This window comes from Chryseobacterium sp. UF-290 (genome assembly GCF_058245615.1).
Genome location: NZ_JBSICB010000021.1, coordinates 1 through 57,671, shown reverse-complemented (window position 1 = coordinate 57,671; position 57,671 = coordinate 1). Strand labels below are relative to the sequence as shown.

Genomic DNA, 57,671 nt, shown 5'->3' with positions numbered 1-57,671 from the left:
GTTGAAGCAGACATCAGCCTTAGCGACTCCGCATGCATCAGCAGTACCTGCAGTATTCCACTGATTCTGTGGCAATGCGGGTAAAGTGTAGGATATTGCAGTATCTGATGGACTGCTCACCTCAAAGACAAGATCTTCAGTAGGGTTTACAGCAGTACGTTTAATATAGTAGTATTGTGTTCCATTTGAGGAGGTAACCTTTGGTAAATCTACTGTATTGAATGTAATAGGAATTAAAGCTTGCCCTCCGGCAGTACCATAAGCTTTTAAGGTTACGGTATTTCCATTCCATTGGTTGACAGGAATCATAATTTCTGCAAAACCACCATGTAAACGGTTGAAACAGGTATTGCTCTGTGCAAAGCCTGTACACCATGACGTAAAAAATAAAAAGATAAAAATCTTTAGTAGTTTTTTTTTCATTATTAATTTTTTATTTTAGTAATTATTTGATAATTAGTATAATATGGTCATTGTGGGGGTGTCGGTCTGTATCGCCTCATGAAGAAGCATAGAGGGAGGCAATTGAGCAGAATACAGCCCAGGTTGATAGCATTGATTTTTTCTCATACGCATGTTTTTTAGGTTATTAGATTGAATAACGATTATTCGGATTTTATGGCTTATAATCAATATAATAGGAAGGAAATACAACAAAGTAAGTGTACTTTTTTGCAAAATAACAAGTGCTCAAGAATTACGTATTACCGGCCGTAGCAGATTGGTGAAACCGACTGTTTATTTTATTGCAATCGTCCCTTTTCTATTACGCAGCTACAATAGTATAATCCGGACCTACTGGTATTGCAGTCTTCCAATATAATTATTTCAGGTCTGCCGGCTTGTGTTGCGGTTGTGCTGTGAATGAGTTTAGGGCAGTATAATAGAAGATATTACAGCCCGAATTGAGGATAAAAATCTTTTTTTTCATATTTGTGTTTTAGGCTTTTAGTTTTTATAAAAAATAATTGATAATCAATTATACACTTATGCAAACTTACAATCAGAACAAATCAGGATAAAATATCACAAAGACATATGTTTTTTAATGAGAAATTTCTACTGAGTTTTTTGTGCTTTTTGTAATGTTTTTTTGTTAAATACGTGGATAACATTGTATTAATTTATTAATAACCACTATGTTTGCAAAGTTACGATATTAAAAAAAACACACAATGAGTCAAAAAAATCTGACTGATAACAATCCTGCTGACGTAGCAGAAATATGCCCTGCACAGAAGCTTTTAAAAGCACTTTCAGGCAAGTTAAAGCCGGAAATATTAAGCCTTGCATTCAAATCAACTTTACGCTTCAGCAGTTTGCTGCGTGATATAGAAGGCTCTAATAAACAATCATTATCAATAGCTCTGAAAGAATTGGAAAAAATGGATTTATTAGAAAGGGTTGTTATAAAGCAGAAACCTTTACACATAGAATATAAGCTTACTGAAAAAGGAAAATTATTTATTCCTGTTTTCCAGCAATTGGAAGGGTTAATATAACAAAAGAATAAGGCGTAAGCCTGGGAAAAGATAGTTTTAACTTCTCATAGAAGATCTATTAAATCAAAAAACCGGTTCCAAGCAGAACCGGCTTTGATATTTATTGGCACGAAGAATTTAAAGGATTGTTAAGATAGTCTTTTCCCTGAGGAGGCTGTACAAAATAAGGAGTGCCGTAGGTGTTACCCGGGCGGAAGAAGTCGGTGGAGATAACCTGGGCACCACTGCTGAAAGCGGCTTTAGATCTTGTAAGATCATTGACTTTAGCTTCATAGGTTTCAATATCTGATCTTGTTCTTACCATAAATCCCTTTTTCACGAGATCCTGTATTTCTTTCTGTCTTACTATGGCGTTATCCCGCAGTATAAATGCTGCAAAGGAATCGTCAGGCTCACTGTTCAGGAACATTAGCCTTTCCTTTAATGAACCATTGATCAGATAAGGATTGTTCTTGGAAGATAGGGTTCCTGCACTTCCGGGTAGCAGCATAAAAATGAATTTTCCTTTGCTTTCGCTGAGTGTCGGCCAGTTATTGTGAGTTACCGCCTCCCTTAGGGTATTGTATTTACCCTGGACCTCTTTTGGAGTGATGATCTTGTTTTTTCCAAGATATTTTATAATTTCCTCATCCAGATCATCATAAGCTTTCTGATTAAAAGGAAGCACTTTTGTGCTGTTTTCAAGAACCGGGAACCCTGAATCTTTTGCTTCGATCATCATAAAGACAGGAGTGTGTCCGGGATGTTGGTCAGACCAGTTACGAAGGGCTGTAAGCGCGTCTTTTAAAGTCGGATAATGGGTTCTGAAATCTATATCAGCCATATGCAGTACTTTGAATCCCGGCTTATCCAGGCCTTCCGTATTAAAAGACGCCAGATCAGTTACCCCTTTTTCCTGTAATACCTGATAACTTGCAGGATGACTGAACCTGTTTCCTTCCGGATCATAGTAAACATCGATTTCCAGACCGCGGAGATTGGCATTGAGCTGCTCTGTAAAATCCGGATGATTATAATTCAAACCCTCCTTCAGATCCATTCCGTTAGGATGATATTCCTTGAATTTTTCTTTTTGCTCTTCAGACATCATGCTGCTGTATTTCTGCATCATTCCACTGATGATAGGGGACACCAGGTCCAGTACTTTTGGGTCTACCGGCTGTGCATAGGAGTTGTGGGTTCCTACGATCTGAAGTTGATTGATCCTTGGATTCCGGCATTGGTCCTGCGCCTGTAATAATGCTGTCATACACAATGCAGCTCCATATATATACTTTTTCATATGAATAAAATTTTTGATTAAAAATTGAAGTTGAATCCCAGCTGTCCACGCATGCCGGAATAAGAAATATTTTCTACACGGTCTTTTGTTCCCATATAATAGCGGTTAGGCTCATTAAGGATATTGTTAAGCTCTATAAACAGGCGGATTTTCTTTGTAATGCTGTAAGAAGTGGAAAGGTCAACCGTGAAGTTTTTATCGAAATACTGATAATGATCCGCTCCTGCCGCGGCCCTGATCTCACTTACATAATTTCCTTTATAATTCCCTGCAAGACGGAGCATCAGCTTACTGGTTTCATAGAAAAGGATTGTGTTGAAAATGTGTTTTGCCTGATTAGGAATCGTTGTAGACATGGTTCCCGTCTGTTGACCGTTTTCATATACCGGCATATTCATTTTAGAAGAGATATAGGTATAGTTCCCTTCGAAACCGATGTTCTTCAGAAAGCCCGGCAGATTTTCAAAACGTTTGGATATCCCGAATTCAAAACCGAAGAGCTGGGCTCCTTCCAGGTTTTTAGGGGCTGTAAAAGTATAAGATCTTCCCGCGACATCTACTACCGATTGATCTTTATAGATAAGATTGGTGATATCTTTATAGAAGACTCCGGCTGTGATCAGATCCAGCTTCCCAAAGTAATTTTCGAACATAATGTCGAAATTGTTGGAAAATGTGGGATCCAGCTTGGTATTTCCCTGAGTGATGGTATTGGTAATATCATTGACGATCGTTCCGGGGTTCAGGTCATTGAAATCAGGTCTTGCAAAGGAACGGGTATAAGCAATTCTCAGGATACGGTCATTGCTGATATTCCATTTCATATTGACCATAGGAAGCAGTACGTTGTAGGTTTTACTGTCTTTAATGTCTTCCGTTCTGCTGTCTTGATCAGATATTACTTTTTTGCCCCAAAAGGTGATGTCATTATATTCATTTCTGAAACCTCCCAATACCTGAAGCTGATCAGTAACTTTCCAGGTCCCCATAAGGTAAGCTGCCCATACGTTTTCGGTTCCCCGGTACGAACTCGTAATATTTGAATTGCTGTCCTTACCGCTTACCTGCATCAGACCTAAGCTGTTTTGTGTACCGGGATTATACATCTGGTCGATCTGTCCGTTGGTGATCTGATCAATGATGACTCCGTTATAAGGATTACCAAGAGGATTCATAAAACCTCCTTTATAAGGGAAACCCTCACGCTCAAGCTGATTCATATAGGTCACAGGAGCTCCGGGAATTCCCAAAGACGATTTAGGCATCCAGACAAGCAGAGAACTGTTGACTATTTTATTCTTATTGTTATACTTTGTACCGAACTTAAGTTCAAAGTTGTCTGCTGCTTTATATTTTATATCAACCTGTCCTCTGAGATCTGTTTCACTATTGCGGTTCTGGCTGAGGATAATCTGATTGAGTTTCAGCTGATTGGCTGCTATTGGCTGCTGATTATAAGGTAGAGTATAAGTTCCGGTGTCACCAATGCCGTCAGGAGCATCCATTGCCATATATTTTCTTCCGTCTGCAGACAGGTTTCCATAGGCCATAGATTGTATAAAGTTGACCATAGGGTAGCCTCTTTCGTAGGGGGCAAGGTTATCCGGAGAGTTGAACCTGAATTCTGAACGTGCTTTGGATGCTGACCAGTTCACTTCCATGCGCTGCCCTACCTGATGAATTCCACCCAGCTGCATGGAATACAGATCAGTAAGATAATCTGCATGGCGGGCCTGAAGCATTACATTTTTATTATCAAAATTAAAATAGGTTTCCCTTACTGACTGGCCGTCTTTATATTGGCTGTATAAGCCTTTAAAATATAATTTGTTCCTGCTGTCTATCTCATAATCCAGTCCCAGGTTAAATCCCAATGTTCTACGGTTGGCCAGATAATCACGAAGCTGAAGCTGGTTGATCGAGTAGGAAGCTGTTTTGTCTTGTAGTCCATAGTTGAAAATATTTCTCATCTGATCTATGGCTGTAGAACGTTCCCAGATCACTGCTGAGGTTATAAATTTCAGCCTATCGGTGATCTTATTTCCATAGACGATTGAAGTATTGTAAGTAGGGGATTTCGACATATTGACGTAGCCTGTAGCCATGCTTATCGCTAAGGTTTCCTTATTGGGAGAGGTCTTGGTGATAAAATCCACATTTCCGCCAATCGCGTCACCGTCCAGATCCGGAGTCAGGGCTTTGGACAGACGTACATTCTGAATAAGCTCTGAAGGAAAGATATCCATCTGCACACCCCGGTTAGCATTGTCACCGCTGGCACTTGGCATTCTGTTACCGTTCAGGGTGGAGGAGGTCCATTGTACAGGAGTTCCTCTTACCGCTACAAAACGTCCTTCCCCCATATCCCGTTCGATAGATACCCCCTGCATACGTTGTACGGCATCAGCCGCATACGATCCGGAAGTTTCCCGATAGCGTCGGCAGAGAGTACCTCTGTGATCGTGTTGGAGTTTTTCTTCATCGTGATCGCTCTGGCCTGCGATGCTTTGTAAACACTGGTAACGACTACTTCCTGAATATTGTTCTCTTTAAGCTGGGTTCCAAACCTAATCAGCCCAAGATCTACTTCCTTTTTATCCGTAACGGTGAACGGGATATAAACACTGTCATATCCTTTATATTCTACAACAAGCTTATAACTGCCATCATAAACATTATTAAGAACAAAGGAACCGTCGGTATCTGAAGTCACCTTCTGTCCGCTGTTTTCAATATAGACGAGGGCATTGGGAAGGTTCCCCTGATTGTCCACTACGGTACCGTGAACGGTGGTTTGTGCAAAGGCCAGAGGCCCAAGAAGAAAAAATGCTGCTTTCGTTAAAAAAAGTCTTTCTCGTAACATCCTTATAAAATTTGATGCAAAGATGTCAGCTCATTCAAAATTCTTGGTTCATTTAAATTTCATACAACTACTACTCCTGAGTTCGAAGTGAACTGTATTGTAAATCAGTGAGTTGCTAATGTCAAATAATTGTAACTAATGGACGAGCTGGGAAGGAAGACAGTCAAATTCCTTTTTAAAATATTTATAAAAAGTAGATTTGGATTTAAAACCACATTGAAAAGCAAGATCCGTTACACTGGCAGAAGGGTCTTCTGATAAGATCTGTTTGAAGTGCTGTATGCGGTTTCTGTTGGTATATTCATGAAAGTTGGAATGAAGATGTTTATTAAAGGTAATGCTTAAATCCGCTTTGCTTATTTTCAGATGGCTGGCAAGCTGGTCTAAAGTAAATTCCTCATCCAGATAAATATGGCTCTCCTGATAGAAAGAGATAATGGCATTTTGCACAGCATCAAAATCTATTTTTGAAAGATCTTTATATTGGTAGGTCTCTTTGGGTACAGAAATAGCTGAGGTACTTTGCTGCTCCTGCAGCTTATGCTGGTACGTTAAAATATAAACGTACAGGATCCATCCGAACTGGAACAGGAATAGGAGACTGTAAATTTTCTGGTAGATCAAAGTATCCCAGCCTAATTGGTAAACGGTCCAGAAAACCAGTACGCCTATCAGTACATAGCCAACCAGGTAACGGAAATTACCGGCTACCGGATGCGTAATGTTTTTCCGGTATTTTGTCAGGAAGAAAATGCATAGACCAAGACAGGTAACCCAATAATAACTATAATAAGTGAAATAAGACTGATAGGATCTGATCGCCATATCAGCCCAGGACAGTCCAAATATCTTTGCACAAAGGGCGATGGCATGATGGATAACGACCAACGTTAATGGAATGACCAGATATTTGAGCCTGTCTCTCCATTTTGCATGAATCAGACAGGTCGTAATGTATAGGAAGATCAGCCCTTTAAAAACCCGGAGACTTCCCGGAATTTCATATAAAACAGATTCGTACCCGAATTTTTGAATGATAAAATATTCATATCCCATATCCAGAGCCACCACTCCGATATACAATAGCAACATATTCAATACAGATTCCCTGTTTTTGATGAGGTATAGCAATAAAGTAAGGGTTATAAGTGCCTGTAGTACAACTACCATAATGATGTATAACATGATAACTGATATTTTGTCAAAATTATAGATAATATGGGCACGGGATCTTTAACAAATCATTAAATATCAATTCAAAAAAGAATATCAGCTTTACAGGAGAGGTTTGCCGGTGGTTCGATTTTGTATATTGAACGGATATTAGTATTTTAGCTAGTAAACATAGATTAGATGTCCAGAAGAAAATTTATTTTGTTTTCGATATGTAAAACCTGGCTTATCTCCACAGTGGTTTCAGTTATTCTTTTGATCCTGTTTTTAAATGCTGTCAGAGAAGTAAGAGAATATCCGGGAAGGTGTGATATGAGTGGCCTGGCATATGGCTTTACCGTTTTCTGGATATTATTCTTGAGTGTACTTTCTTTCAGCAGTCTGTTTTCTCTTTTACAGCAGCTTCAGGGAAAAATAAAAACAATGTTATGCTGGTTCCTGTTACCTGTAATAGCTTCCGTTTGTTCTTTTTTTCTTATTACAGATGGGAAGATAGATAGCGAGGAAATTATCCTTTTTCTGATCATGAATCTGCCCTGGCTGGTCATCTGGCTGTTCTTTTATTACAGACAGAATACGCGCTTTCATATAAATAATGACTGATATTACCTGATAATCCATGAAAACACAATTTAAGAACTGGACCCTATTTTTTATTTTGGGAATTGCAGCCATTATGACCGGGCTGGCCGTTTCCATTATTTTGATGACCGGAGCTTCTGCTCCCGATGCTTTATTCGGGATGTATCTTCTGTTGGGCTTAATTCCTGTTTTGCTGGTTGTAGTGACAGACCGGATCCTCGTCTGGAAATTTGGGAATAAGATTGTGAATAAAGTTCAGTTTTCAATATTGGCTTTTCTCGCTTTATTATGGATAGTGAGGTTTGTGGTGGACGTATTATCTTAATCTGAAAGTAGAGATGGATATGGAAAACGGATAAATAAGGGGCGGCAAAAAGAGCTTCATAGCAAAGCATATCTCTATATTGTGCCAAAGGAATATGCATATCCAATATTCGCTGGAATGACTATCGGAGATCTGTTGTACTGTAAATAAATATGATATGATAAAAAAGCTGTTTTTATGGTGTATTGTGCTGATATCTGCCGTTATTGACGCCCAGCCGTTTACCCTGAGATCTGCAGGAGAAGCAAAAGAATTCAGGCTTACCCTTTATTATGGGACTGAAGGAAAAGGAGCTTTTGTACAATACTCAGGTCAGAAAGGAATTATTCCCTTGCAAATAAAAAACTATAGGGTTGATAAGAGCGGAAGAGATGAAGGTCAGCCCGATATCTATTATTATACCTGGAACGAAATAATAGACGGGAAAGTAAATGGTGTGTACGAGTTCACCTTAATGAATCATCAAGCCTTAAATATCAGCTATACAAGGAAAAAAGATAACAGATATTTTAGGCTCGAAATGATAGATGATGATCAGTATGATGGCAGTGACCGCTATTTGCTGCATGGTGTAATGCTTTCTTTCAATCATTACTACAATAATCATTTTCTGATCGGTTATCCTGACGGAAAAAAGATGAATATAGAGCTTCCCGCTCCGGATAGACCTTCTTATGCAAGACAAAGTGTTATAAGTGATTACAATTTTGATGGCTATGATGACATTTCATTTTCCGTTCCGGATGATGGAATGGGGGTATACAGGATATTTTCTATTTACCTGTATAATCCGGAGAGGAAACGTTTTGAAAAGCTTAAAGAACCTGATTATTCCCGGTCAGCCTGTTCCTGTCTTTGCGATGTGTCTGTGGAAAAAGATAAGAAACTTCTGAAAACGGCATGCCGGGGTGGGGCAAGATGGCATCAGGATACCTATCGGTTTGATGCAAACGGGACGTTAAAATGGGTGGCAACGAAAAAGGATCCTGAAGAATAGCGCTTCTGTAAAAGCTTATCATCTCTTTGAAATTCATGGATGTATTATATTGCTCATTATTTAACATATAAAAAATACCGTTTTTTTACGGTATTTTCAATAATGTCTTTTAGGATTCAAATTTAGGTCTGATATTTGTACTGGGTAGCCAAACTAAATGACCAATTTTATTTATGAAGAACATATCTGTGAAAAAATCATTTCTATATGCATGTTTATGCGCTTTATTCCTTGTTTCCTGTAAAAAAGAAATAGAAAAAATAAGCGATACTTTTAAGGATACCGTTTCCGCTTCTGATATGCCGGAAGCTGAAAAAGATTCGGTAAAGAAAGATTCTGTGCCTGTGGTAAAAAAAGAATCTGTACCGCCGGTAATGCAGGAGAACGGCTTTTATAATGCTTTCGTTATTCCGAAAGATAAAAAAATGAGAGATTCTGTATATGCGGAGTTCAGCAAGAAATATAGTGTAGAAGAGCGTACGGCTATTTTAGCCTTAAACAGACTTGATTCTAAAAGTAAGTGGAATGCCGATACATTGGTAGTTCCGGCGAAAATAGATACTACACTGATGGCCTATTCACCATTCCCCATGCAGCTGGATGTATTGAGCGGGGTGAAGAAGTTTGTCATCTTTTCTTACCCTATTCAGGCTTATGCGGTATATTCCAACGGGAGCCTTGTAAAGTGGGGCCCAACAAGTATGGGGAAAAAGAGTGCTCAGACGACAAGAGGTCTTACTTTTGCGAACTGGAAAAAGAAACTGGCAATATCTACCGTCAGCAGCGAATGGAAGCTTCCTTACAACTTTAATATCCACAATATAGGCGGTATCGGATGGCATGAATATACCCTTCCGGGATATCCGGCTTCACACTCTTGCTTAAGACTGTTGAGAAAAGATGCCCAATGGCTGTATTCCTATGCAGATACCTGGATCCTGAATCCCGGAGGTGCGACAACAAAAGCCAGAGGAACAGCTGTAATGGTATTTGGGGATTATAACTGGGGAGGAAGAAGACCATGGAAAAAGCTTCTTGATGATCCGAATGCCAATAATATATCTGTTGAAGAACTTACCAAACTTCTGGAACCGGATGTTCCGAAAATGTTGAAGGAACAGGCTAACAGAGAAAAAGTTGCTGATTCTATCAAAACAGCAAAAGCAATGGCTGCTCCCGTTCAAAATGAGAGAATAGGGGACTCTCTGTCTAATTAATTTTCTTTTCAAACTGTAAGGTAGATTCCTCAGCAAACCGTCTCAGCTTAAGCATTTCATCTTTTCCTTTGTGCTGCCCGAATCTTGCGGCTACATAAGTGAGGAGAATAAAAAATAACATGACAAAAGAAGCGCTCAGTGCCCACGGGTATTCAGCGCTTTTGATCTGTTTCTCCACGTAGTACATGGTGAAAAAGGTCATCCAGAGTATGGAAAAGGAGAAATAAAGAAACATAAAGAATGTCCAGACAGCAGAGCTGGGACCAAATACTCCCCGTATGACAGTATGCTCGTCTTCCATTTCCACCCTTAAGGCAAGGCGGGGTTTCCAGTAATTGTCATATTCTGTTTCTACCCAGATCGTTGCCACTTCCTTGTTGATATTGCCGGCAAACTCTTCTTTATGCTCTGTGAGGTATTTTTTCAGATTCTCAGCATATTCCTCTTTGGTAAGATGCGTAAACATTTTGAATCTGGGTCTTGTTCTTATTCTGTCTAAGGTGGTTTCTTCGGTTTTCATATTCTATTCTTGATAAGGTATCGGATCTTCCAGGGTGAAACGTAAGGTAAGCTGTTCATTTTTTCTTTGAACGACCATGGTAATGTTTCGCCCTTCATAAGACTTCATCAGTTCTACAATTTTTTCCAGGGTCATATCTGCAGTTCTGTTTCCATTGATGCTGATCACCCTGTCTTCTCTTTGCAATCCGGCTTTATAGGCAGGGGAATCCTTTCTGACTCCTGAAATGGAGAATATGGGTTTTAAGCTGAATTTATATTGAAAAGAATCTCTGTAAACCTCATTCGTTACACCTGTGGATTTCTGGGTTTCAATTTTTACCCTGTCCTGCTCCCATTCCAATCCGTCCTGTTTAAAATCCAGGCCGCTCATATTGAAGTTAAAAGGATCGTTGAAATTTTTATTCTTTTTCAAATATAGCTTATTATTGGGATAATCAAAAACCACAGTAAACCGGCGCATAATTTCTCCTCCTACAGAGCCTTTTCTGTCTTCCACTAAATTGACATGCTGGATAGAAAATTCATCCGGCATAGCGGTAAGCGGTTTTTCAAATTTAAAATTTCCCAGGTAAAAATTATGAATCCTGCTTCTTTTACCATAAATGTCTCCATTGAATCCACGGCCGAGGAAATCATCAATATTAGGCCTGTTATAGACAAAATTCTTAATCAGGGTAGGGAAGAGCCATATGGCATCACTGTTTCCCAGATCGATGAGCAGCTTTGAGCTTTTCTTTTCGCGGGTCATTTCCACATCGGCAGAAAGATAAGGCTTACTTTGTTCTATCGTAATGGGGAATTCTTCAAACCTCCTGATCTTCTTTTGTAAAAGAGCGGAATTTTCGTATACCGTTATTTTTTTTGATACATAATCAATAAAAACAGGATGGTCTTTGAAGAAGTGGAACCCGATAACACCATTTACCGGAATTCCGACATGAGATGAAATATTAAACTCTTCATCCAGGATTACATAAAGGGCCATGGAGGTATTCACAAGAACATCACCAATCCTGCCCGTATTACGGTCGGATTTTAAGCCATCAATACTTAAGCTTCCACCCAGTCCGGAAAATTTCATCTTTTCAACATATCCAAGTTTGAGTTCCTTATTCTCAAGACTGAAAAGAATGGTTTCTGCAACTCCGGTATCGAGAAGGAAGGTAAGTTCGGCACCGTTGACATTGATGGGAATAAAGATGAGGTTGTTGATAAACTTAAAAGGGATGACTGCTTTTTGGGTGTTGATCAGCTCAAAAGAGTTCTGGGCATTTACAAAAATGCTAAAAAAAAATCCCAGTAAAAGAAACTTAAATTTCATTTACTGAATTTAGTGAATTTATCGATATTGTAATAAAAAAACATTCCAAATGCAGGAATGTTTATATAAACGACAATAAATGAATAGGAAATGTTGAATTTATTTTAAAACGGGATCTGTCTTATTTGGAGAAAAATTCCATCAGATCCATATAGTTTTTCTGATTCACCCCATGTCCGCTCATATATTCTCTGAATGTAAAGTAGCAACTCAGGTCATAAAGAAGATCAGCCGCTTTTCTTCCCCATTCAAGAGGGATAACAGCATCATCAGTACCATGTGAGACGAAAAACCTTAATTTTTCAAGTTTCTTTTTATCCTTTACGATACCGTCCAGGATTTTATCTTCGGGATAAGCGCTGAGACAGGCAACATAGCTAAAAAGCTCAGGATATTTTAAAGCCAATGCGTAACACAATATTCCACCCTGGCTGAATCCGCATAAGTGGGTCTTGCCTTCCGTCAGACCATAATGATTGATGATCTTCATGATGCTTTCCAATACGGCATTTAAAGACTCTTTAGCCTGAGGTACATCAATAAAGTTTTCAGGATCATTAAAATTGATATCATACCATGAATATCCCTCGAATTGGGTATCTCTCGGAGCTCTGAAGCTGATGATAAGCCAGTCGGCGGGAAGAGTTTCTCTGAAACTGAAAAGATCCTGTTCATTGCTGCCGTAGCCGTGAAGCATAAAAAGAACAGGGGTGCTGGGGGTAATATTTTCCGGCTCTCTTACTAGATAATCTAAATTCATACAGCAAATATAGCTAATAAATCATATTGAAAATCACTTTTATTATCCATACAAAGAACTTTGAGGGGAGAGTGCTGTATGTTCAATGATTGATTGTTTTGAAGCGTATTATTGTATTTTACAGAGTGTTTTTATTTTTTGCTGATTTGATATTGTTTGTAAATCTTTGTTGGAAAATTTTCATAAAAGTTATTTTTATATTAATAAAAAACTTATATTTGGAACATTAAAAAATCTATTTGGAGAAATGAAGCAATTTTACAATTCAAAAAGTTTACTGAGACTTTCTTTTTTATTCGTTTTATTATTTTCTGTGATTACCGTTGTAAGTTCCTGTAAAAAAGATGACGACGATGATTTTCAGGATCATGTGGTTCAGTTTGAAGTGAAAACTACCGCAGGAGGAGAAATTAAAAGTGTTGTAACACAAGTAGGTACTACTCAGAATACAATATTCAATACTCCACAAACTCCTTTAACTTCGCCCTGGACGAGTGGAGAATTCTTTGTAAACTCCAGCCAGGCACAGTTGAATCTGGATGCTAATGCAATCCTGCCAGAAGATAATTCGGAACTGACCATCAACCTTTGGATCGATGGAGAGGTTGCCAGAACCGTTACGAAAAAAGGAAAAGGAGAATTAGTTGCTTCTATCGATTACAGCTTCTTGGAACCGTAAAATATTCTAATACTGATATAAAAATTAAACCGCTTTTACAGCGGTTTTTTTTATTCTTCGATCATATGCTGCTGTACAGCTATGTTGATAAGCTCCGTTGAATTTTTTGCCTGAAATTTCTGCAGTAAGTTTTTACGGTGAGTATCTACAGTAAGAGGACTTAAAAACAGCTCTTCAGCGATCATATTGCTTGTTTTTCCCTGGGCCACCATCTGAAGGATCTGCTTTTCTCTTTTGGTAAGTCTGGGAATAGGCAGGTCGTTCTGGGAAGGCCGGCTGATGATCTGCTTCGTCTCATTACAGAAGACGATATCTCCGGAAAGCGCTCCCTTAATGCATATGACCAGTTCATCAATAGAGGTGTTTTTGAGAAGATAGCCACTCGCTCCGTTTTGAATAGACTGCATGATGATGCTTCTTTCAGACCGGTTGCTGAACATGATTACAGAGGTATCCGGTGATATCTTTTTAATTTCCCTGCAGAGCTCCGTACCATTGGCATCAGGTAATGTGATATCCAGAAGAATAATATCGACCTTGTGAGACCGGATACAACTGATGATTTCCGAACCGGATGTGAAGCTTCCCGTAACATTGAAAAACGGCTGGCTGTTCAGCATCATTCTCAATCCTTCAATGACAATCGGGTGATCATCTACGATAACAATATTTATTTTTTCATTCTCCATCTATATTGAGTTCTATATTAATCGTTGTACCTTGACTGTCGGAATTTACTTCCATTTTTCCTTTCAGATAGCTGACCCGGTTTTTCAGATTGCGGAGTCCCATGCTTTGGGTCGTATTTTCAATATCTTTATTAAAACCTTTCCCATCATCTTCAATGGTGATCAGGAAGCTTTCTCCGGATTGAGAGCATTGCAGCAGAATATTGTCAGCTTCGGCATGCTTTATGGCATTTGCTAATAATTCCTGTACAATTCTGTAAATATTGAGCTGTATATTTAAAGGCAGATCTTTTTCAATGTCAATGGCCTGGAAATCGATATCCAGATCCTTTCTGGAATAAAATTCACAAAGATCATTTAAAGCCGTTTCCAAACCGAAATTAAGAAGCGATTCAGGCATTAAATTTCTTGCAATGTGGCGAAGTTCCCCTACAGAGCTGTCCAGCTGACCTAATATCTTATAAAATTCCTGATCCTTTTCCGGGTTTAAATTATTGGCTGACCACGTAGAAAAATTAATTTTAACCCCGGCAAGCATTCCGCCCAAACCGTCGTGAAGGTCTCTGGCAATCCGCTCCCTTTCCCGTTCCTCACCATCAAGGATCGCTCTGGTAAGCGATAGCTCTTCCTTCTGCTTAATGTCGTTTATTTTCTGCTCAGATATTTTTTTATTTTTTCTGAAAATGATAAACAGGAAAATTAAAAGGCTTACAACCAATAACAGGATGAGGCTCAATCCCCATAAATAAGAGTTCTTCTTATTTACTTCCAGATCTTTCTGGTTTTTCTCAGCATTGAGAATCGCTATTTTTCTTTCCTTTTCAGCAGTATTGAATTTGGTTTCTATTTTGTTGATTTCCAGCTTTATATTTTCAGTATTCAGGCTGTCATTAAGTTTGGAATATCTTTTTTCCCATACCAGGGCCTCCTTTGTATTTCCCATCTCTTCACTGAGTATAGAAAGCTGCTTATAGATGGTCTTCCTGTTGTTGAGGTCAAGAGCAAGTGATTTTTCCGTTAAAATGTCTTCCAAAACATTTTTAGCCTCATTATACTTTTTTAATTTCTTTAGAATGTCATATTTGTTGAAATAAAACATTTGCGCCAGCAGATTCTGATTGAACTCTTTTGTATAAAAGATTCCTTTTTCAATAAAAGCTAGTGCTTCTGCATTTTTTTGTTTGGTAATACAATACAGTGTTTTACCATAATAATAGAAAGCATTGACAGAAGATTCAGGATATGGAGCGATCAGCTTTTCAGCTTTATCCAGGTTTTTCCTGGCTTCATCTCCCTTGGTTTGATAGCAGAAATTATTGGCAGAATTAAGGTATGTGAAAAATAGTTCAGCAGACTCCGGATAGTTTTTTTCAAGAATTTCCAGGGCCCTATTATTATAATTTTCCGCCTTTTTAAATTCAGCATTATACATGAGAACAACAGCAAGTTGAGTATATAGAAATCCTAAGCTCCTGCTATTCTTATATTTTTTAGCCAGTGGAACGCTTTTTTCAAGGATTGTCTTTACTAAAAAAGGATAGCCTTCCTTATCTTTCAGGGTTACCCCATAGCTGTACCATGCTGAAGCCTGAAGAAGATCAGACTCTTCATTTTTGAACTTTGATAATGCTTTAATGGCCTGCTGATAAGACAGAGCCGCTTTTTCTTTGTCTCTGTCCAGGTTATACTGTGCTTTATAATATTCATACTTTGCTGAAAGAAAAAGATCGTCTTTAATAAATGTTTTCCCGTTTTCCAGGTACTTTTTACTCAAAAGAGAATCAATATTTCTGTAATAATTTGACAGAAGAAAAGATGCATTTGCCTTTGATACAGGGGAGGATGTGTTCTTTATGATGTTTTGTAAACTATCCAAATAAGGCTTCTCATTCAGCGGAATAATTTGCTGTGATCGTATACCAAAGGACAGCAATATGCTTAGCAGGATCAGTAATCTCTTCATTAGGGACGGTTCTGTAGAATATATTTTTTTAAAACGTTCAATTTAATTAAAAAATTTAGCAAAAAAAATACCTGAATTCCGGTAGAAAAAAATACACGTTTCTCAGTATTGATAAAGTTTGCCGACTCTAATAGCTTTGCAGATATCAAATCACTGATCATAGAATATTAAATAAAGTAATTAAAATTTAAACAAAAAGATTATGAAAAAAATGAGAATGAATCAACTGTTGAGAGGAGCGTTTGTTGCAGTGCTGGCAATGGTGTTGATTGGTTTTGTAAGCTCTTGCAGCAATGATGACGATGACAACAACAATGTGAATGGTGCAGGGAAAAGCCATAAAGTAGTTTTTAAAGCAATAGCTTCTGCAGGAAGTAATATTGAAATCGCTGTATATGGAATTGATGGTAATCCGACAACGGCATCTAGCCTTAGCGGTACAACATGGTCAAGTCCTGAGGTCACATCAGAAGCTGGTGCCTATAATGCGAACGTAGCTGTAAATGCTATAGGAGCTGATGCTTCTTCTACTTTAAAGGTTCAGATCTGGGTAGATGGTGAACTGAAAAAAGAAGGTACTTCCAGCGGACAGTATTTATCAGCTTCTGCAAGTCATACATTTTAATATTTGATAAAATGATAATGAAAACCGCATTGGCGGTTTTTGTTGTTTTATAAAGTCTTTTCACCCAACACTAAAATTGTAAAAATGAAAAATGTTTTAACCATTGTTTTTATCAGTGCTTTCCTGCTGATAAATGCCCAGAGACAGGAAGTGATGCCACAGGTACCTTTTGATGAAAATCTTACAAAAGATATGCTGGCTTATGGTAATTCAACAATAGAAGGAATTGCCATAGCGAGAGAATATACGAATGCCAATCGTTGGAATAACCTTTTAGGAGTGAACGCTTTCGGAATCAAGCATATTGCACCTGAAGGAACTGTTGTTGTTTTGTTTCCTGTAACAAGCTATTTTGAGGAATACTACAGATTAAGAAGCAAATACAAAAAAAGTAAAAAATATATGGCTGTTCTTTCCCAGCAGGCTTTTAAGTACAGAATTGAAACCAAAACCGATAAAAACGGAAGGTTTGTCTTTGAAAAAATGAAACCGGGAAAATACTATATTGAGACGGTTTTCGGGTATGTGGGAAAAGGTGTAGGCTCACAGCAGGTAGGAAGAACGGATTATTATAACGGTTTCGGGAATTATACAGGTTCTTCACCCGTTTATCAGAGCTACTACTACAATTATAACGAAACAAAGGTGGAAAGCAAATTTGTAGAGATCAGGAGAGATGGAGAATTGAAAGAGATCAGGCTTTAGTCTTTTATGATTATAATGAAAGTTGGGCGGGTTCGAAGAACCCGCCCAACTGTTTTTATTTTTAAACTACTTTCACAATAAAATAGCTTTTTTTTCCTTTCTGAAGCAGTAAAAACTTACCGTCAATAAGATCACTTTCATTCGCTGTAAAAGTATCATTTACCTTTTGTTTGTTCACAGAAATTGCATTTCCTTTGATCTCTCTCTGGGCTTCGCTTTTAGACTTCAGGAATCCTGATTTTTCAGAAAGAAGATCTACAATGCTTACTCCCAATACCTCTGTCTTTGCAATTTCCTTTTGAGGAACACCGTCAAAAACTTCAAGGAACGTTTCTTCATCAAGGCTTATCAGGTCTTCAGCAGTAGAACGTCCAAAAAGAATTTCAGAAGCTTTCAGAGCCTTTTCATATTCTTCTCTGCCATGTACCCAAACCGTCACTTCTTCAGCAAGCTTCTTCTGAAGCTTTCTTTCATGTGCCGCTGTTTTGTGCTCTTCTATTAACGCTTCAATTTCCTCTTTTCCTAAGAATGTATAGAATTTGATGAATCTTTCAGCATCTTCGTCCGTAGCATTCAGCCAGAACTGGTAGAATTTATAAGGAGATGTTTTCTTTTTGTCCAGCCAGTAGTTTTCTCCGCTTTCAGACTTTCCGAATTTAGAACCATCAGCCTTTGTGATCAATGGAACGGTCAATGCAAAAGCTTCTCCCTGAGCTTTTCTGCGGATCAATTCTGTTCCGGTAGTGATATTTCCCCACTGGTCAGATCCTCCCATCTGTAGCTTTACATTATTGTTCTGATACAGGTGAAGAAAATCATATCCCTGAATTAGCTGATATGTAAATTCTGTAAAGCTCATTCCATCTGCGCCACCTTCTCCTGAGAATCTTTTCTTCACAGAATCTTTTGCCATCATATAGTTAACGGTGATATTCTTTCCGATATTTTTGGCAAAATCAAGGAAAGAAATATTCTTCATCCAGTCATAATTGTTCACCAGCTCAGCCTTGTTAGGCTCATTACCCTCAAAATTTAAAAATTTTGAAAGCTGATTCTTCAGACAGTCAACATAATGTAAAAGAGTTTCCTCATCCAGAAGGTTTCTTTCTGCAGATTTTCCGGATGGATCTCCGATCATTCCTGTAGCCCCTCCAACCAAAGCAATCGGCTTGTGACCGTGCTGCTGGAAGTGAGCTAAAATTTTAATCTGGATAAGACTTCCGATATGTAAAGAATCGGCTGTTGGATCAAAACCAATATATGCAGTAGTTACCTCTTTATTCAGTTGTTCATCGGTTCCTGGCATCATATCGGCAAACAGACCACGCCATTTCAGTTCTTCTATAAAGGAATTCATTGATTTTTACTTTAAAATTTTACGGTGCAAAGATAGTAATTTCAGAAGTATGAAAGGCAAAAGGAGGAAAAGCAAAATGGTAAAAGGGTGAAGAGAGCAGAGATAGGCAAAGGTGTTTTATAATTGTAATATTCAGGAATAGCCGGTAATTCTATTTCTTGTTAATGACAAATTTTATTTGACAGATGAATGCCAATTAAAAAATATCGATCTTATTGACTGTTTGATAATTTCACTTACTTTATTTATCTGTGTTCTCCTCAGCCATCCATCTTACCATCGTCCTTTTCTTTATTTTCTCAGCCTTCTCAGCCCTCTTAGCTTTCTTAGCCTTTTTACCTTTTCACAAATTTGCCTTTTTGCCCCAAATAATCTATATTTGTTAATAATGAACGACGAACAGCTATTTCTGCTCATCCAGAAGGCCAAAGATAAAGATCAGAAGGCCCAGACTAAACTCATCAATGTTTTTTGGGTGGATGTTTTCTCTTTTGTGATGAAAAAAGTAAGAGATGAGAACGATGCAGATGAAATCACCGTAAATGTTTTCTCTAAAGTATTGTCGAAGCTGGATATGTTCGATCCGCATTTTCAGTTTAAAACCTGGATACTGACCATTGCCCAGAATACGGTCATTGATTTCTGGCGGAAAAAGAGCCGTGAAAATGAAGACTCCATCGAAAATCTGGATGAAGTTAAAAATCAGTACGCGAAATCTCCCGAAGAACTTCTGATCTCTGAAGAAGAGCAAAAAAAGATCATTAAAACCATAGAATCTTTGGATGCCAATTATCAGGACATTATCAAACTGAGATTTTTTGAAGAAAAAAGTATCAAAGAAATTGCAGAAGAACTGGGAATCTCGGTTGCCAATACCAAAGTAAGGGTAATGCGGGCGAAAAAAGTTCTTGCCGAACTCTTGAAAAATAACGATTTCGAAGACAATTAATTATGGATACCGGATTTTTTGGACAACACAAAGAAATTTAACAATATATTCTTTTAAGACTCAGGAAATCAATATTTTCAGGCCGATTTTATATATCTATATATTTGTTTTGCTACTATGCAGGAATGATTTTATTTGTGCGTTAGTGGCAGTTAGAAAACAAATTTTATCACAGATAAAATCTTTGCTCCTTACTGCCGCATCTGGCCTGCAAAGTAACTTGCTTCCTTGCGTCTACCAACAAACAATAGGTACTTTATAAATCCGAATGTCCAATGATATTTAGAATTATAAGTTTCATCAATTTTTCCGGTTGATGGTTTCCATTAAAAAATCCTTAACTTTGAACTTCAATTTTAGAAATGGAAAATTCAGTTCAAGACACTACCGTTCAAAAACCAAAATGGATCCGCGTAAAACTTCCTACCGGAAAGAATTACAGAGAGCTGAGAACCTTGGTTGATAAATATAAATTAAATACCATTTGCCAAAGCGGAAGCTGCCCGAATATGGGAGAATGCTGGGGAGAAGGTACGGCAACTTTCATGATTCTTGGAAATATCTGTACAAGAAGCTGTGGATTCTGTGGCGTAAAAACAGGAAAACCTCTTGATGTAAACTGGGATGAACCTGAAAAAGTAGCCCGTTCGATCAAATTAATGAAGATCAAACATGCCGTTTTGACTTCAGTAGACCGTGATGATCTGAAAGATATGGGATCTATTCTTTGGGGTGAAACCGTAAACGCCGTGAGAAGAATTTCTCCGGGAACCACAATGGAAACGCTGATTCCGGATTTTCAGGGAATTACAAAACACCTTGACAGATTGGTAGAAGTAGCTCCGGAAGTGATCTCTCACAATATGGAAACCGTAAAACGTCTGACCAGAGAAGTGAGAATTCAGGCCAAATATGAAAGAAGCCTTGAGGTATTAAGATATTTAAAAGAAGCGGGTCAGAGAAGAACAAAAACAGGGGTAATGCTTGGTTTGGGAGAAACCAAAGATGAAGTTTTCCAGACTATTGAAGATATCAGAAATGCCAATGTAGATGTTATTACCCTTGGACAATACCTGCAGCCAACCAAAAAGCATCTTCCTGTAAAGAAATTCATTACCCCGGAAGAATTTGATGAATTTGGAGACTTTGCCAGAAGCTTAGGCTTCAGACATGTTGAAAGCTCACCTCTTGTAAGAAGTTCTTACCACGCAGAGAAACATATACATTAAAATACAGACCGTTCAGAGATGAGCGGTTTTTGTTTTTTAGGTGGCAGGTGGAGAGTTAGTTAGAAGTTAGAAGTTAGAAGTTGGGCGTGGTTACTTTGATTTGTAATGGATGTCCTCATTAGAGTGGCAAATCGAAGATTTGACGGGATGATTAGTAGAGTACCAGAATTAATAATAGTCATGTATAAACATCTGTGAAAATCTGAGTAAATCTGTGGTTAAATAAATTTTATTGAATCAATAGCACTCGCTTAAATATAAACCAACCTACACATGGCTTTATCCAAAATATAAACACATCTGCTATCCTTAAAGTCTGAGAGACAAATAAATCTATCCGTTTTTATTTATTACAGGCAGACTCTTTGGTAATCCCACCAATCCGTCCGTTGATTTCAATAGGTCTGAAATGCTTTTTCTTAAACTCAGATGGCGTTTCGCCCGTATGTTGCTTAAAAAGTTTATTGAAATAAGAAAGACTTTCAAAGCCTACCTGAAAGCAAACTTCAGTTACAGAATAATCTTTCAGAAGAAAGATCTTGGCCTGGTTGATTCTGTAGTTGTTTACAAAATCAGTAAATGTCATATTGGTTTGCTTCTTAAAATAGCGGCAGAAAGCAGGCGTGCTTAGTCCCACTATTTTTGCAATAGCGTTGACATTGGGCTTTTTATCATAATTTTCATGGATATAATCGTAAATGGTTCCCATTCTGATCTTGTCATTCAAAAACCACTTGATTCTGGTATCTTCCTTATTAAGCTCTCTCACTTCGGTGGAATCTGCGAGGATCTGCAGAATTTCGATCAGTCCTATCAGAGATTCAAAAGCATTTTTATCCTTGATGATCTGAAGCTTTCCAACGACCGTATTTTTAGTTTCTCCAAAGAAAGACAGTCCAAGATAAGACTTCTCCAACAGGTTTTTTATGCTTTCAAATTCAGGAACAGGCAGAATGATATCCTGAAAAAAGCTTTCCTGCATCTGTACTACCATCTGTCTGCATTCTGTCTGGATACCATAGTCAAAATTAAGGTGAGGAACGTTGGCCCCGATCAGCAGAAGCTCACTGTTTGTAAATCCGGAAATATCCTTTCCTACATGTCTGATCCCATTGGTTGCTTCTACATAGACCAGCTCTATTTCAGGATGGTAATGCCAGAAAAAACAGTTTTTTAAGGAAGGAGAAAAAAGCTTGAATGATTTTCCTTTTTCAAATGTTATGTTCTCTTTCTGAATTTTCATCTTGCCCTGTTTTGATTGTTTCTGAATCTAAAATTAAATAAAAAGGTTAATATGGAGCAAATTTTTATCATTCAAAGAGAAGTGAATTTGAATCTTTCTTACGACTTTTGCACTTTCATCATAGAGAAAGCAAAACCATTTTTAGAATTTTAAAATTAATTCAGTAAAAAGAATTTAGAGATAATGAAGATTGATAAAAGAATAATACCGCTGGCCATAGGCGGTTTGGGAATAGGAACTACAGAATTTACTGTTATGGGACTGCTTCCTGATATTGCCAAAACATTGCAGATCTCAATTCCGCAAGCCGGGCATTTAATTTCTGCCTATGCAATGGGAGTGGTGATCGGTGCACCAATACTTATCGGATATTCCGTGAAATTTCCGCCTAAAAAAGTTTTAATAGCCTTTATGCTATTGTTTACCTTATTCAACGGGCTTTCTGCTGTAGCTCCCAATTATACGACCATGCTGATTATAAGATTTATGTCAGGGCTTCCTCACGGAGCATTCTTTGGAGTAGGTACTGTGGTGGCTTCTAAAATGGCAGGAAAAGGAAAAGAAGCATTGTATATATCGATGATGTTTACGGGACTTACCGTCGCCAATCTGGCGATGGTGCCATTGGTGACCTATATCGGACATATATATCACTGGAGGCTATACTTTGCCGTTGTAGCCGTAATTGGTGTTTTTGCCCTGTTATTTTTGAAATTATGGCTTCCTAATATGCCATCCAATCAAAACACCCACTTCCTGGAAGAATTGAAATTCCTTAAAAACAAACAGTCCTGGCTGGTGCTTACCATCACGGCAATTGGATTTGGAGGACTTTTCACCTGGTTGAGCTATATTACACCGCTGATGACTGTAGTGGCAGGAATAAAGAGCAGTCAGATGGCCTATGTAATGGTGCTTGCAGGAGCAGGTATGGTCGTTGGAAACCTGGCCGGAGGGGTTATTTCTGACAAATTAGGTCCTGAAAAAACCTGTGTTTTGCTGATCTTCCTGATGATGATCTCTTTGGGGGGAGTATTCTTCCTTTCCGAACATCAGAATACTGCTCTTGTGCTGACCTTTATGTGCGGAGCCTTATCCATGTCTATTGCGGCACCCATCAATATTATGATGATGAAGGCCGCTCCAGGAAGTGAAATGATGGCCGCCGCTTTTATGCAGGCAGGCTTCAATATTGCGAATGCAATGGGAGCTTTTCTGGGAGGAATACCTTTAGAATACGGGTTGCCTTTCAATTATCCCTCGCTGGTAGGAGTAGGGATGACCTTCATTGGTGTTGTTGTAAGTGTAAGATATATGTATCTGTACGGCGCAGGAACAGATGAAGAAGAAAAAACTGCAGAATGCGTTTCATGTGACAAGTAAAAATAATCTGCATGATCTCGTTAATCTGCGAGCAAAATAAAACTTATTTATTATGCTGAAGGTATTTGATCTCTCGCTAATTTTGAGGGTTGAGCAGATAATTGTGGAAAAAATAGGAGAAATCACCCGCATCTGGGAGAGAAAATTATAAAATACAAACAGCCTGTTTCAAAGAGAGAAACAGGCTGCTTATATATAATAAATAGGTTTAGGCTTCTACTTCATCACCGTTTTTGCACCAATAGAGGGCGTTATATAAATTTTCTTTGGGGAAAGATTTAAATTCTCCCGGCGTCAGGACGCTGAATATACTCGTAAAGTTTTGTATGCCTTCCTTATCCGTAACAATTGCTGCACGGTTCCAGTTGGCAAGATTTTTTAAACCTAAAAGAACATCTTCAAGCCATGCTCCCATGGTAAAATTACCCAGATCAGTATCCAAATACAGTAAGTAGTTCAATTCACCGAACTGATCAACCTTCTCCTTTACCCGCGGAATTACCAGTTTTTCAAAATCCTCTTTTGTTACTTCTCCGGTTGCATTGAATGCCGCGACATTTTCCGGAGCTTCTGGAATAATTGTTATCATAATGAATATTTTATGGTGGTTTAATTTATAGAAACAACAATAATTACACCACAATTTGGTGAAAAACTGTTAAAATAGGTATAAAAATTGTTACGATTAATATAAAAATATAAATATGGATCTTAAATCAAACGAACCTTTTTGGCTTTTAAAGAACGGGCTGATGGCTTCATATCCATCATTAAAGGCAGATCAGCAATGTGATGTTCTCATTGTGGGTGGCGGCATTACGGGCAGTCTTATTGCTCATCAGATGATGGAAGACGGATATGATACAATCCTTATTGACAAAAGAGAGCTCTGTAACGGGAGTACTTCTGCTACAACATCAATGCTGCAATATGAAATAGATGTTCCTCTTTATGAGTTGATAGAAATGATAGGGGAGAAAGGAGCAGTATCTGGCTATAAAGCCTGCAGTGATGCTATTGATACCATTGAAAAGATTTCAAAACAGATAAGGTCCGGTGCAGGTTTCAAACGTAAAAAGTCATTGTACTATGCTTCAAAAAAGAAAGATGCTGAATGGTTGAAAAAAGAATACGAAGCCAGAAAAGAATCGGGATTTGAGGTGAAATGGTTGTCAGAAGCACAGATTTTGGAGCAGTTCGGGTTTGAAAATACTTATGGTGGGATCCTGTCAAAACAGGGAGCAAGTATTGATGCCTTTCAATTTGCTCACGAATTATGCATGTATAATGTAAAGAAAGGGCTGAAAATATTTGACAAAACCGAGATGGTAAAAGTGGAATATCATAAAGGATTTAATATAGCCGTTACGGAAAGTGGATTTCAGATCCGGGCTAAGAAGATCATCTACTGCATCGGGTTCGAAAGCAAAGAGCTGCTGAAAGAAAACTTTGTTAATCTGAAAAGTACCTATGCTGTAGTTTCCGAAATAGATCAGGATACATTCAAAAATATCAATAATACACTGGTGTGGAATACTAATGATCCTTATCTCTATATGCGGACGACCGATGACGGAAGGCTTTTGATAGGAGGTGGGGATGAAGATTTTTATAATGCGGAAAAACGGGATGCCCTATTGGATAAAAAGGAAAAGGAAATTGTAAAGGAGCTAAAGAAGATAAAGCCTGACTATCATTTCTATTCAGACTTTGTATGGGCGGGAACCTTTGGGGAAACTGATGACGGTCTTCCTTATATCGGGGAACATGAAAAGTTCAGGAACTCTTATTTTGTCCTTGGCTTCGGAGGAAATGGAATTACCTTTTCGGTCACGGGAATGGAGATGGCTTCTTTATTTATGAAGAATAAAAAGCACCCGCTATCCAGGTATTTTAAATTTGGAAGGTAAAAGATATTTTAACCGCAAAAGTCACAAAAGGCTTATTCTTTTACAGGGGGATTATGAATACTTGATCCATCTGCTTTAGATGTGAGGTCTTTATTTTTCATAAAATTATTATAGCCACTAATGCACGAATAAAAAATTCGTGCATTAGTGGTCAATACAATAGCCTGCAGCGTAAAAACTTTGGCACCTGATTTATTTTACAGGCTATATCCATTTTTCTTAGCCAGTTCCAGGATAGAGCTTTCAATCGCTTTTCCAAGATCATCAGAATCATCATTCCCTCTTTTTTTCATTTCTCCATCGATATAGGCCTGACGTTTTTTGGAAAGCTCCTCGATCTCGCTTTGAATTTTATTACGTTCCGCCGATTTTGAAGCGATTGCCTTTTTAATTTCTTCCTTACTTTTACCCTTCAGTTCATCAGGAAGCTCGCTTTCTTTTACAGCAGCAATAAACCCGGCATCTTTTTCAGCCTTATCTACCAGATCCCAATGTTCATTTTTGTAAGCATTCTTTTTGGATTTGGAAACCGTTCTTTCCACAAGGTTGGATACAGACTGTATTTCTGCATTCTTATCCTGGGCAATTTGTTTGAGCTTGTATTCAGAACCGCGGTTTCCGTAATAGATGTAGGTGTCATTCAGTTTGGCATTGCATTCCGAAATTCTGGTATCATAAGGCGTTTCAATGTAGATCACTTTTCTGTCACTGTCAATATTGAAATATTTTCCGCCGCCTATGGTGGCTCCGTTTTGCCAGAAACTCTGAATACCTTCTTCCCGGCTTCCGCAGAAAATAGTATTGGTGTAGATATTCTTATCCTTTGCTTTTGAGATGACTTCTTTATAGCCTATTCTTCCCTGATTAAAGGGTTCATTCCCTGCGATATAGATCAGTTTCATGCTTTTCTCGTTACCATCCCAGTTGAGGTTGGTAGAAGCGTCACGGATAACAGCTCCGCAATATTCACTTCCGCCATTGGTTCTTAAAGCAAATAGTTTTTCCGAAACCAGATCAAGATCCTGGGTAAGAGGAGTAACCTGACGAATGTAGTTCTCATCGCGGATTCCGTCGTTTCCATACTCATAAAGAGCAATTTCGATCTGTGGTGCCTGGCCGTTATACTTTAATGTGGTCAAAGTATTGACAATATTCCAGAGTCTTGATTTGGCCTGGTCGATCAGCCCGTCCATACTGTTGGAAGTATCAAGTAAAAGGGCTACCTGAATTTTATTATCCTTTGTTGTCGTACTGACCGGAATTACGGATGCATTTTGTACAGACAGGCTGCCGTTATGTACATTACTTTTTGAACAGCGGGTGTCTGTAACGGTACCGGAGCTTAAAAAAGCTGTTCCCGCTGCGAGTGCTAAAATTTTTAAAGTTGTCATATTATTATTTTTTATAGGTTATCTGTTATAATATCTTACCTGCATATCTTTCGGACTGTCTCTTAAATCTGTTATTTTAAAGGATTTCATATCTTGTCTTGATGCTGTACTTCAGCTTAATATTTTCAATATTATCAAAAGAATAATCTGCTGAAGCATCCGCTATTTCTAACTGTACATTGCTCATTCGGGTTTTGTAAGCGACAGGGAGTACAGTATCGCTGGTGTAATCTTCTATTTCAACAATTTCAATCGCATTTCCCGTCTTTTTACCCATGCTTTCCAACAGATAATCTGCCTTTTCCTTAGCGGCTTTTAAGGCGTTGATCTTTACGGCTTTTCTGAAATCTGCAATTTTGGTATTCTTTACTTCTGCGATGTTCAGGCTGCTTACCCACTTTTGATTCAGGTCCTCAAAGATTTTGCTGATATTTGATGTTGTGCTGGCCTTAAACTGATAATTCTTGGTGAACTTTGCTGTCTTGGAATAGATATTCTGGTACATCGATTTGAATTTGATGTCTTCATTCTTTACTCCGGCACTTTTTAAAGTTTCAAATAATTTCTTTTCATTATCTGCCAGATCATTTTTATTATCCGCCTTTATTCCGATACTGAAGATGATCTCATCCGGTTCTATTTCCATTTCTGCCACTCCCGTTACTTCAATGGCATTCTTCTTTACTTCCTGTGCATTGACAAAACTTCCTAATGTTAAAATTCCGATCAATAAAAAATGTTTCAATTTCATAATTTCCTGTTTTTAATTTTAAATTCTGGAGTAAAATTAGGCAGTTCTGAAACCCGGAAGCCGGGAGACTTGGTGAAATGGAGCTTTCACTTGGTGAGTTGTTGTATCTCCTTTAAAGAAATTAAGCTTTTGGGTCTTTTGCGGTTGGAGAGCTTCAGGCTGCTTCACAATTGCAACTTGGTGAAATAAGGTTTTGACTTGGTAAAGGATAGAAGACTATAAATAAAGTTTTACTTACTTTGCAGTAAAGATCTGAAATCCGTGAAATTAGTTTTTAGAATATTGTTTATGATCATGTTTGCATTGGGGAATTCTCTCATTGCACAGGATACTGCAAGGGTTTCCAAAGCGCTCAAATCGGCTTCGAAACTGAAAAAAGCAGTGGATAAGAACGATAATAAAGGTGTTGCGGATACTTATGTGGGGATGGCTAATGACTATTACAATCAGGGGAATTTTGCCAAAAGTGAAGAATATCTGATCAAGGCAAGAAATATTTATCAGAATCTCAATGATAAGAAAAATCTTGAGTCTACTATCCGTAAGCTGGCGCAGGCTCAGGAAAAACAGAATAAAATAACGCCTGCCATCAGCAATTACAGCATGGCAGCTCAAATGAGCTACAGTGAAAAGAGCAAGGCTGTCAATACCAATGATGTGACAAGGCTTTCTTCTCCTACGCCGGAGCTAAGGGCTGAAGCGATTCAGAATAATATCAATCTGAGCAAAAAGGAGAGTGAGCAGGGAGAGCTGGCAGACAGCTACAGCCAGCTGGCGGAGGTGAATATGCGGCAGAAAGATGTTTCCAGAGCAGAAGAAAATCTTAATGCCGCTTATAGCATTTCAAAAAAAGATGCTCCCCAACAGGCATTGGCCATCAACCAGAAACTGGCTGATTTTTATATTGAAAATAAAAACTTTGATAAAGCGATCGAAGCTAAAAAGAAAGTGCTGAAAGAAGATTTTGTAAAAGATAATTCACAGGAAAAAGTGAATCAGATTCAGGAGCTGGCTGATATTTATATAAAGAAGAACGATCCGGCAGAAGCGGTAAGCTTATTGAAGAATGCTTACGGAATCGCTTTAGAAAAAGGACATACCCTGGAAGCTCAGAAAAGCGTAAAAAAGTTGGACAGCCTGTACGCTATAGCCGGAAATACCGATGCTTCCGTACATCTGTACAGGGATTTTCTGGGAAAGCTTCCTGATCTGGTTTCCAAAGACAGAAGTCTCGTTGACAATAAGATACTGGAAGATACCGAACAGAGAATTTCACAGCTGGAAAAAGAAAAGGAACTGAAAGATGAGCTCATCCGTAAGAAAAATGCTTTCAATTATGGTCTGATAGGGGCTTTGATCCTTTTGACCGGTTTGATCTTTTTTATTTTCAGAACCCTGAAAAAAGTGCAGATTAAAAACAAAAAAATTGCTCTTCAGTCGCTGAGAAGAGAGATGAATCCGCATTTTATCTTTAACAGTCTGAATAGTGTCAATCATTTTATTGCGACCAATAACGAACTGGAAGCGAACCAGTACCTGACGAAATTCTCCAAACTGATGCGTGGGGTGATGGAAAATTCTACAGAAGACTTTATCCCTTTTCAACAGGAGCTTGATCTTCTTCACAATTACCTTGCTCTGGAAAAAACACGTTTTGCAGATAAGTTTGATTATGAAATTGAAGCAGATGAAAACCTGAATCTTCAAAGCCTGCAGGTTCCCGGAATGCTTGTGCAGCCATTTCTGGAAAATGCGATCTGGCATGGATTGAGATATAGAGCCGATAAAGGATTTTTAAAGCTAAGCTTTGAAAAAAATGATCAATACCTGAAGGTCATGATTGATGACAACGGTATAGGCATTGAAGAAAGTAAAAAGCAGAAAACCCGGCATCAAAAAACCAGAGAAGGGCGGGGTATGAAAAATACCATGGAAAGAATCCAGCTGCTGAATGATCTGTACAAAAAAGATATTACCTGCTCAGTAACTGACAAAGAAAACAACAGCGGGGTTCTGGTGACGATTAAGATTAATATGTCCTAGAACAGGGCAAATTTTCATTTGCAATCCGTCTTATACTTTTCTGGCGATTCCGGAGTGTGTTATTACCATCCTGATCGTAAGATATGCCTGGAAATGGAAAAAGGTTTAGACCGATTTCCCAATAGGTTTAAGATTGTATGAATGGGTAAATATTCCTAATTTGCAGTCAGTAACCTATAGCCTATAATCACCTAGCATCCGACCGAATGAAAATAAAAGCCGTAATCATAGACGATGAGACCATAGCAAGAGAAGTCCTGAGAAGCTATCTTACCAAATATTGCCCACAGGTGGAAATTCTGGGCGAGGCTGAAAATATCAGAGAAGCGGTGCCCCTGATTACTGAAAAGCAGCCACAATTGGTCTTCCTGGATGTGGAAATGCCTTTTGGAAATGCTTTTGATGTATTGGAGGCCACCAAGGAATTTTCGTATGAAACTATTTTCATTACTGCCTTTTCACAATATTCGCTGCAGGCCTTGAATAGATCTGCGAGCTATTATATTTTAAAGCCGATAGACATTCAGGAACTGATATTGGCCGTGAATAAGGTGGCTGAAAGCCTGGAAAAAAAAGAAGAACTCAACCGGAATAAAATTTTACTGGAAAACTTAAAGTTAAAACCTGAAAAACAACAGCTTATACTTCCAACTTTACAGGGGTTTGACGTGGTAAAAACAGAAGATATTCTCAGGCTTCAGGCGGATGGGAACTTTACACAGGTGTATCTTACCGATGGCTCAAAGAAAATGGTCTGCCGGTTTCTGAAGCATTTTGATGATCTGCTGGAAAATCCTTTTGTAAGGGTTCACCGCTCCCATATCATCAATACCGGATTTGTAAAATCCTATCATAAAAGCGGAACTGTAATGCTTGCTGACAATACGGAAATTGAGGTTTCAGGCAGCTTTAAAGACAACTTCCTGAAAGTTTTTTCATAGAATTTATTGTTTCTTAACAGCCTAAAGGCACTATTTTTGACGTTTTTAATCACACAAAATATCTCTGTTATGAAGACCCTTCACAAAATTATACTCCCTGTCTCGCTGGGGGCGTTGGGACTGATCATTTTCAACTCGTGTTCTGTAAGAATTCCCAGAGGAGCAGTTGCAGTAAAGAATTTTGATGCCGGAAAATACCTCGGAAGATGGTACGAGATCGCCCGTTTTGACTACAGGTTTGAGAAAAATATGGATAATGTTACCGCGGAATATTCGGAAAATCAGGATGGTAGCATTCAGGTCAGAAATAAAGGCTATGATTATCTCAAAAAAGTATGGAATGAATCTATCGGGGAGGCCCAATTTGTAAAAGATAAAACCGAAGCCCGGCTGAAAGTGTCATTTTTCAAACCCATCTGGGCGGGTTATAATGTCATTGATATTGATGAGGACTATCAATATGCCCTGGTGGCTGGAAGCAGCTTAAAATATCTGTGGATCTTATCCCGTACGACCAGCATTCCGGAAAGCATACGGCAGCGTTTCCTGGAAAAAGCAAAAAAAATCGGCTATAATACCGATGAGCTGATCTGGGTGAAGCATAATCAATAATAGGGTAAAAAGGTGAAATAGCAAAAGGATAAAAAAGGCTAACAAATATTCGTTTAACAATTTTTTATCTTTCTGCGATTTTACTTTAATTAACTTATTCGGCTATCATCCTATCAGTATTCTTTGCCTTTTCGCCTTTTTGCAATTTTGCCTCTTAGCTCCCAACATACTCCTTCCACTCTTCAAAGCGGTGATCAATAACCTGCTTCATCAGGTCATAGTTTTCATAGGTATCTTCAATGTGGTAAAACGTTTCGTATTCGTAGTCATTTTCCTCAGCTTTAGCATCAAAAAGATTGACGTAATCATCAGCAAATGAGCTGTATTTGTTTCCGAAGTCGGTATCGTCTGCATAATAATCTTTGGCAAAGCTGTTTCCAAGGTCATTCAGATCATACTCAGAGAATTTTCCGTCACAGCAGTTCATGACAAATTCTGCTCCTGTCATTTCTCTTCGTTTCAATTGTTCAATTTCCTCTGCTCCGTCTTCTTTCAATTCATCAGAAATAAGATCATTATTGATACACCAGTTCAGGAACATTCCTGTATGTGTTGCTCCGTTTTTCTCAGGAAGTCCTTCAGGGAAATCACCACCATAATGCCATGAAGCATCATCATATTTAGACATAATGTTTAATTATAGTTGTACAAATTTCCGTCAAAAATAGAAAAAATCAATTTATATTGCCGGGCAACGGGAATTTTCCGTCATTTGTACCAGAATTTTTTCGAAAACAAAACATGGAAAAAGCTGTTCTGATTACTATAGGAGATGAAATCCTTTCCGGAAATACAATAGACACCAATTCTAATTTTATTGCCTCTGAACTAAAGAATATCGGTATAAAAGTTTCACAGATCTTCACTATTTCAGATGAGGTGGAAACCATTAAAAATGCACTGAACAGTGCCTTTGAACTAGGAGACCTGGTTATCACAACAGGAGGGCTTGGTCCAACCCGGGATGATAAGACCAAAAAAGCGCTCGCAGAATTTTTCAATGATGAAATTGCCCTGGATGAAGTAACCTTTAATCATCTTAAAGGTTATATGGAAAAAAGGGGACGTCTGGATATTCTCGAAAGAAATAAAGAACAGGCTTTCGTGCCTACGAAATCAATAGTTTTTCAAAATCATTACGGAACGGCACCCTGTATGATGATGGAGCTGGATGGAAAGCTATGCTATAGTCTTCCGGGAGTTCCCTATGAAGTAAAACCATTGATCAAAGACCAGATCGTTCCTTATTTGCAGGAAAGATTCAGACTTCACTATATCCACACCAGGATTGTTTCTGTAGTCGGAATTCCAGAAAGCATTCTCGCAGACACGATAGAAGACTGGGAATTGGCGCTTCCCGAAAATATGGCATTGTCCTATCTTCCTGTCGGAACCCGTGTAAAGCTCAGGCTGACTGTATCCGGAGACAATGAAAATGCTTTACAGCAACAGACGGAAGATGAAATTCAGAAACTGCTTCCTTTACTGGGAGATCATGTAATTGCCGTTTCTGAAGATAAGATTGAGAATATCCTGGCAGAAATACTTACCGAAAGAAAACTCACCATTTCTACAGCAGAAAGCTGTACAGGAGGAGAACTTGCCAAAATGATCACTTCAGTTTCCGGAAGCTCAAAATATTATCTTGGAGGAATAGTGGCATATGCTACAGAGAAAAAGATAAGGATATTAAACGTTTCAAAAGAAACCGTAGATCAGTTTACCGTAGTCAGCGAGCAGGTGGCACAGGAAATGGCAAAAGGCTGTCAGGAATTGTTTGATACCGATATATCTCTTTCCACCACTGGAGTTGCAGGGCCAGAAAAAGGAGAAGATGGTAAAGAGGTAGGAACAGTTTATTATTCAATAAGAATCGGTAATAAGGAGGTGACATCAAAATTATATATGCCGCATCTGGAAAGAGTAGATTTTATGGATTTCGTTTCCCAGAAGGTGATCCAGGATCTGGTGGGACTTCTGATAACCGGTTAAAAAAATCAGAGCTTTGGCAGATCTTTCTTACAACAGCAAAATCTGAAAAAGCGTGCAGCAGGACGTCGTATTTTATCTTTAGAGGAATGTAGAGAACATGAAATGTAAAAGAATGAGCAGCATCTTACTTTTTGTTTAAATTTGTTTTACGAAAAAGTAACAAATAATAAATAAATCATACATATTGTATAAATTGTTATCATAATGAAAAAACTAACGCTTTCTCTGTTTCTAATAGCAGGGATCTGCACTCAAAATACAATGAGCGCACAAGCTAAAGCTGTTAAAACAGCAGTTAATAATACAGACAAAGGTTTAGACCTTAGCCTGATGGATACTTCAGTACGCCCACAGGATGATTTTTATAATTATGTGAGCGGAACCTGGATGAAAACGGCTAAAATTCCATCCGATAAGCCAACCTGGGGAAGTTTTAATAAACTTGGGGAAGACACGGATAACAATTCCATGACGATCCTGAACTCTCTTTTGAAAGATAAGTTTGCTGATGGAAGTGAAGGAAAAAAAATCCAGGATCTGTATGCTTCCTATATGAACATGCAGAAAAGAAATGCTGACGGGATCAAACCTATTCAGGAGCACCTGACTAAGATCGATGCTATAAAAAATATGGCTGACCTTCAGAACTATCTGGCTTCCGTAACGAAAGAAGGTGAAAATATCTTCTACGGATGGGGAGTATATGCTGATCTGAAGAATTCTAATATGAATGCCGTTTACTTAGGTGAAGCTGCTCTTGGTTTAGGAAGAGACTACTATCAGAAAGTAAACGAAAAAAATACAGAAGCTATTGCTGAATATCAGAAATATGTAGCTTCTATGCTGAAAGAATTAGGATATAAAAATGCTGATGAAGCTGCAAAAGGTATCGTTAATTATGAGAAAAGGATTGCGCAGACTTATCTGACCAATGAGCAAAGCCGTGATAATACTCTTCAGTATAATCCTCAGACAATGGCTGAGCTTTCAGCTTTGGTAAAAGGAGTAGACCTTCCTGCTTACCTTAAAAAAGTAGGGGTAAACACCGATAAAATCATCATCGGAGAACTGGAATATTATAAAAACTTTGATCAATTGGTCAATGCTCAGAATCTTCCTGTAATTAAGGATTATCTGAAATTCCACATGATCAATGGAAGCGCTTCATACCTTAGTGAAAAGTTAGGGGACATGAAATTTGATTTCTTTGGTAAATACTTAAGAGGTCAGCAGGAACAAAGAGCTCTTAACAAAAGAGGATTTGAGCTGATCAACAGAAACCTGGGAGAAGCTTTCGGTAAATTATACGTTGATAAATATTTCCCGGCAGAAGCTAAGGCTCAGATGGTGGAGCTGATCGATTATTTAAAGAAAAGCTTCGCTGTTCACATCAATAACCTAGCCTGGATGTCATCTACCACTAAGGAGAAAGCGATGCAGAAGCTGAATAAGTTTACGGTGAAGGTGGCTTATCCGGATAAATGGAAAGACTATTCAAAATTAGAGATCATTCCTGAATCTAAAGGAGGTACACTATACAAAAACCTTCAGAATATCGGTGAGTGGCAATATAATAAAGACTTGGCTAAAATCGGAAAACCGGTTGATAAAACAGAATGGGGTATGACGCCACAGACTGTAAACGCTTATTACAATCCTGTATATAACGAAATCGTATTCCCTGCAGCGATCCTTCAACCGCCATTCTTCAATCCTCAGGCTGATGCGGCCGTAAACTTCGGAGGAATCGGTGCCGTTATCGGTCACGAAATGAGTCACGGATTTGATGATTCAGGAGCACAGTTCGATGCAGAAGGAAACCTGGTAGACTGGTGGACTCCGGAAGATAAAGCAAACTTTGAAAAAGCTACCAAAGCCCTGGCTGCCCAGTATGATAAATACGAGCCGGTAAAAGGAACGTTTGTAAACGGTACTTTCACCAATGGTGAAAACATCGCAGACTTAGGAGGAGTAAATATCGCTTACGATGCCCTTCAGATGTATTTAAAAGATAAAGGAAACCCTGGAAAAATCAGCGGATTCACTCAGGATCAGAGATTCTTCTTAAGCTGGGCAACCGTTTGGAGAACATTATCCAGCGAAAAATATATGATCAATCAGGTGAAAACTGACCCGCATTCTCCGGGATATTTCAGAAGCTTCGGTCCGTTGATCAACGTTGATGCCTTCTACAAAGCATTTGACGTTAAAAAAGGAGATAAATTATACAAAGCTCCGGAAGACAGAATCAAAATCTGGTAACAATATAAACCGCTCAGCAATGGGCGGTTTTTTTGTTAGAAGTTAGAAGTTAGAAGTTAGAAGTTGGGCGTGGCAGCCCTGATTTGTAATGATGGGCTTATTTTATTCTTCTCCTCCGGATAGGTGTCAAATAGAAGATTCGAAGGGGGGTATCAACCACAGGTATTAATAACACTTGTATATAAACATCTGTGAAAATCTGAGTAAATCTGTGGTTAAATAAATTTTTTCATCAAAACTGAATCAATAGCAGAGGCATTGAGTCCGCTTAAAATATAATCCGTCTTTAGCCAAACCTAAAATCTCTCTTTCACTTATCAATAATTTTTAAAAGGCATATACATCAAATCTTGAACTTTAAACTTTAAACCCGGACGTCCCTTCATCAATTATCAATTATCCTTCATCACTTATCATTAAAGTTCGTATATTTGATAAGTTTGTGTAAAATCAAAAATTATCTTTAATGAAAAAGCTAAATATTGGAATACTTGCCCTTGCGGGTGTTGTATTTCTCAATTCGTGTGGTGCGGCAAAGACTGCAGGGACAGAGAAAAAAACTGAAGCTACGGCAGCCGTTGCAGAGCCGGTAAAAGAAGAAGTGAAAGAGGAGGGGATCAATTTATCTTATATGGATACAAGTGTACGCCCACAGGATGACTTTTTTAGCTATGTGAACGGAAATTGGGTGAAAACTACTCAGATCCCTTCCGATAAAGCGAACTGGGGATCTTTCAATGCATTGAGAGAAAATGTGGATGATGCTTCGCTGGATATATTAAATAAAATTCTTACGGAAACTTATCCGGAAGGATCAGAAGGACAGAAGATCCAGAATCTTTATGCTTCTTTTATGGATACTGCTAAAAGAAATGCTGAAGGCTTGACGCCAATTAAAGCTGATCTGGCAAAAGTAGATGCGATTAAAAACCTTAATGATTTCCAGAAATACCTTTTGGAGGCTACAAAATTAGGTGACAATTCTTTCTACGGATGGAGAGTAGGCGCTGATATGAAGAACTCCAAAATGAACGCGGTTTACTTAGGTGGTCCGGACCTTGGCTTGGGAAGAGACTATTACCAGAAAGTAAACGATGCCAATACCAAGACTTTGGCAGAATATCAGGCATATGTCGGCAAACTGTTCGGAGTTCTGGGATATAAGAATTCAGCTCAGGCAGCTCAGAATGTTGTTGATTTTGAAAAGCAACTGGCCAATTATCTATTGACTCTTGAGCAAAACAGGGATGCCAATTTAAGATACAACCCTAAAAATGTATCAGAACTATCCGGTATCGTGAAAAATGTTGATCTTGCGAAATATCTGAAGGACGCAGGAGTAAATACGGACAGAGTGATCATCGGAGAGCTGAAATATTACCAGAATATGGATCAGTTCGTAACGCAGAAAAACCTTCCTTTACTAAAAGATTACCTGAAATATCACATCATTAACGGGAATGCAAGCAACCTTGATGACAGTTTAGAGCAGATCAGATTTGATTTTTATGCTAAATATCTACAGGGACAGAAAGAGCAGCGTCCTATGAACAAAAGAGGGCTTACCCTTGTCAATGGTGTTTTAGGAGAAGCTTTCGGTAAGCTGTATGTTGATAAATACTTTACATCTGAAGCTAAACAGCAGATGGAAACCTACATCGATTACCTTTTAAAATCATTCAAAACCCATATCGCCAATATAGACTGGATGTCTCCTGAAACCAAAATAAAAGCTCAGGAAAAACTGTCTAAGTTTTCAGTGAAGATCGCTTATCCTGATAAATGGAAAGATTATACCCAATTGAAAGTAGAGTCTCCGAAACAGGGAGCAACATTATACTCCAATCTTCAGAATGTGGCAGCATGGCAGTATCAGAGAAGTCTGGATAAAGTAGGGAAGCCTGTTGACAAAACAGAATGGGGAATGTCTCCGCAGACTGTAAATGCATATTACAGCGGATCAAACAACGAAATTGTATTCCCGGCAGCTATCCTTCAGCCTCCTTTCTACAATCCTAAAGCAGATGCAGCCGTGAATTTCGGAGGTATCGGGGCTGTTATCGGACACGAAATCTCTCACGGATTTGATGATAGTGGCTCACGCTTCGATGGAGATGGAAATCTTAACAATTGGTGGACAGATGCTGACCGTAAGAACTTTGATGCAAAAGTAGGGCAATTGGCGGCTCAGTATAGCGCTTATGAGCCTGTAAAGGGAAGCTTTGTTAACGGTAAGTTTACAAGTGGTGAAAATATCGGAGACCTTGGTGGAGTAGCGGTGGCATATGACGCCCTTCAGATGTATCTTAAAGACAAAGGCAACCCTGGCAAGATCAGTGGATTTACTCAGGATCAGAGATTCTTTATGAGCTGGGCAACGGTTTGGAGAACCAAAGCTACCGATCAGTATATGATCAACCAGGTAAAAACAGATCCGCACTCTCCGGGAATGTTCAGAGCATTCGGACCGCTGGTGAATCAGGATTCGTTTATCCAGGCTTTTGATATCAAACCTGGCGATAAAATGTATAAAGCTCCTCAGGACAGAATAAAAATCTGGTAGTTTTACCAACAATTGTTAGAAAAGAAGGAATCCGGCTCAACGTGAGCTGGATTCTCTTTTTAATATTCTTTCTTATAATTCCGGAGAACAAACTTTATTCCGGTTTCTATAATGTCTCCCATGCTTTTACAATACTTGAAATTGACATCGTAGGTGAGCTTTTGTAAAGCCGTCCTTAGTTCTATCACATTGGCTTCCGGAGCGATATTGTCTTTTTTCATAATAGAAATGAGCTCATCGAATCTGCTTTTGCTGCTGGTCACTCTTTTTACGATTTGTGAACGTACTTCCTTACGGTATTGTTCTATAGAGCTTGGCTTCAGTTTTTCCAGCACCATATTTACCATTTGGCTGTTTTCCTTGAAATACTGTGGAAGATAGACTTTCAGATTCCCTTCATAAGTTTGCTGATCAAAATCGATGGGACGGATTCTGTAAATAACCTGGTCGAAATCGTGTATCGGAATAACAACGTAATTATAAGAGCGCATGTCACCAAGGAGCCCGATGAGGCAACGCTCATTGAATTTCACAAATTCCTTGGAAATCTGTGCCTTTTCCAATTCTGTACAGTTGGACATATGTTTCTGAATAAAAACATCTCCGGGAATTCCTAAAATATGCTCTTCTATCAAAGTGTTTTTGTAGACCAGAAAGTTAATGCGGTTGGGAGAAAGCAAATCTTCAAGTTCCAGTCCGTATATTCGGGAAGCATCGGCCTGCTTAATATAGAAATTAGTATAATTATCGTTAAGTATATTTCGTACCCGAACCCGAAAAGGCTTAGAGTTCCCGAAGGTACAGAAGTCGATCGTATCCACTTTCAGATAAGGTAAAGTAGCGGTATCTCCGTCAGAATGGAGGAGGGTATAAATCTTATTTAAATTAGCCTCTATTTCTTTAAACTCATATTCAGAGTACAATACCCCAAGCCACAAAGTATCTTTGCCTTCTTTATCCAGAATATTCACACTGTCGCTAAACCTTAGGAGGTCTTCATACAGAAACTTGATCTTGGTCGTTCTGTTATATTTTTCCAAATATTGCTGTAATGCTTCTGAAACTGGAAATATTGGTTTTCTAAACGCTATCTTTACATCTTTCATGACACTGTTCACTTTGTTTAAATATAAAGAATATTTTTTGTAACGCCTGAGGAATTCTTATTTTAGCCTCAGTTCGGGATAAGAAACAAAGGTTTAAGTCAGGAAGAGGGAAGCTGGAAGTTAATATTGGACAAATAATTTCTGGTAGTTATCGTAAAATTTGATGAAGTACTTCTTAAAATATGAATGAAATTGATTTTCAGCTGTTTTCAAACCTCAATAACTTCCAGCCTCCAGCTTCCAAATCTTATTTTCAGGTAAAGTGCCTTATCCCGAACTCAGGTTATTTTAACATTCATTTGATGCTTTTGTATAAGACGAAAGCGGACAAAGATTTTATTTTATTTTTTCTTGAATGATTTTATTTATTTTTCATAGCTTAGTGACATCATAAGATTATGATTTTATGTTGAATAAGTATAGGTAAATTTAATTAAGTCAAGAAAAATCTTGACAAAATTTTGTATGTTACAGTTTTTTTTTAAATTTAAACATTGGATTGGTAATTTATTTGATTCGTCTGTAAATTACTCAAAGACAGATCCAAATCAAAATAGTAAATCTCAAAATAATAATAATATGGCAATGTTTAATTATGGTGTTGGCGGAAACGAGGTAAAAGTAGACGCTAATGAAGCTATTCAGGAAATACAGGAAAATAAATCACTGATAGTAAGTCAGCTTACAACAGAAGAATCTTATACCCCTGAAATTGTAACAGGATTAAAAACAGTGGAAGACGTTTTCAAACATTTCCAGCCTTCTGTGTCGGTACAGCATGAAACAGAGGATGGAGGAGTCGTTGATGAAGAATTTCGCTTTCAAAATCTTGGCGACTTTACTCCTAAAAGCCTTACTCAGAAGTCAGACTATCTGCAGCAGCTGAGCATGGAACAGGAGCAGTACAATAAGATTGTACGTCAGCTGAAAACCAATAAAATTCTACGCAATATGCTGGAGAACGATCAGACAAGAGCAGCGTTTGTGGAAGTATTGAAAGAAGTAGCACAGGAACTTGAAAAATAATTAAAGACTTACATTAAATCATGGATAGCAAATTACAGGCGCAGGAAAGCCAGCAGCAGGGACAGCAGCAGCACTCGGGTCAGCCGAAGGGCAACCCACTTGCAGAGCTCAATAAAATGGGAGGTTTTGGCTTTGTTGAATCCGTTGTAGACGGTATCGCCAATATGAACCCGACAAGAAAGGCAAGGAAAGAAATTTTCCTTAACGATGGAAATAAAGCAGACGAAAGAAAAGAACTTCTTCAGAAGATTAACCTTTGGGTGAGCCTTCTGGAAGGAAACGAATCTGCAGATAAAATGGCTGAAACGTGTAAAAACAAAGCACAGCAGGCCGATCAGAATTTAAAGAAGAACTTAAAGAATACACTGGATGCCGTTCGTCTGTTGGAAACCAACTACAGAACTGTAGCCCAATTCTACAAAAACACAGAATTGGACAAAGTGGATAACGTAAGTATAGTAAATGCAAGCCTTGATCAGGTTTCCGATTTGGATAACCCTTTGTTCATCGATGCCATTTCTGAAGAATTCAAAAATTATTACGACCGTTTAGACCTTAGAGATAACTATTCAATCCTTGCAATACCAGGATATTTAGGGTCGAATAAGGTGATTGAGAAATGGGCAAAGATCTGTAACGAAAATAAAGTCATGATGGTTACAGACTTCGCTAACCTTGATAAACCGGACGATGTGGTAGATCTGTTCCACTCTGCGAACCTTACAGGAGGTGAGCTTCACAGAAGTAACGTTATCATGACGTGTAACTGGCTGGTAGGACGTGGAAAAGCTGAAGAAGTAGGAGAAGAAGAGAACGTAGAGCTTCCACCTTCCACTTCATTGGCCGGTAAAATCCACAAAACACTGATGTCTCAGGTAGCAGCAGGTAAAAAGCACGGTAACATCAATGAAGTGGATGCCGTAAAATTTGAACTGAAGAAAAGTGAAATTTCTCAGTTGGAAAAAATGGGCCTTGTACCCATGGTCAATGAATATGGAAAAATTATGGCTTTCTCTGCAAAGACATTGTTTACAGGAGACAACATCGGTCTTCAGACCTATTCAGTAGTTCGTGTATTCGACTATGTAACGAAAGTATTACTAGACTTCCTGAACAGAAGAGCTTTCGAAAACTGGAATGCTAAAAACGAAGACGATTTGAGAAGACAGATCGTAACGTTCCTGGATAATATCAAAGGACCGGACAAACTGATCGAAAAATTCAAGATCGTACGTTTCGAGCAGGATAGAGTAAATAAAGACAGAGTATGGCTTGATATCCGTATGACACCTTATTTCCCTACAAAGAGTTTCGTTATTAAACTTGACGGACACAAAGGAGATGATGGTAACGAATGGGATGCAGAATACACTCAGGAATAAAAAAACGTATTTTAAATATCAAAAACCGATGCAATTTTTACATCGGTTTTTTTCTACCAATATCTATGAATTTGAATATGAATAAAAAGCTGATCATGGGGCTTCCTGCCTTGCTGATGGTGCTCCTGGTAAGCTGTGAAAAAAAATACCAGAGTCCCGGCCGTTATGAAAATGATCTTTTCGCAGACGAACGCCAGGAAGGAAAAGCTTATATCATGAATGAGGATGAATGTTTTGATGGCAGTGAGCTGGTTCTTGCAAGTTCAAGCGTAAAGCTCGCAGATAGCTCAAAAGGCCGTGGAAAATCATTTTTCCTTTATAAAGTAGGATCCGGAAAAGTTTTAAAAACAGTGAGGGATTCTACCGTGGAAATGCCGATGCTGTTTTTGTCTCCCTATAAATTGAATATAAAAAACAGTGATTCCATGTATGTTTACCTGAAAAAACTTGAAGGATACCGTTTGATTGCCAAAGACCGGAACCTCAAATATCAGTGGCTAAAAGCAGCTCCTGTATATTCTGTGAAGAAAAAATAAATAAACCTATCTTTGCAGCATCAAAATAATGCTCAGGAATGGAGGGGTTGCCATCTCTTCAATGATTTAAAACAGATTGGTTTTTGGAAAAAAATAGAACAGCCCCAGGGTTTCTTCACGTAGGAAACAGAATTTTGGAATGGTATAAAAATAATGCACGAGATCTGCCCTTCAGACAGACAAAAGACCCGTATAAGATCTGGATCTGTGAGATCGTATTTCAGCAGACGAGGATCAATCAGGGGCTTAATCACTACAATAATTTCATTGAAAGGTTTCCGGATATAAAAACGTTGGCAGAAGCTGACGAAAATGAAGTTTTGCTGTACTGGAAAGGTCTGGGCTATTATTCCAGAGCGATCAATATTCATAAGGCTGCTCGGCAGATCATGAATGATTATCAGGGAGTATTTCCCGATCAGTATGAAGAAATTTTAAAGCTGAAAGGAGTAGGGAAGTATACGGCTGCAGCAGTTTCCAGCATATGTTTCGGCGGGAAAATTCCTGCGGTGGACGGAAACTTCTATCGTGTTTTGAGCCGCCTTTTTGCTGATGATTTTGACATTTCGAATTCAAAAGCATTTGCCTATTTTTCTCAGCTCGCTACCCTGGTGATGCCGGAAAATGTAGGTGATTTCAACCAGGCAATGATGGATATCGGTTCTGAAATCTGCAAGCCTAAAAATCCTCTTTGCGGAGAATGTCCCGTCAATGAGGACTGTCTGGCATTTTCTACCCAAAAGATCTCAGATTATCCGGTAAAAACTAAAAAAGTAAAGGCAGAAGACCTTGCTTTGACCTATTATTTTGTTCACAGAAACGGACAATTTCTGATCCGCCAGAGAGGTGATGACTTTATCTGGAAAAAATTATTTGAATTTCCTTCAGCTATCCCCGCTGATATGCAGCCATTCATTACCAGTTCAAAAACAGTTACCCATAAGCTGACCCACAAGAATTTAAGCATTGAAATATTTAATGTGACGGTGACTTCAGAAAAGATATGGAATGATTTTATCTCTGAAAATCAATACCTGATCACAAACGTGGAAGCTTCTCATGAAAAATCCTTTCCAAAGCCTTTGGAAAATTACATTCAAAACTCTCTGAAAGACTGAAATTTGTCTTCCGAAATCTGAAATCTAATTTGTACTTTTGCAAAATGATAAAAAAAGTCATTTTTATTTTTGTATCACTGCTTTTAATTTCATGCGGAAAAGACCCGGTTCCGAAACCTTATGGAGAACTGCGTCTGGAATATCCGGCCCCGAAATACCAAAAGTTTGAAAACGGCTGTGCCTACACCTTTGAATATTCGGATTTTGCTTCGATCACACCGGCAAAGAAACCTTGCTGGTTTTATCTGAATTATCCTCAAATGAAAGCAAAGATTTTCGTTACCTATTATCCGATACAGAATGACTTTGCAGAACATATCAGGGAAACTGAAAAAATGGTGTATGAGCATACCATAAAAGCAAGTTCTATTGATACGAAATCCTTTGAATATCCTGAAAAGAAAGTATACGGGAATTTCTATGAGCTGAAAGGGCAGAGTGCTTCTAATCTTCAGTTTTACATTACAGACAGTACGAAACATTTTGTAACTGCCTATCTATACTTTAATACGAGACCAAAGCCGGATTCTCTGGCTCCTGCAGTCAACTATATCAAAAACGATATGAAACACCTGCTGGACTCTTTTGAGTGGAAAAAATAATTACTTTTAATATACATTGAAAAATATATGAAACTTTTAGTTGTAGGAAGTGTTGCATTTGATGCAATTGAAACACCATTTGGTAAAACGGACAAAATTTTAGGAGGTGCTGCCACTTATATTGGGATTACTTCATCTATTTTAGGCGTTCAATCCGGTATTGTTTCTGTAGTAGGAGGAGACTTTCCACAGGAACACCTTGATATGTTTACAAACAGGGAGATAAATATCGAAGGAATTGAGATCGTAAAAGAAGGAAAGACTTTCTTCTGGGCGGGTAGATACCATAACGATCTGAATACAAGAGATACCTTAGCTACAGAAGTAAACGTACTGGAGAATTTTGATCCGAAAATCCCGGATTCAATGCAGGATGCTGAAATTTTATTGCTTGGAAACCTACACCCTGGAGTTCAGCTATCCGTATTGGAAAAAATGAACAGCCGCCCTAAGCTTGTTATCCTTGATACCATGAATTTCTGGATGGACAGCGCATTGGATATTCTGATGGATATGATCGCCAAAACAGATGTGATTACCATCAATGATGAAGAAGCAAGACAGCTTTCGGGAGAATATTCTTTAGTGAAAGCAGCTAAAAAGATCCACACTATGGGTCCTGAATATGTAATCATCAAAAAAGGAGAGCACGGAGCGCTTCTTTTCCACGACAATAAAGTATTTGCTATCCCGGCACTTCCGCTGGAAGATGTTTTCGATCCTACAGGAGCCGGAGACACTTTTGCAGGAGGTTTTGCGGCTTATCTTGCCAAAAAAGGAAAGTTTGATTTTGATACGATGAAATCCGCTCTTATTGTAGGATCCGCAATGGCTTCATTTACCGTGGAAAAATTTGGTACAGAAAGAATTCAGGAAGTGAATGAGTCTGATATGTTCAGCAGATTGAGACAATTTAAAGAATTGACGACATTTGATGTTGAACTGCAGTAAATAAGTCTTTTTAAGAAATATTTATAATAAAAAATTGAGTGAAATTCGTTAAGAATTCTAAATTTGCAACTTGTTAAAATAGTAAAATGACAAATAAACTAAAAATCACTTTTCTTCTTGGGATTTTCATGATGATATTTTCTTCGGATATGATGAATGCCCAGCTAAAACAAGGAGATTTGGTGGATGGTATTGCTGCTGTTATCGGAAATGAGATCGTGTTGGAGTCAGATGTAATCGAGCAGATGAATTATGGGAAACAGCAGGGAGCTGGTGATACAGACAAATGTGAGTTCCTTGAAAACCTTATCAGCAATAAGCTTCTTGTATATGAAGCTAAAAAAGATACATTGATTGAAAACCGTTCTGCAGCGATCAAAGAGCAGGCTAATGCAAAATACCGTCAGTTGCTTTCTCAATTTCCGGATGAAAAAACATTGCTTGCCGCTTATAAGTTCAGAAACGCTTATGAAATGAAGAACGCTATCGAAAAGATCGATACGGACCAATACTATGGACAGGCAAAATACCAGAGAGTTACCGATAAAGCTGACGTAACCCCTAATGAGGTGACTGACTTCTATAATATGTATAAAATGCAGCTGCCACAGGTAAAAGATGAGGTTACTTTAGCTCAGATCATGATCTATCCTTCATTGACGGATGCTCATAAGCAGGACCTGATCAACAGGCTGAAAAAGATCAAGCAGGATATTCTTGGAGGGGAAAGCTTTGAAAGCCAGGCAAGGATCTATTCAGAAGATGAAGGATCTGCAGCCAATGGAGGTTTATACAAGAACATCAATAAAGGACAGATGGTGAAGCCGTTTGAAGCGGCTGCCTTAAACCTGCAGGAGAATGAGATTTCAGACCCTATCGAATCTGAATTCGGATTTCATATCATCCAGCTATTGAAGAGATCCGGTAAAGTATATGATGCAAGACACATCCTGCTAAAGGGAACCCCTACGGAGGATGAGCTTAAAACGGCAAAAGCAAAATTAGACAGTATCAGAGGTCTTATCTTGGACGGAAAAATAACGTTTAAAGATGCAGCTTTCAAATTCTCAGATGATAAAAGAACAAAATTCAACGCGGGGATCATTCCCGGAGCGGATGGTTCTGACAAGATCGAAAGAGAAAGTATTCCCGGAACGATCAGTTATGAGTTGGCCGGATTGAATAAAGGAGATATTACTACCGCTTTTGAAGATGAGGAAAACAGAAGGCAGGCGGTTAAGATCATTAAAGTGGAAGATGTAATTCCTGCCCATCAGATCACGCTGGAAACAGACTTTAGCCGGATCAAGCAGATGGCGCTCAATAAAAAGAAGAACGAGATGGTTGAAAAGTTTGTCAACTCTAAGTTACCAACCACTTTCATTTCCATAGACGGACGTTACGATAGCTGTAGCTTCAAATCCAACTGGAAGAAAGAATCCATCAAAAAATAATAGTAAAACCTTCAGAATTTCTGAAGGTTTTTTTGTTTTAAAATTAACCATCCCCGTCACATCGAAGATCTGATTCCCTCCGGAAAGGGAGAATTGTCAGTCTTTCAATTGTAATATTCAGCGGAAAGGGTAATTTTTCAATATTCTGCTTTTTCCGGATAGGCTGTTGATTCTCCGGAAGTAATTTCCTGAGTTTCTGTTTTTTGAAAAAATCAGAGATTTTTGTATTGAAAAATTGAGTATATATTCCCGGAAACCGTTGTTTTTAGTATTTTTACGCATGAGCAATTTTATAGATTTCAACTCGGCAAAAAAACTTCATCATATGCAGGCTAACCAAAACAGAATTTCACAGCTTTTTAATATCAAATATCCCATTATTCAGGCAGGAATGATCTGGCATTCAGGATGGAGGCTTGCTTCAGCCGTTTCCAACTGTGGCGGATTGGGGCTGATTGGTGCGGGAAGTATGTACCCCGATATTTTAAGGGAAAATATTCAAAAATGTAAGCAGGCAACCGATAAGCCTTTTGGAGTGAATGTTCCGATGCTATACCCGAATCTTGAGGAAATTATCAATATCATCCTGGAAGAAGAAGTGAAGATTGTGTTTACGTCAGCAGGTAACCCTAAAACATATACAGAGACCCTTCAGAAAGAAGGTATAAAGGTTGCTCATGTAGTTTCTTCTACCAAATTTGCAGTAAAATGTGAAGATGCGGGGGTAGATGCAATCGTAGCTGAAGGCTTTGAAGCCGGAGGCCACAACGGAAGAGATGAAACGACAACGTTTTGCCTTATTCCTAATGTGAGAAAGCATATTTCCAGGCCGTTAATTGCAGCAGGAGGAATTGCTTTAGGTTCGCAGATGAAAGCTGCTATGATCTTGGGGGCAGACGGTGTACAGATAGGTTCCCGTTTTGCTGCTACTACAGAGGCCAGCGCTCATGAGAACTGGAAAAAGAAAATTACCGAGCTGCAGGAGGGAGATACTCATCTTACCTTAAAAGAATTAGCTCCTGTAAGGATGGTTAAAAATAATTTCTTCAACGAGCTGGAAGATATTTACCAGAGCGGAAGAAATAAAGAAGCTTTGACCGCATCATTGGGAAGAGCCAGAGCCAAGAAAGGAATGTTTGAAGGAGATATGGAAGACGGTGAGCTGGAAATAGGGCAGGTTTCTGCCCTGATCGATGAAGTTCTTCCGGTGGAAACGGTTTTCAGTCACCTGTTACAGGAATTTGAAGATACGAAAATGCCCGGTTTTTAATATAATTTTACTTGATGGAAGGACGAATAATTGAGGTAAAGGATAAAAAATTATACATAGAATATAATAATTCATTCGAAAACAGGCCCACTATTGTTTTTCTGCATGATTCACTGGGTTCAGTACAGCTTTGGAGGGATCTTCCTGTTCAACTGTCTGATGCTGTACAATGCAATGTTCTTGCTTACGACCGTTTGGGATATGGAAGATCATATCCGATGCCTGCTCATGAAAGACCGGTCAACTATATGGAACTTGAGGCTGATATATTGAATGATCTGCTGACAGAACTTAATATAGATAATGCCATTCTGTTCGGACACAGTGACGGAGGAACTATTGCATTGATCACCGCGGCAAAATACCCGGAAAGAGTAAAAGCTGTGATCTGTGAAGCCGGACATATTTTTGTAGAAGAAGTAACGTTAAAAGGTGTTTATGATGCCTGGGAAGCTTACAGGACTACCAATCTTGCCGAACGGCTGCAGAAATACCATGGTGATAAAGTGGAGACCCTCTTCAAAGCCTGGACGGAAACCTGGACCCGTGATGACTACAGAAACTGGAATATTGAATATCTTTTGAAAGACATTACCTGCTCATTGTTGTTTATCCAGGGAGAAGCGGATGAGTATGGAACACTGGATCAGGTTGAAAAAACGGTTAGCCAGGTTAGCGGAAGCGCTGAAAAATATATCATTCCGGGGATTGGGCATACTCCACACAAAGAGGTTCCTGAGCTGGTGTTAGAAAAAGCAGCAGGTTTTATCAGTGAAAATTCTTAACACGGAAATAGGTCAGACAAAAAATAAACAAAAAGCTATCTCGAAAGTGAGATAGCTTTTTTAGTCAATAATGCACGAATCCTTCATATTCATGCATTAGTATATGCTTAATAAGTCAGTCTTGCTCCTTATTTTTTTGGCTTTAGAGAAAAGTTATCCAGATAAACTGCCTGATGTACTCCATTCAGCAGCACTTTCAAGCCTAAATTTGAATCTTTTTTTAAAGAAATGTTGAATACCTTTTTATCTCCCGTTATCTTTGAAGGTTTAGCTATTGAAACATATGACTTTGCATCGGAAGTATTGTTGATTGAGAAAACTTCCAGCGTCGTTTCTCCTCCGTTATCAGAAGCATCAAGGGAAAGTGTATAGGTCCCGGCTTTAATTTTTGGAGTTACCAGATACATATTTTCTCCAGGGCTGGTCATGGAATAAAATATAATTCTTTTATCACTGGCGTAAAGCATTGCTTTTCCTGGCTGAGCAGTCCAGCATTTGTCAATATCTTTCCAGGTATCAAAATTTTCTGTAAGTGTGGATACGGTTTTGCACTGTGCGTTTACTGTCAGAAACCCTCCTAAAACAGCCATTCCCGCAAATACGATTTTTCTCATATATCATTTTATATAATGAAGTAAAAGTAGGTAAAAAAGATCATACAGGAAAGCCATTATCTAAGTTTATCATACTTTCTCTCCGGAGTATTTTTTACTATGAATTTTATTATTGAAGACCGGAATTTGTACATATTGCATGCAATAAAACTAAAGCTATTTTTTAGAGCGCTGTTGGCCTGTTTCCGGATTTTTAATGAGCCCTGTTTATGTAAAGTCCAATATTTCTGGAAACTTTTTTACCTGGAAATTATTTTCTCCATTTTGAACAAAATGTTTAAATAATTTTATCATTCTTTTTCTCTCTAATTTTCAGTTTTGTCTTTTCAGCAGATGTTTTCGTACAATAAAATAGCAAAAAATATGCAATAATAATCACAAATATGTGATATAATGAAGTTTTACATTTAGAATGTCAATAATGACACAGAATCATTAAAACTAAATGTTATGAAAAATTTTAAAAAAATTTCGAGAGAAAACCTGAAGAGCTTAAAAGGTGGAGGTCCTTCCAAACCAAACGGAGATACAGGATGCAGTTACATGTGCTGCTCTAATGTAGAGCCTGCAAAGTGTAGTACAATAACAACTGTTAGCTTAGAAGAGTCAGGAACTGTAGGATGCTCAACAGGTTCACATCTTGTAGAGGTCTGAAATATTGATCTTTTAATGGGGTACAGCTGGCATCAGCTGTATTTTTTATGATCCTAATCTATTAGTTATGAAAAAAATGATTTTGCTTTTTTGTTTAATGTATCAGATGATCTCAGCTCAAAATAAAAGATTCATCTATGAATATAGTTTTATTCCTGACTCAACAAACAGAGCTAATATTGTTAAAGATCTTATGTTTTTGGATATTTCCAATGGCAGGTCTCTATTTTACAGCCGTTATAAATTTACTGAAGACTCTACATCGATTGCAGAATCTGAAAAAAAGAAATTCTATATTCCAAAAGCTGATATTTTATACAGAATAGAAAAAAAAGATGGAAAGGTATTTTTTAAAACAAATGACTATGGTTTAGGAAAAATAAAAGTAGAGGATGATCGGAAAATGAACTGGAATGTTTTACCTGAAAAACAAAAGATAGGAGAATACATTGCTCAAAAAGCGACTGTAAGCTTTGGTGGCAGAACATGGATCGCCTGGTTTACAGCAGATATTCCTATTCAGGATGGTCCTTATAAGTTCAACGGACTTCCGGGACTCATTATAAAAATTGAAGATGCAGCTAAAAATCACCGCTATGAATTAGTGGGTATCAGAAATACTATTGGTGAAACCCTATTTCCTGAGTTAAGAACAAGATCAAATGAATTGGTTTTAACCCGGGAGAAATTTATTGATTTGTATAAAAAATATAGAGAAAATCCTGCTGCAGAAACAAGACAATTATATATGGAAGGCAGAATCCCTGATCAGCGGGATACTTCCGGCAATTTCCGGACAGGCGCTGAAATTGTCCGGGAAGTTGAGCAGCTTGCCAGGGAAAGAATAAAAAAAGACAACAATGTCATTGAAATTGATCTGCTGAAATCAGTACAGTAATGAAGAAAGAGATGTTGAAGAGCATTTCTTTTTTCAATTACAGTAATTGAAGCTCTTTCTCAATATTTTCTTTTGCCTGAGCTTCATATTTCTCTTTAAAATATCCGGTTTTAAAGATGCTTTCAAGTTCAAGGAAATGTCTGAGTGCCTTTTTCCGGCCGGGCTTATAAAGGAAATCCGGGTAAATGGAATACTCTTTTCGTATCTTTTGTGTGTAATCTGAGTATGTTTCCCAACCTTTTCCAAGAATGGAAAGATCAGCATCCAAAAGATAATTGATATCTTTATTTTCAGATTTCTGATGAGATTTTGTACTGAGAATCTGAATGGAAACATCCGTAGTTTCCTCTTTGTTTAGTCCTAATTCAGCAAGTCTTTTTTCCGCTGTTGCCGCACTTTTTCCCTCATTGGATTTTGAGGTGGCATCATAGATGATATCATGGTAAAATACAGCAAAAGAAACCAATGTAAAATTTGAAATATCACCTTTCACTCCTTCAAGTTCCAGGAACATATTTTCAAGATGAAGAAGATCATGATAATGCCTGCCTTTTTCAGTATATTTTATTTCAATTTCCTGCCAAAGACGGTTAATGAGTTGCTGATCCTCAGTAAAAGGTAAACAAAGCCGTAAAAACTGATCCTTCAGATTCATGGTGATAAGATATAAAAAAAGGAACTTTTAAAAAGTTCCTCTGTTCGCTTCAAGATTAGCTTTCAGATCGGCCCAGCCGCCACCGTTATAGCCATCTTTCAATCCTTGGGTAGTAAGGTATTCCAACGCTTTTCCGCTTCTGTTTCCGCTTCTGCAGAATAAGATCACCGGCTTTTCAATAGATAGGATTTCTTCCTGTCTGTCTTCTACTTCACCAAGAGGAATATTCTTAGCACCTTCTATATTTCCGTCCATTTCAAGCTCCATTGGCTCACGAACGTCGATTAATTCATAGTTTCCGGATTGTATTACTTCTATTAAAGACATAGTTGTTTGTTTTAAACATTAAATTATGAACGAAATTACGTAATTTTTTTTTGAAAAAAATCCTAATTAAAATATAATTTTTCAGAAAAGAAGCAGGAGATAGAGACTGGCGAAAAATGAAAGATTGATAAAATAATCTTAGTTTTGCAGTGTGAAATTATGAATGCGTCCGCTGAAAAATATTCCCAACTGATCAAAGCCAAGGCAAAACGTTTTGGATTCCAGAACTGTGGTATTTCCAAAGCTGATTTTCTGGAAGAAGATGCACCACGTCTTGAACAGTGGCTGAAGAATAACTTTAATGGCGAAATGAAGTACATGGAAAATCATTTCGATAAAAGGCTTGATCCCAGGCTTTTGGTAGAAGGCTCCAAATCTGTGATCTCACTTTCTTACAATTATTTTCCCGAGGAAAAAATCCCGGTACTGGAGAATTACAAGATCTCAAAATACGCGTATGCAGAAGACTATCATGAGGTAATTAAAGAAATTCTCCGTGAGATGGTTGCTGAACTTCAGGAAGAGATAGGAGAGTTTGGGTTCAGGGTTTTTGTGGATTCAGCACCGGTTCTGGAAAGAAGCTGGGCCAGAAAATCAGGCATAGGCTGGGTGGGAAAGAATGCGAACCTTATTACCAGGCAGAACGGCTCTTTTTATTTTCTGGCGGAAATTATCTGTGATCTTGAACTGATTCCTGATCATGAAACAACAGATCATTGCGGAACCTGCAGAAAATGTATCGATGCCTGTCCTACAAACGCTATCGTTTCTGAAAAGATCATTGACGGAAGCCGCTGTATTTCCTATGCTACGATTGAACTTAAGGATGAAATTCCGGATCATTTTAAAGGTAAAATGGAAGACTGGATGTTTGGTTGTGATATCTGCCAGGATGTATGCCCATGGAACCGTTTTTCTGCACCCCATCAACAAAGCCGCTTCAAACCGAATGAAGCTTTGAAAAACTTTACAAAAGGGGAATGGAAGGAAATTACCCAGGAAATCTTCTCTGAGATCTTCAGAAAATCCCCTGTGAAGAGAACCAAATTTGCCGGTCTGAAGAGAAATATTGAATTTTTACAGAAATCTTCAGATTCATTTTAGCTCAGGCTTTTGGTGACAATCCCTTGTCTGGAATTTTTTGAAGTTCCAAATTAAAGCTGACAATCGACCATTCCTTAAGTTTTCATTCTTAAGGAGGTTAAGATTTAATTGAATAAGTTTCTTAAAAAGCCCTTTCCTAAAAAGAAAAATTGACTTTCAGGAGATCAGATCTCACCGAAAATCAACGTTTTTTTTGTATTCTTTTTGGAGCCGTTTTTACTCTTATTTTAAATCTTTTTTGGGATTTGGTATTTTTACGCATATTTGTGAATATTTCGTAACTAAATATAGTCAATTTTTCGATTAAAACAAATACTTTTACTAAAAATTAAAGATTAAATTTTATTAAAAAACATGACTCTGAAAGCTGTATTGATCTATATTCTGAAAATCGTAGGAATTATTCTGGGAATCGTAGTGATTTATGTTATCCTGGGATTGCTGATCCCATACATTCCCGTTTCTGCTAAAGAAGATGGGCAAAAGAAGGAAATTCCTATTTATATTTATACAAATGGTGTTCATACGGATATTGTAATGCCGGTAAAAAATGACCTTCAGGACTGGAGCCTGAAAATTCCTTTTGCTGATACAAGATCGAAAAGAACAGATTATAATTATATCGGAATAGGATGGGGTGATAAAGGCTTTTACCTTGATACACCGACCTGGGCCGACCTGAAATTTTCAACTGCTGTGAAAGCCGCATTCTGGCTAAGCGATTCAGCAATGCATTGCACCTATTATCAAACAATGAAAGAAGGAGATGATTGTAAAATGATCATGATCAGCCGGGAACAGTATGAAAACCTTGTTAAATTTGTAGAAGCTAAATTCGACAGAGATCAGAACGGAAATTTCATATTGATTCCTACTGACGCTGTTTATGGAGATAATGACGTTTTTTATGATGCGAAAGGAACATACAGTTTTCTTTATACCTGCAATACCTGGTCCAACGACGCTTTGAAAGCTGCAGGACAGAGAGCCGCACTTTGGACCCCTTCAGATTTTGGAATCTTTCAGCATTATAAATATAAATAAGAATGATCCGTATTTTCCTTTTCTGTATTTTACTCTTTGCAGTTTCCTGTGCTCAGGATAAAAAAGAGAACAAAGCTGACAAAGATATCCTTGTCGCCGTACCTATTGAAGAGAAACCTGAAGCAGATCTTTCCAAAATGAAAATTAAAGCGGAAGAAGCATTGCAATTCTGTACTTCAAAGAATTTTAACACTGACTTCTGTATTCTGATCGATATGAGCCTGCATTCCGGTGTCCACCGTTTCTTTATCTGGGACTTTAAAAATAAGTCTGTATCCGGGAAATATCTGGTAGGACACGGCTGCGGATTGAATTCATGGAGTAAAGATGACTCTAAAAACAATCCCGGGTTCAGCAATGAAGATGGAAGCCATCTCTCCTCCCTCGGGAAATATAAACTGCAGGGAAGAGGTCACAGTGATTGGGGAATCAATGTAAAATATCTTATGCATGGCCTGGAAGAAACAAACAGCAACGCTTTGAAAAGATTTATTGTCTTTCATTCCTGGGATCAGATGAGCGATGAGGAAGTATTTCCAAAAGGCTCACCGGAAGGCTGGGGATGTCCTACCGTTTCCAATAATGCCATGAGGGAAATTGATCCGATGATCCGGAGCTCAAACCAACCGGTCCTGATGTGGATCTATCATTAAAAATAAGTAAGATGAAACATAAACTTGTCAGAGAACAACAGCTCAGCTGTGATATAGAAACCGCCTGGAAATTCTTTTCATCCGCTAATAATCTTTCAGAGATTACCCCCAAAGATATGGGGTTTATTGTGCTGACAAAAATGGATCGTGATGAAATCTATGAAGGTATGCTTATCGATTATTATGTATCCCCGTTATTTGGAATTAAAATGAAATGGCAGACTGAAATCACCCATGTAGATTTCCGGAAAAGCTTCATTGACTTCCAGAAAAAAGGTCCTTACAAGCTATGGAATCATCATCATGAGTTTATCCCGAATGAAAACGGAGTGCTTATGAAAGACACCATAGACTATGAGCTTCCGATGGGATTTCTGGGAGAAATAGCCCACTCTCTTTTTGTCAGAAAGAAACTGGAATATATCTTTGATTATCGTTTTAAAGTGTTGAATGAATTATTTTAAAAATACCCGGTATTTACTGATTTTTTAATTTCTTTCTACATGGTCTTTAAATTTAATTGCCAGTAATTCTGTCTAATTAATTTAACGCTTTATTTTTTTATTTTCCTACTGATTTTGCCGATTCAGCAGATCATTATTCGTAAATCAAATCAGCGGGATTTGCAAAATCAGCGAGAAATAATATTTTAATGCAAATTTAAAAAGGCTCTAAAACGATTTAAAAAATATTTATATCTTCGCAGTAAGATTTTAACGGAAAAAATATAAAGCATTAGCTTTCTTGTCTTGGTAAAACTGGTAATTTTAAGAGAAACAAGAATATGCAGTGCTCACGTTTGGCGTGGGTTTGTTTATTTGTTTCTCGGGTATACCAGTACCTCCAAGACAGTAGACATGGCTTCACGCCTATTTCTATTATAATAAAGTTCCCTGCTTCTATTATTTTATCCTGTTTTTTATTGATTTTATAAAAGTTATCATAAAATGCGACAGGTTCTGTCGCCACGGCTTGATAGCTTTGTATTAGTTAACCTAAGTACAAACTTTAAAACCCTATTTTTATGAAAACATTGTATTTATCAGGGTAGATTCATTTACCGTAAAATCCCCCATGTTAAAAATGGGATTTTCCCTGTTGTGGGAATTTTTGAAATTTTTTATATTCACGCAAAAATTACAATTAATGAAGAAAAATTACTTAAGCGCACTATTCTTATGCACTACTTTGGGCTTATACGCCCAGGAAGTTGTCTGGCAGAAAGACATCAAATCCTCTACTCAGGATTTTCTAAGTCAGGTTACTACAACGATCGATCAGCAATACCTTATTACGGGAAGTTCTATTCAGACCAAAGGCCAGTCGCCAGCTGCTAACAGCCAGCAGCAGAACAACGGTTATGATTTTCATCTGGTAAAACTGAATCAACAGGGCGAAGAAGTCTGGGAAAAGTATTTCTCCGGCCAGAATCATGATTATCTGTCTGCAACAGTTACCACACAGGACGGTGGATTTTTAGTTTCGGGTACCTCATATTCTAATAAGGGTCTGGATAAAAAAGATGATTCCAAAGGAGGTTCTGACATTTGGCTGATCCGTCTTAATGAATTCGGAGATGAATTATGGCAGAAAACCTTGGGAACATCTTCTGATGAAGAGGCCAGAGCAGTGATCCAAACCACAGATCTGGGATTCTTTGTAGCCGGCAATGTACAAAATTCATCCAAAGGCTATGGTTCCAAAGATGCCTGGATCATCAGGCTGGATAAAGACGGAAAGGAATTATCCCAACTTATCTTAGGAGGAAAAGGACTGGATGAAGTCGAAAAAATGATACCAACGAAAGACGGCGGAGCGCTCCTTGGTATTTATTCCAGGAGTTCCGAGGTTCGTGATTCGGGTTCAGGAGTAAGAAATCCAGAGACCAAACTTCCGACCGGTCAATCTGCCAACCGAAACTTATCATCTGCAACCTCTACAGCTATTAGCCAGTTGCCAAAAGCCAGCAGCAATTTCGGTGAAGGCGACTACTGGATCGTAAAGCTGGATAAGAACGGAAAAGTAGAATGGGAAAAGAACTATGGAGGGAAAGGAGATGATCATATCAGAACTTTGGCTTTAACTTCAAACGGATATGTTATAGGCGGAGAATCCAGATCCGAAAGATCCGGCAATAAAACTGTAAGCATAGAAGAAGGTACAGATCTTTGGGTGATCGCTTTGAATGAAAAAGGAGAAGAGCAGTGGCAGAAATCCTACAACTTTGGCAACCGTGATATTCTGATGAGTATGAGTACCATTCAGAGTCAAGATACCAGAGCTAAGAGTCAAGACCTAACAAAAGGAATTCTTTTAGGGGGTTATACCCATGCTGAGGGAAGAATCGAGAAGGAAGATGAGACATTTTGGATGCTATATCTGGATGGAAAGGGAAATGAGCAGTGGAGGAAGCATGTAACAGGAGAATCAAGACAAAGAGAAGAAAGGCTTTCAGATTTAAAGCTAAACAGGGATGGATCTATTGTTCTGGCTGGTACCAGTGCAACGGAATTAGGAAAGGAGAACTGGAAGATCGTAAAACTGGGAGATAAGCAGGTGGACCAGCTGATCGAGAAATATGATATCAAGATCTATCCGAATCCGGTGTCTGATTATGCTTATGTAGAAATCGGCTATGATTTCAAGGAAGCAGATATTATGCTGTATGATATGAGTGGAAGACAGCTTCAGAATCTGAAGACGAAGAATAAAGTGACTAAGATTAATACCCAGTCTCTGGTACAGGGAGCTTATCTGGTTACGATAAAGACTGATACCAATAAAACAGCGAACGCCAAACTGATAAAAAAATAAAAACTGACAATCATGAAAAAAATACTATTGGGTTCTTTTTTACTGACTGCTTTATCAGGAAACATTAGTATTTCCGGGCAGGAGAGAATAGGACTTCAGAAATATGATTATGTAACCAACGGAGATGCCAATATATACCAGGGAATCCCTAATATATCCCTTCCATTGTTCGGTCTTGATATTCCTACAACAGGAGTAGACATCAATTTATCGATAAGCTATACTACAGAAAGCTTAGCAGCATTTAGTCTTATCAGTGATGTAGGACAGGGATGGAATCTGTCTGGTGTAGGCAGTATTGTAAGAAACAAAACCCGCAAGGCAGAGGATTACCTTAAACGGAGTAACGGCAGGGTAGAATCTGATGTTTTTAATTATAGCTATCCCGGTGGAGGCGGAAAATTTTTTATAACCAATGATAATGTTTCCCAAGTGCTGACAGCAGTACATGTGTCTCCGTCAAATGATAAAATAACCATTACCAAAGATACATCAGAAGGGAAAATAAAGTCTTTCACCATTACCGATACAAAAGGAAATACTTATCTTTTTGACAAACTGAATATCAATAAAATAACTATAAGTGATCTAAATACCGTTACAAAACTGGTAAATAGCGGTTTTTTCCTTTCCAAAATTTTTAATGTAAAGAATGAGGAAGTGGCTGCTGTCGAATACGAAACAACCACTGATTCCAGTACCGGATTAGGCGTTTTGCAACGGCAAAAGATAAAAAAAATTACGGTTCATGGAGTCGGGAGCATAGAATACCTTTAGATTTGCAAAAGGATTTAGTATTAAATTAGACCTTTAGATTTGCAAAAGGATTTAGTATTAAATTAGACAA

55 protein-coding genes (1 of these 55 running past the window's edge) are annotated in these 57,671 nt (G+C 38.2%); 35 read left to right on the top strand and 20 right to left on the bottom strand.

The window, feature by feature from the left end:
* Nucleotides 1–423 carry the 5' end (the start) of a T9SS type A sorting domain-containing protein gene (locus AC4IF5_RS18850; protein ID WP_490737261.1) on the bottom strand. Its footprint begins 4,401 nt before the window's first position, so 423 of the gene's 4,824 nt are visible here — the first part of the coding sequence; the start codon lies at nt 421–423; its stop codon lies off the left edge, out of view.
* A gap of 752 nt (nt 424–1,175) precedes the next feature.
* On the opposite strand from AC4IF5_RS18850, the gene AC4IF5_RS18845 reads away from it, so the two are divergent.
* Entirely contained in the window at nt 1,176–1,502 is a 327-nt protein-coding gene (locus tag AC4IF5_RS18845) for a winged helix-turn-helix transcriptional regulator (protein WP_490737259.1), read from the top strand.
* Nucleotides 1,503–1,602: 100 nt separating this feature from the next.
* Here AC4IF5_RS18845 and AC4IF5_RS18840 read toward each other — a convergent pair whose 3' ends face one another.
* From AC4IF5_RS18840 to AC4IF5_RS18825, 4 genes are all read right to left on the bottom strand, one after another.
* A complete protein-coding gene (locus AC4IF5_RS18840; protein ID WP_490737257.1) occupies nt 1,603–2,784 on the bottom strand; it encodes a phosphatidylinositol-specific phospholipase C domain-containing protein in 1,182 nt (393 codons plus the stop codon).
* Nucleotides 2,785–2,801: 17 nt separating this feature from the next.
* Nucleotides 2,802–5,174, bottom strand: coding sequence for a TonB-dependent receptor (locus AC4IF5_RS18835; RefSeq protein ID WP_490737255.1), 2,373 nt, complete (start codon nt 5,172–5,174; stop codon nt 2,802–2,804).
* Nucleotides 5,126–5,647, bottom strand: coding sequence for a carboxypeptidase-like regulatory domain-containing protein (locus AC4IF5_RS18830; protein ID WP_490737253.1), 522 nt, complete (start codon nt 5,645–5,647; stop codon nt 5,126–5,128). Before AC4IF5_RS18830 ends, AC4IF5_RS18835 begins: the two co-directional genes overlap by 49 nt.
* 135 nt (nt 5,648–5,782) lie before the next feature.
* Nucleotides 5,783–6,832: an AraC family transcriptional regulator gene (locus AC4IF5_RS18825; RefSeq protein WP_490737251.1), complete on the bottom strand. Its 1,050-nt coding sequence runs from the start codon at nt 6,830–6,832 to the stop codon at nt 5,783–5,785.
* A gap of 168 nt (nt 6,833–7,000) precedes the next feature.
* Here AC4IF5_RS18825 and AC4IF5_RS18820 point away from each other — a divergent pair, with 168 nt between their 5' ends.
* From AC4IF5_RS18820 to AC4IF5_RS18805, 4 genes are all read left to right on the top strand, one after another.
* Nucleotides 7,001–7,423: a hypothetical protein gene (locus AC4IF5_RS18820; RefSeq protein ID WP_490737249.1), complete on the top strand. Its 423-nt coding sequence runs from the start codon at nt 7,001–7,003 to the stop codon at nt 7,421–7,423.
* A 16-nt stretch (nt 7,424–7,439) separates the two neighbouring features.
* Complete coding sequence (locus AC4IF5_RS18815) at nt 7,440–7,727, top strand: hypothetical protein (RefSeq protein WP_490737248.1); 288 nt, start codon at nt 7,440–7,442, stop codon at nt 7,725–7,727.
* Between the two features lie 157 nt (nt 7,728–7,884).
* Complete coding sequence (locus tag AC4IF5_RS18810) at nt 7,885–8,724, top strand: XAC2610-related protein (RefSeq protein ID WP_490737246.1); 840 nt, start codon at nt 7,885–7,887, stop codon at nt 8,722–8,724.
* Nucleotides 8,725–8,897: 173 nt separating this feature from the next.
* A complete protein-coding gene (locus AC4IF5_RS18805; protein WP_490737244.1) occupies nt 8,898–9,941 on the top strand; it encodes a L,D-transpeptidase in 1,044 nt (347 codons plus the stop codon).
* On the opposite strand, the gene AC4IF5_RS18800 is transcribed toward AC4IF5_RS18805, so the two are convergent.
* The 3 genes from AC4IF5_RS18800 to AC4IF5_RS18790 all read right to left on the bottom strand — a co-directional run bounded on the left by AC4IF5_RS18800 (nt 9,934) and on the right by AC4IF5_RS18790 (nt 12,544).
* The gene (locus AC4IF5_RS18800) at nt 9,934–10,461 is read right to left on the bottom strand and encodes a hypothetical protein (protein ID WP_490737242.1); all 528 of its coding nucleotides are present in this window, start codon (nt 10,459–10,461) and stop codon (nt 9,934–9,936) included. The two genes, AC4IF5_RS18805 and AC4IF5_RS18800, sit on opposite strands and share 8 nt — an antisense overlap.
* A 3-nt stretch (nt 10,462–10,464) precedes the next feature.
* A complete protein-coding gene (locus AC4IF5_RS18795; RefSeq protein WP_490737241.1) occupies nt 10,465–11,784 on the bottom strand; it encodes a PDZ domain-containing protein in 1,320 nt (439 codons plus the stop codon).
* Nucleotides 11,785–11,905: 121 nt separating this feature from the next.
* Nucleotides 11,906–12,544, bottom strand: coding sequence for an alpha/beta hydrolase (locus tag AC4IF5_RS18790; RefSeq protein WP_490737239.1), 639 nt, complete (start codon nt 12,542–12,544; stop codon nt 11,906–11,908).
* 247 nt (nt 12,545–12,791) lie between these two features.
* Here AC4IF5_RS18790 and AC4IF5_RS18785 point away from each other — a divergent pair, with 247 nt between their 5' ends.
* Complete coding sequence (locus tag AC4IF5_RS18785; protein WP_490737237.1) at nt 12,792–13,223, top strand: hypothetical protein; 432 nt, start codon at nt 12,792–12,794, stop codon at nt 13,221–13,223.
* A gap of 50 nt (nt 13,224–13,273) precedes the next feature.
* Here AC4IF5_RS18785 and AC4IF5_RS18780 read toward each other — a convergent pair whose 3' ends face one another.
* Both AC4IF5_RS18780 and AC4IF5_RS18775 read right to left on the bottom strand, forming a co-directional pair.
* A complete protein-coding gene (locus AC4IF5_RS18780) occupies nt 13,274–13,912 on the bottom strand; it encodes a response regulator (protein ID WP_490737235.1) in 639 nt (212 codons plus the stop codon).
* Complete coding sequence (locus tag AC4IF5_RS18775; RefSeq protein ID WP_490737233.1) at nt 13,902–15,875, bottom strand: ATP-binding protein; 1,974 nt, start codon at nt 15,873–15,875, stop codon at nt 13,902–13,904. The genes AC4IF5_RS18780 and AC4IF5_RS18775 overlap by 11 nt, the downstream gene beginning before the upstream one ends.
* 202 nt (nt 15,876–16,077) lie before the next feature.
* Between AC4IF5_RS18775 and AC4IF5_RS18770 the strand changes: the two genes are divergently transcribed.
* Together AC4IF5_RS18770 and AC4IF5_RS18765 are read left to right on the top strand one after the other, a co-directional pair.
* Nucleotides 16,078–16,500 carry a hypothetical protein gene (locus AC4IF5_RS18770; RefSeq protein ID WP_490737231.1) on the top strand — a complete coding sequence of 141 codons (423 nt, stop codon included), beginning with the start codon at nt 16,078–16,080 and terminating at the stop codon, nt 16,498–16,500.
* A gap of 84 nt (nt 16,501–16,584) precedes the next feature.
* Nucleotides 16,585–17,205 (top strand): hypothetical protein, encoded by a 621-nt coding sequence (locus tag AC4IF5_RS18765; RefSeq protein WP_490737230.1) that lies wholly within the window; start codon nt 16,585–16,587, stop codon nt 17,203–17,205.
* Nucleotides 17,206–17,266: 61 nt separating this feature from the next.
* Here AC4IF5_RS18765 and tyrS read toward each other — a convergent pair whose 3' ends face one another.
* On the bottom strand, nt 17,267–18,562 hold the full coding sequence (gene tyrS, locus AC4IF5_RS18760) for a tyrosine--tRNA ligase (RefSeq protein ID WP_490737228.1): 1,296 nt from the start codon (nt 18,560–18,562) through the stop codon (nt 17,267–17,269).
* 388 nt (nt 18,563–18,950) lie between these two features.
* Here tyrS and AC4IF5_RS18755 point away from each other — a divergent pair, with 388 nt between their 5' ends.
* Both AC4IF5_RS18755 and lipA read left to right on the top strand, forming a co-directional pair.
* Entirely contained in the window at nt 18,951–19,511 is a 561-nt protein-coding gene (locus tag AC4IF5_RS18755; protein ID WP_490737226.1) for an RNA polymerase sigma factor, read from the top strand.
* Nucleotides 19,512–19,873: 362 nt separating this feature from the next.
* Nucleotides 19,874–20,740 carry a lipoyl synthase gene (gene lipA, locus AC4IF5_RS18750; protein WP_002981042.1) on the top strand — a complete coding sequence of 289 codons (867 nt, stop codon included), beginning with the start codon at nt 19,874–19,876 and terminating at the stop codon, nt 20,738–20,740.
* A 343-nt stretch (nt 20,741–21,083) separates the two neighbouring features.
* Here the strand turns inward: lipA and AC4IF5_RS18745 are convergent, their stop codons facing one another.
* Entirely contained in the window at nt 21,084–21,983 is a 900-nt protein-coding gene (locus AC4IF5_RS18745) for an AraC family transcriptional regulator (protein ID WP_490737223.1), read from the bottom strand.
* A gap of 183 nt (nt 21,984–22,166) precedes the next feature.
* On the opposite strand from AC4IF5_RS18745, the gene AC4IF5_RS18740 reads away from it, so the two are divergent.
* Nucleotides 22,167–23,366 carry an MFS transporter gene (locus tag AC4IF5_RS18740; RefSeq protein ID WP_490737221.1) on the top strand — a complete coding sequence of 400 codons (1,200 nt, stop codon included), beginning with the start codon at nt 22,167–22,169 and terminating at the stop codon, nt 23,364–23,366.
* A 208-nt stretch (nt 23,367–23,574) separates the two neighbouring features.
* Here the strand turns inward: AC4IF5_RS18740 and AC4IF5_RS18735 are convergent, their stop codons facing one another.
* Nucleotides 23,575–23,955 carry a SpoIIAA family protein gene (locus tag AC4IF5_RS18735; RefSeq protein ID WP_490737219.1) on the bottom strand — a complete coding sequence of 127 codons (381 nt, stop codon included), beginning with the start codon at nt 23,953–23,955 and terminating at the stop codon, nt 23,575–23,577.
* A 115-nt stretch (nt 23,956–24,070) separates the two neighbouring features.
* Here AC4IF5_RS18735 and AC4IF5_RS18730 point away from each other — a divergent pair, with 115 nt between their 5' ends.
* Complete coding sequence (locus AC4IF5_RS18730; RefSeq protein WP_490737217.1) at nt 24,071–25,276, top strand: NAD(P)/FAD-dependent oxidoreductase; 1,206 nt, start codon at nt 24,071–24,073, stop codon at nt 25,274–25,276.
* A gap of 197 nt (nt 25,277–25,473) precedes the next feature.
* Here the strand turns inward: AC4IF5_RS18730 and AC4IF5_RS18725 are convergent, their stop codons facing one another.
* Nucleotides 25,474–26,667 (bottom strand): vWA domain-containing protein, encoded by a 1,194-nt coding sequence (locus tag AC4IF5_RS18725; RefSeq protein WP_490737215.1) that lies wholly within the window; start codon nt 26,665–26,667, stop codon nt 25,474–25,476.
* A gap of 76 nt (nt 26,668–26,743) precedes the next feature.
* Nucleotides 26,744–27,418 carry an SIMPL domain-containing protein gene (locus tag AC4IF5_RS18720; protein WP_490737213.1) on the bottom strand — a complete coding sequence of 225 codons (675 nt, stop codon included), beginning with the start codon at nt 27,416–27,418 and terminating at the stop codon, nt 26,744–26,746.
* A 261-nt stretch (nt 27,419–27,679) separates the two neighbouring features.
* Between AC4IF5_RS18720 and AC4IF5_RS18715 the strand changes: the two genes are divergently transcribed.
* The 3 genes from AC4IF5_RS18715 (at nt 27,680) to AC4IF5_RS18705 (ending at nt 31,014) form a co-directional block, all read left to right on the top strand.
* Complete coding sequence (locus tag AC4IF5_RS18715) at nt 27,680–29,461, top strand: histidine kinase (RefSeq protein WP_490737211.1); 1,782 nt, start codon at nt 27,680–27,682, stop codon at nt 29,459–29,461.
* Nucleotides 29,462–29,667: 206 nt separating this feature from the next.
* The gene (locus tag AC4IF5_RS18710; protein WP_490737209.1) at nt 29,668–30,402 is read left to right on the top strand and encodes a LytR/AlgR family response regulator transcription factor; all 735 of its coding nucleotides are present in this window, start codon (nt 29,668–29,670) and stop codon (nt 30,400–30,402) included.
* Nucleotides 30,403–30,471: 69 nt separating this feature from the next.
* On the top strand, nt 30,472–31,014 hold the full coding sequence (locus AC4IF5_RS18705; protein ID WP_490737207.1) for a lipocalin family protein: 543 nt from the start codon (nt 30,472–30,474) through the stop codon (nt 31,012–31,014).
* Nucleotides 31,015–31,168: 154 nt separating this feature from the next.
* On the opposite strand, the gene AC4IF5_RS18700 is transcribed toward AC4IF5_RS18705, so the two are convergent.
* Nucleotides 31,169–31,642: a DUF7832 domain-containing protein gene (locus AC4IF5_RS18700; protein WP_490737205.1), complete on the bottom strand. Its 474-nt coding sequence runs from the start codon at nt 31,640–31,642 to the stop codon at nt 31,169–31,171.
* A 113-nt stretch (nt 31,643–31,755) separates the two neighbouring features.
* Between AC4IF5_RS18700 and AC4IF5_RS18695 the strand changes: the two genes are divergently transcribed.
* The 3 genes from AC4IF5_RS18695 to AC4IF5_RS18685 all read left to right on the top strand — a co-directional run bounded on the left by AC4IF5_RS18695 (nt 31,756) and on the right by AC4IF5_RS18685 (nt 37,831).
* Nucleotides 31,756–33,006: a CinA family nicotinamide mononucleotide deamidase-related protein gene (locus AC4IF5_RS18695; RefSeq protein WP_490737204.1), complete on the top strand. Its 1,251-nt coding sequence runs from the start codon at nt 31,756–31,758 to the stop codon at nt 33,004–33,006.
* A 204-nt stretch (nt 33,007–33,210) separates the two neighbouring features.
* Nucleotides 33,211–35,268: a M13 family metallopeptidase gene (locus AC4IF5_RS18690; RefSeq protein WP_490737202.1), complete on the top strand. Its 2,058-nt coding sequence runs from the start codon at nt 33,211–33,213 to the stop codon at nt 35,266–35,268.
* A gap of 466 nt (nt 35,269–35,734) precedes the next feature.
* On the top strand, nt 35,735–37,831 hold the full coding sequence (locus tag AC4IF5_RS18685) for a M13 family metallopeptidase (protein ID WP_490737200.1): 2,097 nt from the start codon (nt 35,735–35,737) through the stop codon (nt 37,829–37,831).
* 59 nt (nt 37,832–37,890) lie between these two features.
* Here AC4IF5_RS18685 and AC4IF5_RS18680 read toward each other — a convergent pair whose 3' ends face one another.
* Nucleotides 37,891–38,937, bottom strand: coding sequence for a hypothetical protein (locus AC4IF5_RS18680; RefSeq protein WP_490737198.1), 1,047 nt, complete (start codon nt 38,935–38,937; stop codon nt 37,891–37,893).
* A gap of 579 nt (nt 38,938–39,516) precedes the next feature.
* On the opposite strand from AC4IF5_RS18680, the gene AC4IF5_RS18675 reads away from it, so the two are divergent.
* The 9 genes from AC4IF5_RS18675 (at nt 39,517) to AC4IF5_RS18635 (ending at nt 48,061) form a co-directional block, all read left to right on the top strand.
* Nucleotides 39,517–39,963: a type VI secretion system contractile sheath small subunit gene (locus tag AC4IF5_RS18675; RefSeq protein WP_490737196.1), complete on the top strand. Its 447-nt coding sequence runs from the start codon at nt 39,517–39,519 to the stop codon at nt 39,961–39,963.
* Nucleotides 39,964–39,983: 20 nt separating this feature from the next.
* Entirely contained in the window at nt 39,984–41,345 is a 1,362-nt protein-coding gene (locus tag AC4IF5_RS18670; protein ID WP_490737194.1) for a DUF5458 family protein, read from the top strand.
* A 65-nt stretch (nt 41,346–41,410) separates the two neighbouring features.
* Nucleotides 41,411–41,881 carry a hypothetical protein gene (locus AC4IF5_RS18665; RefSeq protein ID WP_490737192.1) on the top strand — a complete coding sequence of 157 codons (471 nt, stop codon included), beginning with the start codon at nt 41,411–41,413 and terminating at the stop codon, nt 41,879–41,881.
* Nucleotides 41,882–41,964: 83 nt separating this feature from the next.
* Nucleotides 41,965–42,999 (top strand): A/G-specific adenine glycosylase, encoded by a 1,035-nt coding sequence (mutY, locus tag AC4IF5_RS18660; RefSeq protein WP_490737190.1) that lies wholly within the window; start codon nt 41,965–41,967, stop codon nt 42,997–42,999.
* Nucleotides 43,000–43,043: 44 nt separating this feature from the next.
* On the top strand, nt 43,044–43,601 hold the full coding sequence (gene gldD / locus AC4IF5_RS18655; RefSeq protein WP_490737188.1) for a gliding motility lipoprotein GldD: 558 nt from the start codon (nt 43,044–43,046) through the stop codon (nt 43,599–43,601).
* Between the two features lie 27 nt (nt 43,602–43,628).
* A complete protein-coding gene (locus AC4IF5_RS18650; protein WP_490737186.1) occupies nt 43,629–44,552 on the top strand; it encodes a PfkB family carbohydrate kinase in 924 nt (307 codons plus the stop codon).
* A gap of 86 nt (nt 44,553–44,638) precedes the next feature.
* A complete protein-coding gene (locus AC4IF5_RS18645) occupies nt 44,639–46,006 on the top strand; it encodes a peptidylprolyl isomerase (RefSeq protein WP_490737184.1) in 1,368 nt (455 codons plus the stop codon).
* A 280-nt stretch (nt 46,007–46,286) separates the two neighbouring features.
* The gene (locus AC4IF5_RS18640; RefSeq protein ID WP_490737182.1) at nt 46,287–47,276 is read left to right on the top strand and encodes an NAD(P)H-dependent flavin oxidoreductase; all 990 of its coding nucleotides are present in this window, start codon (nt 46,287–46,289) and stop codon (nt 47,274–47,276) included.
* A gap of 14 nt (nt 47,277–47,290) precedes the next feature.
* Nucleotides 47,291–48,061 (top strand): alpha/beta fold hydrolase, encoded by a 771-nt coding sequence (locus AC4IF5_RS18635; protein WP_490737181.1) that lies wholly within the window; start codon nt 47,291–47,293, stop codon nt 48,059–48,061.
* Between the two features lie 128 nt (nt 48,062–48,189).
* On the opposite strand, the gene AC4IF5_RS18630 is transcribed toward AC4IF5_RS18635, so the two are convergent.
* Nucleotides 48,190–48,675, bottom strand: coding sequence for a hypothetical protein (locus tag AC4IF5_RS18630; RefSeq protein ID WP_490737179.1), 486 nt, complete (start codon nt 48,673–48,675; stop codon nt 48,190–48,192).
* A 450-nt stretch (nt 48,676–49,125) separates the two neighbouring features.
* On the opposite strand from AC4IF5_RS18630, the gene AC4IF5_RS18625 reads away from it, so the two are divergent.
* Together AC4IF5_RS18625 and AC4IF5_RS18620 are read left to right on the top strand one after the other, a co-directional pair.
* Nucleotides 49,126–49,329, top strand: a complete 204-nt coding sequence (locus AC4IF5_RS18625) for a bacteriocin-like protein (protein WP_490737178.1) — start codon at nt 49,126–49,128, stop codon at nt 49,327–49,329.
* A gap of 67 nt (nt 49,330–49,396) precedes the next feature.
* Nucleotides 49,397–50,227, top strand: coding sequence for a GLPGLI family protein (locus AC4IF5_RS18620; RefSeq protein WP_490737177.1), 831 nt, complete (start codon nt 49,397–49,399; stop codon nt 50,225–50,227).
* 37 nt (nt 50,228–50,264) lie between these two features.
* On the opposite strand, the gene AC4IF5_RS18615 is transcribed toward AC4IF5_RS18620, so the two are convergent.
* Together AC4IF5_RS18615 and AC4IF5_RS18610 are read right to left on the bottom strand one after the other, a co-directional pair.
* Complete coding sequence (locus AC4IF5_RS18615; RefSeq protein WP_490737176.1) at nt 50,265–50,882, bottom strand: HD domain-containing protein; 618 nt, start codon at nt 50,880–50,882, stop codon at nt 50,265–50,267.
* 27 nt (nt 50,883–50,909) lie between these two features.
* Complete coding sequence (locus tag AC4IF5_RS18610) at nt 50,910–51,209, bottom strand: rhodanese-like domain-containing protein (RefSeq protein WP_490737174.1); 300 nt, start codon at nt 51,207–51,209, stop codon at nt 50,910–50,912.
* Between the two features lie 159 nt (nt 51,210–51,368).
* On the opposite strand from AC4IF5_RS18610, the gene queG reads away from it, so the two are divergent.
* From queG to AC4IF5_RS18580, 6 genes are all read left to right on the top strand, one after another.
* On the top strand, nt 51,369–52,313 hold the full coding sequence (queG, locus tag AC4IF5_RS18605; protein WP_490737172.1) for a tRNA epoxyqueuosine(34) reductase QueG: 945 nt from the start codon (nt 51,369–51,371) through the stop codon (nt 52,311–52,313).
* Nucleotides 52,314–52,667: 354 nt separating this feature from the next.
* Nucleotides 52,668–53,357, top strand: coding sequence for a TIGR02117 family protein (locus AC4IF5_RS18600; protein WP_490737170.1), 690 nt, complete (start codon nt 52,668–52,670; stop codon nt 53,355–53,357).
* A gap of 2 nt (nt 53,358–53,359) precedes the next feature.
* Nucleotides 53,360–54,010 (top strand): murein L,D-transpeptidase catalytic domain-containing protein, encoded by a 651-nt coding sequence (locus AC4IF5_RS18595; protein ID WP_490737168.1) that lies wholly within the window; start codon nt 53,360–53,362, stop codon nt 54,008–54,010.
* An 11-nt stretch (nt 54,011–54,021) separates the two neighbouring features.
* On the top strand, nt 54,022–54,474 hold the full coding sequence (locus tag AC4IF5_RS18590) for an SRPBCC family protein (RefSeq protein WP_490737166.1): 453 nt from the start codon (nt 54,022–54,024) through the stop codon (nt 54,472–54,474).
* A 682-nt stretch (nt 54,475–55,156) separates the two neighbouring features.
* A complete protein-coding gene (locus tag AC4IF5_RS18585; protein WP_490737164.1) occupies nt 55,157–56,824 on the top strand; it encodes a T9SS type A sorting domain-containing protein in 1,668 nt (555 codons plus the stop codon).
* Nucleotides 56,825–56,836: 12 nt separating this feature from the next.
* Nucleotides 56,837–57,601, top strand: a complete 765-nt coding sequence (locus AC4IF5_RS18580) for a hypothetical protein (RefSeq protein ID WP_490737162.1) — start codon at nt 56,837–56,839, stop codon at nt 57,599–57,601.
* The last annotated feature ends 70 nt before the right edge of the window (nt 57,602–57,671 follow it).

Bases quoted from the DNA above. Each gene is read 5' to 3' on its own strand.
- AC4IF5_RS18835 (WP_490737255.1), bottom strand. From the start codon at position 5,174: ATGCAGGGGGTATCTATCGAACGGGATATGGGGGAAGGACGTTTTGTA.
- AC4IF5_RS18745 (WP_490737223.1), bottom strand. From the start codon at position 21,983: ATGAAAATTCAGAAAGAGAACATAACATTTGAAAAAGGAAAATCATTC.
- AC4IF5_RS18635 (WP_490737181.1), top strand. From the start codon at position 47,291: ATGGAAGGACGAATAATTGAGGTAAAGGATAAAAAATTATACATAGAA.
- AC4IF5_RS18795 (WP_490737241.1), bottom strand. From the start codon at position 11,784: ATGAAATTTAAGTTTCTTTTACTGGGATTTTTTTTTAGCATTTTTGTA.
- AC4IF5_RS18610 (WP_490737174.1), bottom strand. From the start codon at position 51,209: ATGTCTTTAATAGAAGTAATACAATCCGGAAACTATGAATTAATCGAC.
- AC4IF5_RS18620 (WP_490737177.1), top strand. From the start codon at position 49,397: ATGAAAAAAATGATTTTGCTTTTTTGTTTAATGTATCAGATGATCTCA.
- AC4IF5_RS18700 (WP_490737205.1), bottom strand. From the start codon at position 31,642: ATGTCTAAATATGATGATGCTTCATGGCATTATGGTGGTGATTTCCCT.
- AC4IF5_RS18690 (WP_490737202.1), top strand. From the start codon at position 33,211: ATGAAAAAACTAACGCTTTCTCTGTTTCTAATAGCAGGGATCTGCACT.
- AC4IF5_RS18840 (WP_490737257.1), bottom strand. From the start codon at position 2,784: ATGAAAAAGTATATATATGGAGCTGCATTGTGTATGACAGCATTATTA.
- AC4IF5_RS18595 (WP_490737168.1), top strand. From the start codon at position 53,360: ATGATCCGTATTTTCCTTTTCTGTATTTTACTCTTTGCAGTTTCCTGT.
- AC4IF5_RS18585 (WP_490737164.1), top strand. From the start codon at position 55,157: ATGAAGAAAAATTACTTAAGCGCACTATTCTTATGCACTACTTTGGGC.
- AC4IF5_RS18780 (WP_490737235.1), bottom strand. From the start codon at position 13,912: ATGGAGAATGAAAAAATAAATATTGTTATCGTAGATGATCACCCGATT.
- AC4IF5_RS18630 (WP_490737179.1), bottom strand. From the start codon at position 48,675: ATGAGAAAAATCGTATTTGCGGGAATGGCTGTTTTAGGAGGGTTTCTG.
- AC4IF5_RS18640 (WP_490737182.1), top strand. From the start codon at position 46,287: ATGAGCAATTTTATAGATTTCAACTCGGCAAAAAAACTTCATCATATG.
- AC4IF5_RS18710 (WP_490737209.1), top strand. From the start codon at position 29,668: ATGAAAATAAAAGCCGTAATCATAGACGATGAGACCATAGCAAGAGAA.
- AC4IF5_RS18740 (WP_490737221.1), top strand. From the start codon at position 22,167: ATGAAGATTGATAAAAGAATAATACCGCTGGCCATAGGCGGTTTGGGA.
- AC4IF5_RS18625 (WP_490737178.1), top strand. From the start codon at position 49,126: ATGAAAAATTTTAAAAAAATTTCGAGAGAAAACCTGAAGAGCTTAAAA.
- AC4IF5_RS18615 (WP_490737176.1), bottom strand. From the start codon at position 50,882: ATGAATCTGAAGGATCAGTTTTTACGGCTTTGTTTACCTTTTACTGAG.
- AC4IF5_RS18665 (WP_490737192.1), top strand. From the start codon at position 41,411: ATGAATTTGAATATGAATAAAAAGCTGATCATGGGGCTTCCTGCCTTG.
- AC4IF5_RS18675 (WP_490737196.1), top strand. From the start codon at position 39,517: ATGGCAATGTTTAATTATGGTGTTGGCGGAAACGAGGTAAAAGTAGAC.
- AC4IF5_RS18705 (WP_490737207.1), top strand. From the start codon at position 30,472: ATGAAGACCCTTCACAAAATTATACTCCCTGTCTCGCTGGGGGCGTTG.
- lipA (WP_002981042.1), top strand. From the start codon at position 19,874: ATGGAAAATTCAGTTCAAGACACTACCGTTCAAAAACCAAAATGGATC.
- AC4IF5_RS18800 (WP_490737242.1), bottom strand. From the start codon at position 10,461: ATGAAAACCGAAGAAACCACCTTAGACAGAATAAGAACAAGACCCAGA.
- AC4IF5_RS18725 (WP_490737215.1), bottom strand. From the start codon at position 26,667: ATGACAACTTTAAAAATTTTAGCACTCGCAGCGGGAACAGCTTTTTTA.
- AC4IF5_RS18765 (WP_490737230.1), top strand. From the start codon at position 16,585: ATGAAAAATGTTTTAACCATTGTTTTTATCAGTGCTTTCCTGCTGATA.
- AC4IF5_RS18810 (WP_490737246.1), top strand. From the start codon at position 7,885: ATGATAAAAAAGCTGTTTTTATGGTGTATTGTGCTGATATCTGCCGTT.
- AC4IF5_RS18755 (WP_490737226.1), top strand. From the start codon at position 18,951: ATGAACGACGAACAGCTATTTCTGCTCATCCAGAAGGCCAAAGATAAA.
- AC4IF5_RS18580 (WP_490737162.1), top strand. From the start codon at position 56,837: ATGAAAAAAATACTATTGGGTTCTTTTTTACTGACTGCTTTATCAGGA.
- AC4IF5_RS18685 (WP_490737200.1), top strand. From the start codon at position 35,735: ATGAAAAAGCTAAATATTGGAATACTTGCCCTTGCGGGTGTTGTATTT.
- AC4IF5_RS18775 (WP_490737233.1), bottom strand. From the start codon at position 15,875: ATGAAGAGATTACTGATCCTGCTAAGCATATTGCTGTCCTTTGGTATA.
- AC4IF5_RS18680 (WP_490737198.1), bottom strand. From the start codon at position 38,937: ATGAAAGATGTAAAGATAGCGTTTAGAAAACCAATATTTCCAGTTTCA.
- AC4IF5_RS18670 (WP_490737194.1), top strand. From the start codon at position 39,984: ATGGATAGCAAATTACAGGCGCAGGAAAGCCAGCAGCAGGGACAGCAG.
- AC4IF5_RS18590 (WP_490737166.1), top strand. From the start codon at position 54,022: ATGAAACATAAACTTGTCAGAGAACAACAGCTCAGCTGTGATATAGAA.
- AC4IF5_RS18805 (WP_490737244.1), top strand. From the start codon at position 8,898: ATGAAGAACATATCTGTGAAAAAATCATTTCTATATGCATGTTTATGC.
- AC4IF5_RS18815 (WP_490737248.1), top strand. From the start codon at position 7,440: ATGAAAACACAATTTAAGAACTGGACCCTATTTTTTATTTTGGGAATT.
- tyrS (WP_490737228.1), bottom strand. From the start codon at position 18,562: ATGAATTCCTTTATAGAAGAACTGAAATGGCGTGGTCTGTTTGCCGAT.
- queG (WP_490737172.1), top strand. From the start codon at position 51,369: ATGAATGCGTCCGCTGAAAAATATTCCCAACTGATCAAAGCCAAGGCA.
- AC4IF5_RS18825 (WP_490737251.1), bottom strand. From the start codon at position 6,832: ATGTTATACATCATTATGGTAGTTGTACTACAGGCACTTATAACCCTT.
- gldD (WP_490737188.1), top strand. From the start codon at position 43,044: ATGATAAAAAAAGTCATTTTTATTTTTGTATCACTGCTTTTAATTTCA.
- AC4IF5_RS18785 (WP_490737237.1), top strand. From the start codon at position 12,792: ATGAAGCAATTTTACAATTCAAAAAGTTTACTGAGACTTTCTTTTTTA.
- AC4IF5_RS18600 (WP_490737170.1), top strand. From the start codon at position 52,668: ATGACTCTGAAAGCTGTATTGATCTATATTCTGAAAATCGTAGGAATT.
- AC4IF5_RS18770 (WP_490737231.1), top strand. From the start codon at position 16,078: ATGAAAAAAATGAGAATGAATCAACTGTTGAGAGGAGCGTTTGTTGCA.
- AC4IF5_RS18820 (WP_490737249.1), top strand. From the start codon at position 7,001: ATGTCCAGAAGAAAATTTATTTTGTTTTCGATATGTAAAACCTGGCTT.
- AC4IF5_RS18790 (WP_490737239.1), bottom strand. From the start codon at position 12,544: ATGAATTTAGATTATCTAGTAAGAGAGCCGGAAAATATTACCCCCAGC.
- AC4IF5_RS18830 (WP_490737253.1), bottom strand. From the start codon at position 5,647: ATGTTACGAGAAAGACTTTTTTTAACGAAAGCAGCATTTTTTCTTCTT.
- AC4IF5_RS18720 (WP_490737213.1), bottom strand. From the start codon at position 27,418: ATGAAATTGAAACATTTTTTATTGATCGGAATTTTAACATTAGGAAGT.
- AC4IF5_RS18645 (WP_490737184.1), top strand. From the start codon at position 44,639: ATGACAAATAAACTAAAAATCACTTTTCTTCTTGGGATTTTCATGATG.
- AC4IF5_RS18695 (WP_490737204.1), top strand. From the start codon at position 31,756: ATGGAAAAAGCTGTTCTGATTACTATAGGAGATGAAATCCTTTCCGGA.
- AC4IF5_RS18730 (WP_490737217.1), top strand. From the start codon at position 24,071: ATGGATCTTAAATCAAACGAACCTTTTTGGCTTTTAAAGAACGGGCTG.
- AC4IF5_RS18845 (WP_490737259.1), top strand. From the start codon at position 1,176: ATGAGTCAAAAAAATCTGACTGATAACAATCCTGCTGACGTAGCAGAA.
- AC4IF5_RS18650 (WP_490737186.1), top strand. From the start codon at position 43,629: ATGAAACTTTTAGTTGTAGGAAGTGTTGCATTTGATGCAATTGAAACA.
- AC4IF5_RS18735 (WP_490737219.1), bottom strand. From the start codon at position 23,955: ATGATAACAATTATTCCAGAAGCTCCGGAAAATGTCGCGGCATTCAAT.